Here is a 56,808-nt window from a genome sequence, read left to right as displayed (position 1 = left end):
GGCCGGCGCCAGATCGTCCACCAGCAGGCTGCCGATATCCGTGTCGATGGTGACCTGGGTGCGCGGCGTGAAGGGGACGCCGCGGCTGTCGCTCAGGCGGATGCGGATCGTGGCTGGGGTCGCGCCGTCCGCGATCGGCTTCTCGGGCACGGTCGCGTCGATCCGCTCGAGCTTGCCAGGCGCGGTAACCTTGATGGTGACCCGACCGCGCTCGTTGTCGAAACCGTCATATTGCGCCAGCGACACGACGTTTTCGCCCGGGTCGAAGGTCACGCCGACGAATTCCCACCCTTCGGCGCCGACCGTCGCGGCCGCGCTGCGCTTGCCGACCCGCCCCTCGTCGATCCGTCGGCCGTTCACCTCCAGCACGAAACGGGCGCCCAGCGCGCCTTTCACCATGACCGAGGCCTGGGCGATGGGCAGCACCTGGCCTTCGCGCAGATTGAGGAACGCCAGACCCGCATCGGTACGCGCCATCAATTCCTCGAGCGGGGCCGAGGCGACAACCGGCACGCCACCCGAGACCGAGGCCGCGGAATCGGCGGGCCGCTGCGCCTCGGCCGCGGGCTGGCCGCTCGCCCGGTCGATCCAGCCGGATTGTGGCCGGCCGCGATAGTCGCCATCGGTATCCGGGGTCGACTCGGCCTCGAAGTCGCGGCGCACCAGGGCCGCGCCCTCGTCGCCGCTGGCCTCGACCAGCTTGCGACGGCCGGCGATGTCCTGACGGATATCGTCGCCACAGGTCGTCACGGCGAAATTCGCCTTGTGCAGCTCGCCCTTCTTCAGGTCGACGAAACGGGTCATGGCCCGCTGGTGGCGCATCAGGGCTTCGCTGGCGCCGCGATCGGAATTGCGGTTGCCGACACCGCCCAGCAGGGCGCCGTCCGGCAGGGTGGTGCCGTCGAGTTTCAGGACATGGGTCATCGGCCGGACGCCATAGAGGCTGTATTTGCCCTCGACGTCGGTGACGACGAAACTGCCGTCCTCGAGATAGATGCGAACCCCCGGCACGCCGATTTCCGCCGCCTGGGCGCCCTCGTCCTGGACACCGTTCTCGTTACAGTCGAGGAAGACCTTGCCGATGATGAAGCCTTCGTCGGAAAAGGCCCCGCCAACCACCTTCACCTTGGCGGATGCCGGGTTCGAGGGAATGCCCCCCGCCGAGGCACTGGCCCGGTTGATGCCGTCGCCGCTCAGCGCCGTGGCATTGACCTGCATCCGGTAGGTCAGGCCGACGACCTCGTCCGCCGCCACCGTCAGGCTGGCGAGATCGAACCGCAGGTCGTTGCCACCGTGGCCATTCGGCACCAGCGTCGGCTCGACCGGCGTCGCCGGCGCGGTGCCGACGGTCAGCCGCGCGCTGCCGGGCTGATAGGTGAAGCCGGTCGCCGGCTTGTCGATGAACACCACCCCCGCCAGCGGCCCGCCCGAGCGATTGGCCAGTGCCAGGCGATAGTCGACGAGGTCGACGGTCTCGACCACGCTCTTCGATGCCGCCTTGGACAGCAGGACCAGGGCATCGGCGCTCGCCCCGCGCTCCAGCGGGATATGGTTGTTCACCACCGGGCGGCTGTCGGCGCTGGCGACGAAGGACATGTAGTAAGTGGTGCTGGCGCCCGCCGAAGGCGCCGTCGGCTGGGGCTGGATCGCCATCGGCATTTCACCGTCCGGCACGGCCAGCGATCCATCCTCGGGCGGGATCGTCGTCGACTCGGATTCATAGCCCGTCGGCACGGTGAGCTTCAGGGTATAGGTTCCCGCCGGCGCGGTCGAGGTCAGCAGGAACTGATAATAGCCGTCGTCGCCGGTGGTCTGGACCAGGTTGGCCAGGCCGCCCACGAGATGCGTGGCAGGGTCGAAACCCGCCGGCCCCTCGACCGTGATTTCCGCCCCCGCGACCGCGAGGCGGCTGGCGGAATCATAGACCAGCCCGGTCGGATTGACCGGCAGGCTCTGCTCGGGCACGTCCTGCCCCGGATCGACGGCGATGCTGCGCAGGGTCGCCCGGTCGGGGTCGAGCACCGCGCCTGAAATGGCGGTGCCGCTCTCGCCGTCGACCGGCGTGCCATAGAGATAGCCGTCCGGCGACAAGAAGCGCACGGCATAATCGGCGCGCGCGCGCGCGACGGTGAAGCCATAGGAGCCGTCCCCGGCGGTCACCGTCTCGTCCATCACGGTCATGCCGGCGGGCGCGGGCGCGGCGCGGGCACCGGCCGGCGCCTCCGCCCCGGTCGGCACCAGCAGTTGCACGCGCCAGCCCGGCAAGCCGCCCTCTTCCGTCTGGTGGCGGCGATCGTGGTTGCTGTCGAACCAGACGCGGCCGCTGATCGCCGCGGGGGCGGTCACGGTGGTCGCGTCGCGGGCTTCATTGTCTCCGCTCAGCTCGGGCGGCTCGCCGCCCCCCGACACCTGCGCGACATTGGTGAATTCGGCGGTGCCGGCGCCGCCCAGCGAACTCTCGGGAACCCGCACGGTCAGGCGGATCGGGGTTGCCGGGGCATCGGTGCCGATCACCTGTTCGGTGGTGCAGGTGACCACCTGTCCGCCGCTCGGATTGGCGACGCCGCAGCTCCAGTCTGTCCCCTCGACCCCGGCGAAACTCATGCCGCCGGGCAGGGTGTCGACGACCGTCACCGTGCCACTGGTTGGGCGGCCAAGCGAGGAGACCGAGATGGTATAAAGCTGCTCGATCCCGGCGACGAAATTGCCGGCATGGCTCTTGGCGATGCGCAGATCGGGGCCCCGGCCGGCCGTGACCGTCACCGGCACCAGATTGCTGTCGATGCCGCGCCGGCCGACATCCGATCCGGTGTCGAAATAGATGCGTCCGCTGTTGTCGACCCGCCCGGAGAACATGTCGTCGACCCGGACGCCGAAGCTCATGCCGAGCTGTGCCCCGGCCGCCACGGCAGGCACCGCCACCGCCACCTCGACGATGTGGGCGGCCTCGACCGTGCGATAGGTGAAGGCGGGATCGCCCGCGGCGCGCCACAACAATTGCGCCCCGGCCCCGATCCCGGACAGCGTGCCGGTGGCGAAGACCGTATTCGCCGGGATCGCGTCGCGCAGCAGGACGACCGTGGCCGCCGCGCCGTCGATGATGATGTCGCGCCGGGCGCCGCCCTCTTCCACTTCGGTCAGAGGTTCGCCGTCGACGCTCGAAATATTGCTGGCGACCAGCCGATAGGTGATGACGTCACCGCTCGAAACCGATGAGGCATCGGCCGCCTTGGCGACGCTGAAATTGGCGCCGGCATGGACCACGGCGGTATCGGTATTCCGCGCCATCAACCCCTGGAGGACGGTGGTCGCGGTCAGGACGAGGCTGCCTTCGGCACCGTCGTCGACACCGGCCTGCATCAGCGTCTCGACGATGACATGAGCGCTTTCGCCGGCTTCGAGACTCAGCACCGGCGAGTCCAGTTCGATCTCGGTATCGCCCGCGCCGACGACACCGTCGCCATCGCGGTCGAGGAACAGCCGGAAGCCGCTCAGGCTGGCCGTGCCGCCGCCCTTGGTGGCGATCGAGAAGACATAGGTGGAGGCGGTATTGCCGGTATTGACCAGCGTATGGGCGAAATGGGCCTGGGCGCCCGGCGCCACCAGGCGCCGCCCATCGGCATCGAGGGTCAGGGCCTCGATCGCCCCCACCCGCAATTCGACGCGGTTGGAATAGACCGTCAGATAATCGCTGCGGCCCGGCACCAGCATGTCGGCCGAGGCCTGATTGGCGATGATCGTGTCGACGGCAGGCATGGCGGCCCGCGCGCCGCCCGCCGAAATGGAAAACCATGCGGCCAGGACGACGAGCAAGGGCAGCAGCTGCCAAGGTCGAAGACCAACCGGCATCGGCGTCACTCTTTCCGTCGCGGTCTGTGAAGGTACCGGCGGCCTCCCGAAGGAAGCCGCCGGTCAACTAGGCGGATGCGATCACTCGTTGATCTTGACCCGGAACTGCAGGGTCACCGAGGCACCGGCGGCGAGCGTGTATTCGCCGCAGGCGATGGCCCCGCTGCCGCCGACCGACGGCGCGCTGTCGGCGGAGCCGGACGGGCTGCAGAGCGTCGCGACCGTCGGGCCGCTGTAGGTCGTGTAGGACGGCGTGCTGTCGTTGATCTTCAGCGCCGTGACCTGCTGCGTGCCCTGGTTGGTGGCCACGACGCGGTAGACCACGCACTGGCCGGGCTTGGCTTCGATCTGGGCGGCGCCGAAGGCACCGTCCGCCGTGCCGTCGCAACCGGCATCGAGCGCCTGGGTCTTTTCCAGACGGACCAGGGCGGTGTTGACGTTGGTCACGTCGGTCACCGTCTGGGCCGCGGGCACCGCCGCGGTGCAGCTGCTGTTGCTCACCGTCGCCGTCAGGGTCCTGGTGTCGGTCTGGCCGGCGATGGCGCTGGCCGGCGCGAAGACCTTGACGAACAGGCGGACCGCCTTGCCCACGGGCAGGGTCTGGGCCGTCACCGCGGTACCGTCGGTATAGAGACCGCCAGCCGCGATTTCCGAGACGCTGTTGACGACCGGGTCGCCGCTGTCCAGCGTGCCGTCGTTGTTCTTGTCATAGTAGATGACCGACGACCAGCCGGAGAGCGAATCCCCGCCCGAGAACACGACGGTCGAGCAGGTGCCGCCTTCGGCCGCGTTACCCGTGTTGGTCAGAACATGGGCGTAGGTCACGCTGCCACCCGGCACGGCCTGACCCGAGTTGTTCGGGGTCAGGGTGATCGAGCGGGCCGTGGCGATGGTCACCGCGTCCTGCTTGATGCTGACCGCCGTCGAGGTGCCGACGACCTTGAAGTAGACCGGCTGGGTGCCCGGGGCCGCCGAGGCCGACGTCGTGACGACGGCGCAGGAAACGAGCGTACCCGTGGTGGTCGAGGTCTGCGCGGCATTGATGGTGACGGTATTATCCACCGTCCCGGGGGCCGAGCAGGAGCCAGCCGTGGGCGTCCGGAACACCACCGACCAGCCGCTGGGCAGCGTGCCGGAGAAATTGTCCTGCGACGCGGTGAGCGTGTAGGTGTCGGCGATGTTCGAGGCGATATACAGCGGGAAGGTCACGCTGCTGCCGGCCGACGCCGTCAGCGTGGTCTGCGGCGCGGAGGCGCCCTTCAGGGCAAGGGCCGCGTCGTTGGCCAGGGTGACCTGGGCCGCCGTCAGGATGGTCAGCGTGTCGGCCACCGTGTCCGACTTGGTCGGATCGTTGTTCGACGTCGCGGTATAGACCGTCGTGAACGGGCCGCCGGCCGGCGCGCTGGTCGGCAGGGTCGCCTTCACCACCACAGGATAGCCGCAGCGATGCAGCACCGTGTCCTTGAGCAGCGGCGCGACGCAGGACGCATCCGTGTCGAGGGCCGGAATCGGCGGCGTGGTGGTGTTGGTCAGCGGGGTCGCCCCGTCGGCCTGATAGAGGAGGAAGGTGGTCCCGGCCGGGAAGTCGGTCGAGGTCTGGGTCAGCTTGAACGTGTCGGTGCTGTTGCCCGTGTTCCACACCACATTGGTATAGGAAACGGTCTGGCCGGCCGCCGCCGACGGAATATTCACCGGCTCGCCGGTGCCGTTGGCGCTGCTCGAGGTGCTGCCGTTGATCACCACGCCCGTCGCCAGGGTGACGTCATAGGGCACCTGGGTGGTGGTGCAGGTCTGGCTGGCGTTGGTCGCGGTCGGGCAGCTGTAGGTCGCCTGGTTGGTGGTCTGGCTGCGACCGACGACGGGCGCGTTGACGACGCCCGCCACCGCGACGGTGCTGACCTTGACCTGGAAGGTGACCTGCTGCGTGCTGTTCGGCGCGACGGCATGGAGCACCACGGTCAGCTTGCCGGCGGAGCCGGAGTCCGTGGCGCTGGTGCCGGTGGTCGCGAACGAATAGTCGATCGACTGCGCGCCGGCGGTCTGATCGTTGCCGTCGCTGGCATCGCTCATCGCCGTCGAGCCCGAGGACGACCAGCGGCCGGAACCCGGCAGATAGAGCAGGCCGGAGGTCGGGGCATTGGCGGTGCCGAACGTATCCGTGATGGTGACGTCGCCCGCCGCGTTACCGGTGTTGTTGATCGTCAGCGTGTAGCTGATGGTGCTGCCCGCCGGGCCGCTGGACGCACCGGAAATCGCCTTGACGATGCTGAAGGCGGCACCGTTGGTGACCTGCAGCGTGTCGGTGTTGACGATCGGCGTCAGGGTGCCATCGGCGACGCTGGCACCGGTGATGGTCAGGGACGCGGTATCGGTCGGGGTCGCGGAAGCGCCCACCGGCACCGCGATGACCAGCTTCAGGTCGGCGCCGGCCGCCAGCGTGCTGGTGGTGAAGGCCGAACCGCAGGAGCCGAGGGACGCGCCCGTGGGCTGGCCGGAGCCATTGTCGAGATAGACCTCGCAGCTCGTCGCCGCGGTGCCGGTGATCGCGCTCAGGGTCAGCGTGAAGCTGTCCGCGGCGTTACCCGTGTTGGTCAGGATATGCGGGAAGTAGACGGTCGTGCCCGGCGCACCCTGCTTGGTGTTGTCCTGGGTCAGCGTGAACGCCGCCTTGGGCAGGACCTTGGTCTCCACCGTGTTCGACTGCGCCGTCTGACTGGCGCCGAGGGCATCCAGATACGTCGCGGACGCGCTGTTGGTGATGATGGTGCCGGCCGCGGGCGCAGCCGCCAGGGCGGCCCCGCCCGTTCCGATCACGGCCGCCATCGCCAGCAGCCATAAGCCGAGCAATCGGCTCGACCCGCGCCCTCTCTTCATGTCTTTGCCCATCATAGCCCTCACAAAGTCGAGGCGGCCCAACAGCCCGACCGCACCCCTGATCCCCAATTCTGTGTCCCGAAGCGTGTCAGGGCGTTTCGCCCGACGCCCCGTCGACCTTGATCCGCGCCTTGACGTGGGCACGCTGCCCCGGCGCCTGAATGCCGACGACCCACCGCAACGCGCGATATTCGGTCACCGGCACCTGAATTTTTTCGGTCCCGCCGCCCGGCTTGGCGACTTCGCGCATCAGCGGAACGGGCGCGAAGGTCTTGCCGCCGTCGATGCTGGCCTGCACCGCGGCCGGGCTCGCCGAACCGCCGACATAGGTCGTCCCGGGCGGAATCGGCAGATTCAGCACCTGCCCCTTCAGGGGCTTGCCGGATTCGTTGACGCTTTCGACGCGATATTCGATGAGATCGCCCGGACGGGCAGTTTCGGCGGGCGCGTAGACATCTTCGCCTTTGGCATCCGTCGTCACCAGCCAAGCCGTCAAGGTGACTTTCACGGGCGATTCGGGCGGCACAACCGAGAATTCGGCCCCGCCTGTCGCGCTACCGCTCTGCGCGGCGGCCGTCGACACCATCTCCGACGACGCGCAAGTCATGGCCAGGACGAAAACTGCGCGCCCCAGCCATCTCACATATGCCATGTCACCTGCCCCAATCCGCTCGACACCCCTGGCTGAACAACAGGGCACACAATCCCGCAGATTGGAAAAGTCGCGCGCTATTGACGAGAAGGCGACTTAAGCGACATTGCCGCCGATGTAAATTCAGCCTGCACGACAACTGCTAATAGATCATGGGGCAACGGGCATCAACGGAATTCAGGGTTAACGAAAATTTTTGTCAGCACGACCACGCGCAAGGTCTGAATTCGAGACGCGCGTCGGCGACGGAAACCGGCGCGAAACGGCCCCCGCGCACAGGCCGTCCTGCGGCCCTCAGGCGCCGGCCGTCAGCGCCCGGTCGCCGACGAAGGGGTTGCTGCGGCGTTCGTCGCCGAAGGTCGAGACCGGCCCGTGGCCGGGGATGAAGGTGACGTCGGCGCCGAGCGGCCAGAGTTCACCGGTGATCGAGCGCACCAGCGTGGCGTGGTCGCCGCGCGGGAAATCGGTCCGCCCGATCGAGCCCTTGAACAGCACGTCGCCGACGATGGCGAGCTTGGTCGGCGCGTGGAAGAAGACGATGTGGCCGGGGGTATGGCCCGGACAGTGGCGCACCTCCAGCACTTCATCGCCCACCGTGACCGTGTCGCCGCCCACCAGCCAGCGTGTCGGCTCGAAGGCCTCGTACAGCGGGAAGCCATAGGCCTGGCCCTGCTGGCGCAGGGTATGGATGAGGAATTCATCCTCGCGGTGCGGGCCTTCGATGGGCACGCCGGCCGAGGTCGCGAGTTCGCCCGCGGCCGAGGCATGGTCGAGATGACCGTGGGTGAGCAGGACTTTTTCCAGCGTGATGCCGACCTGTTCGATGGCGCCCCTGATCCTGTCGAGGTCGCCGCCCGGATCGACGGCCGCGCCCTTCATGGTCTGGTCGCACCAGACGAGGCTGCAGTTCTGCTGGAAAGGGGTGACGGGGATGATACCGACCTTGAGCATGGCGATCTCGACCAGAGCGTAGCGGATTTCCCGCCGCATGAACCACGAAGACTGTAGGATACATAAGGGGAGTCCGTCGTGCTTGTGAAGGTGAAGTCGGGACATGGAACGTATTCGCCGCAATATCGTCGCCGGCCTGCTGGCCTGCCTGCCCCTGATGCTGACGGTCTGGGTCGTCGGCTTCGTCTTCGACTTCCTGGTGGCTGCCGGCCGCCCCTTCGTCCTCGGTCTGTCGGGCGCGCTGGCGCCGGAGCTGCCCGAGGTCGCGGCCCTGTTGCAGCAGGGCTGGTTCCAGAGCGCCCTCGCCGCCATCGTCACCCTGTTCGCGCTCTATCTGCTCGGCGCGCTGACGACGGCCATGGTGGGCGCCCGGCTGTGGCATCTGTTCGACCGGCTGATGGCGCGCATTCCCTTCGTTGAAGCGGTTTACGGCGCCGTGCGCAAGCTGATCTCGTCGCTGCAGACCACGCCCGCCGGCCAGCAGCGCGTGGTGCTGGTCGAATTCCCCAGCCCCGACATGAAGACCCTCGGCTTCGTCACCAAGATCTTCACGGCGAGCGATACCGGCCAGGAAATCGCCGCCGTCTATGTCCCGACCGCGCCCAACCCGACGTCCGGCTACATGGAACTGGTGCCGGTGGAGCGGCTGGTGTTCCTCGACTGGACGGGAAACGAGGCGATGCAGTTCATCCTGTCGGGCGGCACCGCCGCGCCCGACCACATCACCTACGGCAAGCCTTGACCTGAGAGAAGCACTCCCCGATCCTCGGGCCCAACCATAAGAACGCCGGGGAGAGATCATGGACAACGCCATCCGCATCGCAACCTATGACGATGTCCTGCAGGTGGAACGCCTGCCGGCGCACGAGAGGATGCGGGGGATCGACGATACCTACGCCGTGCTGCGCCATGCCGCCGGGGCTTACGGCGACAAGCACGCCCTGCGCTTCCTGCTGATCGGCGATCCATCGCTGCCCAGCGTCGATGTGACCTATCGCGAGCTTCTGGCCGAGGTGACGCGGGCCGCCAATGTCTTCCACGCCCTCGGCGTCGGCCCGAACGATGCCGTCGGCATCCTGCTGCCCAACCTGCTGCAGACCCATTACGCCCTCTGGGGCGGGGAGGCCGCGGGCATCGCCAGCCCGGTCAACCCGCTGCTCGAGCCCGGCAAGATCGCCGACATCCTGACCGCGGCCGGCGCCCGCGTGCTCGTCACCCTCGCCCCCTTCCCGCAGAGCGACCTGTGGGACAAGGCGGCCGCCGTGGTCGAGCAGGCGAGCGGGATCGAGCATGTTCTGCGCGTTGACCTGTCGCCCTATGTGCCGGAAGCGATGCGCGCCATGCTGCCCGCGCTGATGCCGGCGGATACGCCGATCGCGCGCGGCGGCGTGACCATCCACGATTTCGATGCGGCGCGGGCGGCGCAGCCGGGCGACCGCCTGCTGTCCGGCCGGGTGATCGGAAGCGGCGACATCGCCTCCTATTTCCACACCGGCGGCACCACGGGCACGCCGAAACTGGCGCGGCACACCCATTTCAACGAAGCCTTCGAGGCGATGCTGCTCGGCTCGATCATGGGCACGGACGAGGAAGATGTCATCCTTTGCGGCCTGCCGCTGTTCCACGTGAACGGCACCATGGTCACGGGTCTTGCCCCGTTCCATGCCGGCGGCACCGTGGTGATCCTCACGCCCCAGGGCTATCGCGGCCAGGGTGTCGTCGCCAATTTCTGGGCCCTTGTGGAGCGCTTCCGGGGCAATTCCTTCTCGGGCGTGCCCACGCTCTATGCCGCGCTGCTGGATGTGCCGATCGGCAACCATGACGTCTCCTCGCTGAAGACCGCGATCTGCGGCGCCGCGCCCATGCCCGCCGACCTGATCCGCCGTTTCGAGGCGGCGACGGGGGTCAAGATCCTCGAAGGCTACGGCATGACCGAGGGCACCTGCGCCAGCGCGACCAACCCGCGCTATGGCGAGCGGCGCGCCGGCTCGGTCGGCTTCCGTCTGCCTTACGTCGAGTTGCAGCCGATGAAGATCGACGGCAAGGGCCAGCCGGTCGGCCCCTGCGCCATCGGCGAGGTCGGCGCCCTGTTCATGAAGGGGCCGCAGCTTTTCGCCGGCTATGTCGGCAAGCCGGCGCCGGACGGCTGGTTCGATACCGGCGACCTCGCGCGTTACGACGCGGAACATTACCTGTGGTTGGTCGGCCGCTCCAAGGATCTGATCATCCGCGGCGGCCACAATATCGACCCCCAGATGGTCGAGGATGCGCTGGTCTCCCACCCCGCCGTCGCCCTCGCCGCGGTGATCGGCCAGCCCGATTCCTATGCTGGCGAATTGCCCGCCGCCTATGTCTCGCTGCGCCCGGGCGCCAGCGCGACGGCGGAGGAATTGCTGGCCCATGCCCGCGCCCATGTGCCGGAACGGGCGGCGGTGCCCGTGCATCTGGAAATCCTGCCGGAATTGCCGGTGACCGCGGTCGGCAAGATTCACAAGCCGCCGCTGCGTCTCGAGGCGATCCGCCGCGTACTGGAGTCGGCGCTGGCCGCCGCCGGCCTGCGCGCCACGGTCGAAACCTTCGACGATCCGGCCCGGGGCCTGACCGCGCGCCTGACCCCGGCGCCGGGGGTCGAGGCCGAAGCGGTGCGCCGCATCGCCTCGGGTTTCGCACTTGCGGTCGAAATGGGAGTTTCCGGCGCGCCTGGTTGAAAATCGACTCGCCTCGCGCCCCCGCCGCCCGCATGTTTTTTGCGTTGCAGCAGGTTGAGGAGGGCTCGGGCATGTCCGGCAAAGACACTGACGATCATTCGCCCGCCGTCGAGTATCAGGTTGTGGCCACGGGCTCGTCCGCCCAGATCATCGCCTTTCCGCGGCGGAAGAGGGCCATCCCGCCCGTTTCAGCCGAAGAGGCGCTGAACGCCGCCGCCGCCAGCGTCTACGCGGCCGAAGACGAGGACTGACCGGCCCGCCCGGTCAGCAGCCGGTGCGACAGCAGGCCGGCGACGCTGAGACCCGCGATGGTACAGCCCATCGGCGCCGCCGTGCCGTCGTCGAACAGGCCGACGCAGGCACCGCCAACGGCGCCGAGCGCGAATTGCAGCACGCCGATCAGGGCCGAGGCGATGCCGGCGTTGGCCCCCGCGCGTGACATGGCCGCCGCCGAGGCATTGGCCGAGACGAAGCCGAGACTGGCGATGCAGACGAAGAGCGGCGCGAGCAGGAAGGCGAGCTGCGCCGGCTGGACCAGCGCGACCCCGGCCAGGACCAGCGCGGCGACGGCCTGCACCGCCATCACCACCTTGAGGATGTCGCGCCCGGAATAGTGGCGCAGCAGGCGCAGGTTGATCTGGCTGGTGGCGATCAGGCCGACGGCGTTCAGCCCGAACAACAGGCCATAGTCCTGCGGACTGACGCCATAAAGGGTGATGAAGACGAAGGGCGAGCCGGTGATATAGGCGAACATCCCGGCCATCAGCAGCCCGCTCGACAGGGAGAAGCCCATGAACACCGGGTCGGCCAGCAGCCGGCCATAGGCGTGAAGGATGCGGGCGAGGCCGCCCCTTTGCCGCTGCTCGGCCGAAAGGGTCTCGGGCAGGGCGAAGGCGACGGCGGCCAGGCAGGCGGCGCCGAAGGCGGCGAGCACGGCGAAGATCCAGCGCCAGTCGGCGAAGGCCAGCAATTGCCCGCCCAGCACCGGCGCCAGGATGGGCGCAAGGCCCATGACCAGCATCAGGAGGGAAAACACCCGGGCCGAGTCCCGCTCGTCGAACAGGTCGCGGACCATGGCGCGGGCGATCACGATGCCGGCGCAGCCGCCCAGGGCCTGAATGAAGCGCAGCAGACTCAAGCTCTCGATATCGGGGGCGAAGATCGCCGCGATCGAGGCCGCGACATAGACGATGATACCGCCCAGCATGGGCAGGCGCCGGCCCAGCCGGTCCGACAGCGGGCCATGGACCGATTGGCCGAGGGCAAGGCCGACGAAGAAGGCGGCCAGGGTGCCCTGCACCGCCCCGGCGCTGGCGCCGAAATGCGCCTCCAGCGCCGGAAAGGCCGGCAGATACATGTCGATGGACAGGGGCGCGAAGGCGGTCAGCGATCCGAGAATCACGATGAGGCCGAGGCGGCCGGGCTTGCGCCGGGAAGGGTCTGCGATCATGGCGCGACCATAGCCGCGATGGCGCCGGCCAGCACGCGCAACCTCGGGCGGGGGGCCATGCAGCGGCCTAGCCCGACCAGCGGATGCGATTGCCGCCGAGCGCGGCGGCGTGGGCGAGGGCGTGCGAGGCCCGCGCCTCCGCTTCGGAGGCCGCGCTTTCGGCCGGGGCGGGGGCGATACCGATCGAGATCGTGACCGCGCTGTCGGCCCGGCTGCGGTCGTGGCGCAGGTGGCGTGCCTCGATGAGGTCGAGCAGACGGTTCGCGATGGCGCTGGCCGCCGCCCGGTCCTGCCCGGCCAGCCACAGACCCCAGCCAGCGAGCGCGCCCCGGCTGTGCAGGATATCGCCGAGGCGGGCCGGCGCGCCGACCAGCAGCGCCGCCACCGCCGCCTCGGTGCGGGCGGCGGCGTCGCGGCCGAAAGCGGCCGCCCAGGCGGCCTGTTCGTCGATCGCCACGACCATGACGAGGGCGGCGCCGGAGGCCAGCAGCCGCTGCGCGCGATAGCGGCCCGTGGCGGCGCCGAGGATCATGCCATCGGCCTGGAAAGGCGCGAGGCTGCGCAGGGCCCGGCGTTCGACGTCGAGGGCGTCGCGCTGCCCTTCGAGGCTGCGGCGCCGCCCGGCCTCGCCCGCCAGTCGCCCTGTGAAGCGCAGCGCGAGGCCGAGCGCGGCGTCGCCGAGCCCCGCCGGCAGCAGCAACGCGCCGATCAGCGCACAGGCCCGCGCCAGCGCCTCGTCATCGGAAAGCACGACAACCGGCGGCGCCCCAGGCCCCTCGAGCCGGGCGAACAGGGTACCGATGCCCGCCACCGCCGGCTCGACCACCAGGACGAGATCGGCCTCACCGCCGTCGATGCCCTCGCCGATCTCGGCGCCGATCGCCTGCAGGCGCAGGCACCAGTCCTCCCGGCGCGCGGGATCGCAGATCGGGACGACGCGCATTTCACCATCCGCCGGGGGCGAGCACGGCAAGTCCCGCGGCGCCCCAGACCAGTGCCAAAAGTACCGCCGGACGCCGCGTTTCGATCAGGCCGGCCGCGGTGAAGGCCGGTGCCAGAGCCATTGCTGCCGAAACCGGGCTGCCGCCCAGGCCCTGGAGCAGGACCGCCGGAATCGGCAGCACCAACAGGGCACAGGTGGCGAGGCGCCGGCCCCGCTCATCCGGCCCCAGCGGCAGCAACGGAAGAGCCGCGATCAGAAGGGCGGCGGCAATTCCCGGCGCCGACGGGGCGGACCTTCCCCCCTGCCCCTGCATTGGAAGCTCGAAGTCCGGCAGGACGTGACTCCAGGCCAGCAGCGTGAAGATCAGCGGCAGGCCAAGCGCGGGCAGGCCCAGCAACAGAAAGGCCCCCGCCGCAGCCCGCCCCACGATCAGGGGCGCCGGCAGACAGGCGGCGAGCAGAGGCAGCGCCACGAGTGTGAAGGCATGACCCGCGGGATGGACGAGAGGCAAGGCCCCCAGCGCAAGACCGGCGCCGATCAGCGGGGTCAACTCCTGTCCTTCGGCAAGACGCAGGATCGCGAGGCCGAGGACGAGCCAGCCCAGACACAGCAGGGCTTCGGCCGGCCCGGCGGCGGCGGCGATGCCAAGCCCGGGCAACGCCAGCGCCAGCGCCCATCCCCGCGGCGCCAGTACCGCGGCGATGCCCCACCCTGCCAGGACCGACAGAGCGATGGCGACCGCCGTCGGCGCCACCTGCAGCTCAAGGTCGAGCGGCGGGGTCGCCGATGCACCGGCGAACAGCCCCTTCGCGCCCGCCGACAGGCACAGCGCGGGCACCGCCAATGAAGCGAAGATGACGTAACCCTGGCTCACGGCGGCAGATCGCGACCGGCGAGGGCGGCTCGGACCCGCCGGCTCTGGCCATGGGTGGTCTTTTCCCACAGGAAAGGCTGGCGCAGCCATTGCCACAGCGCCCGCCAGCCGGCGACCGACATCAGGGCCCAATAGGGCGTGATGGTCAGCGCCCAGGGCGCGAGCGAGAACCAGCGACGCCGGAAGGGCGCGACCAGCGCCAGGTAGAGAAACAGCGAATTGCCGCCAAGCCAGCAGCACAGGCCGGCGATCTTGACCGGCCAGGGAAACAGCGGATCGAGCCAGGCGCCGCCGCTGACCAGCCAGAGCCCCCAGGCCGCCCAGACGAGGGGGTTCAGCAAGGCCGAGGCGAAGGTTCCGGCGATGAAGGCGAGGAAACCGAAAAAGGCCCGAGGCCCCAGACGCCGCCACAGCGTGGCCGGCCGTCGCATCTGCACGGCGAAGGTCTGCATGTAGCCCTTCAGCCAGCGTGTGCGCTGACGGACCCAGACGGGCAGCCGCGTCGTCGCCTCCTCGTAGGTCGTCGAGTCGATCAGGCTGACGGTGTAACCGTGGCGGTACAGGCGGAGCCCCAGGTCGGCGTCCTCGGTGACATTGTAGGGATCCCAGGCGAAGACCGCGCGCAAGGCCTCGATGCGGAAATGGTTCGACGTTCCGCCGAGCGGAATCGCCATGCCCAGCCGGTCGAGACCGGGCAGCAGATAGTCGAACCACAGAGCGTAATCGAGGGCGAACATGCGGGTCAGCCAGTTCTCGTCGGCATTGAAGAAATTCAGCCGCGCCTGCACGCAGGCCAGTGTCGGCGGCCCGGCGACCAGGGCCGCGGCGGCGCGGCGCAGCTGATCCGATTCCGGCCGGTCCTCCGCGTCATAGATCGCGAGCAGGCGGCCCCGAGCCAAAGGCAGCGCGAAATTGCACGCCTTCGGCTTGGTGCGCGGAAAGGACGGCGGCACGGCAATCAGGTCGAACCGGTCCTCCAGTCCGAGGGCCCGGGCGGCGGCGATGGTTTCGGCATCGTCCGCCTCGAGCAGCAGCTTCACGTCGAGGAGCGCGCGCGGATAATCCAGCCGGTCGAGGGCATCCGCGAGCAGGGGCAGGATGTCCGGCTCGCGGTAGAGCGGCACCAGCACCGTGTAATGCGGAAGATCACCATCGGCCAATACCGGAGCGTCCCCCGGCGTGCCTCGCAGCCCCGCCGCCACCAACAGGGCCCGCAGCACCAGGTTGGCGAGATAGAACAGCGTGATCAAGGTCACGGCGACAAGCGCCGCGGACAGGGGGGCCGCGAATGCGAGGAGCGCCCCGGCGAGGCCGCAGGCGAAAAGGGCGGGACGAAGCCTGCCCGCCCCCCGTGTTCCTGCCGACGCCTCGGGTAGGGCAAGGCTCAGACCCTGCGTCGCCACGCGGGTCAGATCGGCGCCGAACATGTCGACGAGGGCGGCAGTCAGTCTCGGCCGTGTCGTCACCGCCAGCACCGCCGGACCGCCCGTCAGCCGCTCTGCCTGCGCCAGCGAGAAGGCATCGGGCGCGGTACAGGCCCAGACCACGGCGTCGCCGTCGCGCCGCCAGGGCATCATGCCCAGCGCGCCATAAACGGCAAGGTCGGCGAACCGGGCGAGCCCGCCATCGGGCGGTTCGGCATCATCCCCGATCAGCTCGAGGCCAAGGCCCCGCGCCAGGGTGGCGGCCAGGTCCGTCCGGGTCGCCACGCCCGGCTGAACGCCGAGCAGACAGTCGATCGCATCGGCACGATGGCGGCGGGCCGCCACGATCGCCGCCTCGCGCAGCGAGGGCGAGACCAGACCGCAGCGAACCAGATGATCGCCGCCCGGCCCCGCCAGCACGGCGGCGAAATCACGCCCTTCGGCAAGATCGCTCGGGGCCCTGCCCCGGTCGTCCGGCGCCACGTCTCAGATCGCGGCTTCGCGCCGCCGATGCCGGTGCCGCCGAAAGGCCAGGATCGCCACCGTCAGGGTCGCCGCCATCACACCCCCAGAAATCATCATGTCCCACCCCTGCGCCATGCCGATCGCCAATCCCCTTACAGCTGCATAGAATAGTATGTTACGACCTGTATTTGAAAATCGAAATGGCGCGGTCGTGCCGCCATCGGGGGCATCATGGCAGATGGGGAGCGCCGGATTCTGGTGGTCGAGGACGATGGCCCCCTGCGCGAGGAATTGCTGCAGGGCTTGGCCGCGTCCGGGTTCGCGGCCTCGGGCCTGGGCGACGGCGCGGCGGCGGCCCTGTCGGCCACCGAGGCGCCGCCCGATGCGCTGCTGCTCGATATAGAAATTCCGGCGCTGGACGGCCTTCGTCTTGCCCAGGTGATGCAGGCGCTGCAACCGCGCACGCGCATCGTCGTCATGAGCGGTCATCACTACCTGCGACTTGCCGCCCGCGATCTGCTGGGGCCGGATGTTGCCGTCCTGCCCAAGCCCTTCGACCTCGATCAGTTGCTCGCCCGTCTTGCCTGATACCGCTTCAGAAGCGCAGCCACAGGCCGAGAATGGCACCCAGCTCCGCCGGCACGCCGGCCCCGGCATAGGTGTAGACAGCACCGGTCTGCAGCGACACCCCGTCCCCCAGATCCATCACGGTCGAGGGCTGGAGCTGATGCTTGCGCCGATGCGGCGCCCCCAGCGGCCAGGTATTGAACAGCTGCACCAGCATAAGGTCGCCATCGTCGACCCGGAAGCCGAGGGTGATATCGTTTTCGATATGCGCCCCCCGCCCGCCCTCGGGCACGCGGGGCCCCCATTCGACGACGGTAAAGCCCGCGACCTCGGTACGTTCGTCGAAAGGATTGTCGAAACCGAAGGCGAAGCCATGGCCCCAGAGGAGGCGGATTTCCCCCTCGATCTCGCCCTGGCCGAGCTGGCTGCCCCGCTCGCCGCTCGCCAGCGGCAGGCGGATCAGGGGCTGTACCGAGACGACATCCGGCCCCTCGGCCAGCAGGCGCTGGCGCAGGCCGAGGCTGAGGGTCGATGGCCCCTCGGTGCTGACGTCAGCGGTCTCGAACCGGGTCCAGACCGGCTGCAGGATCAGGGTCCGCGTCTCGTCGAGACCGTATTGGGCATAGATCGAGACCTCGCGCTTGCGGCTGCCGTCCGCAAGACGGGACGCGCCCGCCCCGTCGAAACGGCGGTCGGCGCTCTTCAGGGTGAAGCTGACGATGGCGAGGCCTTCGCCCGGGCGCTCGGTCCAGGCGGCGGCGGCAGGCGGGGGCGCGGCCAGCGCCGCGCCGAGGACGAGGCAAGCGGCCCCGACCCTCACGCGGCCGAGCGCAGCGCCAGCCAGTCGGCGGCGATGGTCCAGGTCGTCACCGGTGCCTTCGATCCGGCGAAGACGCCGGCGTGGCCGCCCGGGGCCTCGGCGAACTGCTTGTCGGCGGCGGGCACCACCTCCATCACCTTGCGCGCGGCATCCAGGGTGACGATCTGGTCGGTCTTGCCGGCGATGGCGAGATAGGGACAGGTGATGGCCGAGAAATCGCTGGTCACACCATCCGCCAGCTCGATCCTGCCCTTGGCCAGCGCGTTGTCGAGGCCGACGCGGACGACGAAATCCTTCACGATGCCGCCCGGATAGGCGTGCATGTCGTTGAACCATTTCGCGACGGTGCGGTTTTCCCGCAGATATTCCCGGTCCCACAGGTTCATCAGGAGGTCGGCGTAACCCTGAATGACACCGACCGGGTTGGACAGCTTGAAGATATTGCTGGCCATCCAGCCCGGCATCATCAGGCGCTTCGCGCTGATCTTGTCGATGCGGAAGGGGGTCAGGCGGCGGATCAGGCGGATCGGCACCTGCATCGCCTCGACGAGGCCGCCGGCCATGCCGACCGCGGTCGAGTCGATGGGCGCGGCGATGGTCACGATGTTGCGGATGTCCAGATCGGCCGCCCAGCCCTGATAGACGAGGGTGAACAGCCCGCCCATGCAGTAGCCGAGCAGGGAAAGCTGGCGCCCGCCATGATGGTCGCGCAGGGCGGCGATGGCGTCGGGCAGCATCCGCGCGGCATAGTCGGCGAGGCCGTAATCGGCATGGCGGGTCTTGGGCGAGCCGAAATCGACCAGATAGACCTTGAAGCCCTTGGCCAGCAGGAATTTCACCAGCGAGCGGTTAGGCAGAAGATCGAAATTCAGCGGGTCGGCCGCCAGCGGCGGCACCAGCAGGACGGGAATCGGATGCCGCGCCGTCGCCACCGGCATGGTCTCGCCGCCGACCTCGATCTCGCTGTCCTTCAGCGGCGGGTAATAGCGCAGGGTCATCAGGCCATTGCGCGCCACGACGTCATAGGGCGTCTGTTCCGAGACGTCGAAATTCTCGGCGAACAGGGTCGTCTCGACCGCGTTGCTGATCCATTGCACCGCGCGTTCGCCCGCGAAACTCGAAAACCGCACCATCCGGTCCAGCACCATGCCTTGCCACCTCGGCCAGAGACGCGGGCCCCGCCCCGCCGCGTATTCCCATGACACAACTGAACAATCCCGGCTTATCGCGCGCCCTCGCCCTTTGCAAGGCTCGTCCCACCCATATAGGGGATCACGCGCGCCCCGATGAATGCCGATGCTCCCCCGAAACAGGGAGGAGACACATGCGCGAGAATATCGAGTTCAGGACGGAAGACGGCGTCACCCTGCGAGGCTGGTTCTATCCGGCGCAAGGGGTCGCGGGTCCGGCGCCGACGATCGTCATGGCCCACGGCTTTTCGGCGGTGCGCGAGATGCATCTCGACGATTTCGCCGAGTATTTCTCGCGCCACGGTCTCGCCTGCCTGGTCTACGACCACCGCAACCTGGGCGCGAGCGACGGCAGCCCGCATGGCCATGTCGATCCGGTCGCCCAGATCAGGGGTTACCGCGACGCCATCAGCCATGCCGAGACCCTGCCGGGCGTCGATCCGGCGCGGATCGGCATCTGGGGCTCGTCCTATTCCGGCGGCCATGTCCTCGTCGTCGCCGCCATCGACCGGCGGGTGAAGGCCGTCGTCTCGCAGGTGCCGCTGGTCGGCGGTCTGGAAGCGGCCCGGCGCCTGATCCGGGGCGATTACTGGGCGGGCCTGCGCGCCAATTTCGACGCCGACCGCCGGGCGCGGCTGCAGGGCGCGGCGCCGGCCATGATCCCCGTCGTCGACGAAGGGAACGGCCCCAGCGCCCTGCCCACGCCCGACAGCTGGGCCTTCTTCGACAATCACCGCCGCACGCACCCGGACACCACCTGGGTCAATGCGGTCACCCTGCATTCGGTGGAGCTGTTCGCCGAATACGAACCCTGGCCCCATATCCCGCGCATCGGCCCGACGCCGCTGATGATGGTGGTCGCCCGCGACGATCATCTGACGCCGGCGGACATGACCCTCGCCGCCTATGAGACCGCGCTCGAGCCGAAGTCGCTGCTGGTCCTGCCCTGCGGCCATTTCGATGCCTATACGGGCGCGATGTTCGCGCGCTCCGCCCCCGCGCAGGCGGACTGGTTCAGCCGTCACCTCTGAGCTTCGCGCGCAAGGTTTCGATCCGGGCCAGCCGCGCCTTCAGGCGGGGCTGGGCCAGTTCGCTGACCCGGGCGATCAGCGCCTCGCCCAGGGTCAGCAGGGCGGCCGCCGAATCCCAGGTCCCCTCCATGCCGATCTCGGCCGCGAGGGTGATGCGGGCATGGGCGGCGGCCGGGGCCGACAGGCTGTCGGTCATCAGGATGACCTCGGCGCCCTGCTCGGCGGCGGCGGCGGCGAAGCGCACCAGATCCGGCTGGTAACGCCGGATGTCATAGACGACGACGATATCCTGCCGGCCGATGTCGGCGAGGCGGTCGGCCCAGGCCAGCGCCTGCGCATCCGGGCGCAGCACATTGCCCCGGATGATGTCGAGATGCAGCGCCATCAGATGGGCGAGGGTCTGGGTGAAGCGGCCGCCGACGAGTTGCAGCCGGCGCTTCGGCTCGGCCAGCAGGCGCGCCGCCCTCTCGAAATCCGCGCGCGAGAGCTGGGCGAAGGTCGAGGCGACATTCTCGGCCGCGCGGGCGGCGAAACGGTCGAGGAAATCATGGACGCGCGAGCCCTTGGAGGTCGCGGTCAGCCGGTCGAGGGGCGAGGGCAGGCCCATCGCCACCTCGTGCTTCAGCGCCGCCTGGAAGGCGCCATAGCCCGGAAAACCCAGCTTGGCCAGCAGGCGCAGCACCGATTGCGGGCTGACCCCGGCGCCCCGGGCGAAGGCGCCCATGGAGCCGAGGCCGGCGATCGGATAGGTCGCCGCCAGATGGCCGGCCGCCCGCGCTTCCCGCGGGGTCAGCGATGGCATGGAGCGATGAATGCGGTCGAGCACCGTCTCATGGGCGGGGCGACGGCGGGCGGGGGCTGCTTTCGTCATGTTTCCGTCCTCCATCCTGCCGGAGCGGGACTTCCGCCGTCAAAAAAAAGTCGCTGTCGATTTTGGACAGATCGTTCCGTCATTGACAGACTTCAACAGCTTTGGAACGCTCATTCAAAATACGACAGGTGAAAACGCCTGCCAGGGAAGTGGCTTCGTCGATTGTGATTTCGCAACATGTGCGGGGAAGTGCAATCATGTCAGGTCCGTCTGAAGGCTATAGCGCGTCCGAACATCACAAGGATGTTCAGGTCTTGCACAGCATGGGCTACGCCCAGGAGCTGGAAAGGCGCATGAGCGCCTTTTCCAATTTCGCCATCTCCTTCTCGATCATCTGTATCCTGGCGGGTGGCATCACCGCCTTCCAGCTCGGCTTCTCCGCGGGGGGCGGGGCGGCCATCGGCATCGGCTGGCCGCTGTCCTGCGCCTTTTCGCTGATCGTCGCGGCGTCCATGGGCCAGATCGCCTCCGCCTATCCGACGGCGGGCGGCCTCTACCACTGGGCCTCGATCCTCGGCGGCCGGGGCTGGGGCTGGGCCTGCGCCTGGATCAACCTGCTCGGCCTCGTCTTCGTCGTCGCCTCGGTCGACGTCGGCGTCTGGCTGCTGTTCAAGGATCTCGTGCTCGGCGGCGTCTTCGGCGTCGATGTCTCGGGCTTCGGCCTCACGCACCAGATCATCGCGGTGGCGCTGATCCTCGCCAGCCAGGCCCTGTTCAATCACATCGGCATCCGCGCGACGACGATCCTGACCGATTTCTCGGGCTATCTCATCCTCGTCGTCGCCATCGTGCTGACCGCGGCCCTGCTGTTCTCGGCGCCGTCGATCGACATCGGCCGGCTGTTCACCTTCACCAACAACACGGGCGATGCCGGCGGCGGCGTCTGGCCGATGACGGGCTCGGCCATCATGGCCTTCGGCATCGGCATGTTGCTGCCCGCCTATACGGTCACCGGCTTCGACGCCTCGGCCCATACCTCGGAAGAGACACGCTCGGCCCAGACCAGCGTGCCGCGCGGTATGCTCGCCTCGGTGTTCTGGTCGTTCCTGTTCGGCTATTTCATGATCTGCTCCTTCGTGCTGGCCATGCCGGACACGACGGAAGGCGCCAAGCAGGGCCTGAACGTCATCTTCTGGACCATCGACGGCTCGGGCATTCCGGGGCCGCTGAAGGACATCCTCTATATCGGCATCGTCGCGGCGAATTATCTCTGCGCCCTCGCCGGCATGACCTCCTTCTCGCGCATGATCTTCGCCTTCGCGCGCGACGGCGGCCTGCCCAAGGTGCTGGCCAAGGTCAGCCCCACCTACCGGACCCCGGTGCAGGCGGTGTGGACGGCGGCGGTGCTCGCCTTCGTCTCGACGCTCTATTCGCCCGCCTTCGCCGCGCTGGCCGCGGGCTGCGCCGTGTTCCTCTATCTCTCCTATGCGATGCCGATCGGTGCCGGCCTCCTCGCCGAGGGCAAGAGCTGGACGACCTTCGGGCCGTTCCGTCTCGGCATCTTCTCGAAGCCTTTCGCGGCGATCACCGTGCTCTTCGCGCTTGGCCTCACCTTCCTCGGCCTGCAGCCGCCGAACGACATCCTGATCAATTACGGGCTTGGCATCCTGGTGCTGCTCGTGTTCGGCTGGTTCGTGATCGAGCGCAAGCGCTTCAAGGGTCCGCCCGTCGGCGACGTGATCAAGAAGCGCCTCGCCGACATCAAGGCGGCGGAAGCCGCGGTGGGTGAAAAGGGCTAGGCCCCTTCGCCTTCAAAGACGACGCGCACCCCCGGGCCGCTCGACCGGCCCGGGGTCACAATGAAAATAAAAAGGGAGGATGGTTGCCATGCAGCCAGGTGACGTCGCGTCCATCAGGGATGCGCGGGCGATCGTCGACGAACGCGGCCTTAGCCACATCAAGGTCGGCGTGTTCGATACCGATGGCATCATGCGCGGCAAATACATGTCGCGGGACAAGTTCTTCTCGGCCCTCGACAACGGCTTCGGCTTCTGCGACGTCGTGCTGGGCTGGGATTCCAACGACCAGCTCTATGACAACACCAGTTACACCGGCTGGCACACCGCCTATCCGGACGCGCCGGTGCGCATCCTGCCCGAGACCTGCCGGCCGGTGCCGGGGGAAGGCGACATGCTGCTGTTCCTCGGCGAATTCGCCGAAGGGGCGGAGGCGGTCTGCCCGCGCGGCGCCCTGCGCCGTGTGCTGGCGCGCGCCGCCGGCATGGGGATGAAGGTGACGGCGGCGGCCGAATTCGAGTTCTTCGTCTTCGACGAGACACCGCATTCGGTGCGCGAGAAACACTATCGCGGCCTTCGCACCCTCACCCCCGGTTTCTTCGGCTACTCCATGCTGCGTGCCGCCGCCCAGTCGGATTTCTACGAAGGCCTGCTGGCGCAATGCGAGGCGATGCGCATCCCCATCGAAGGCCTGCACACCGAAACCGGGGCCGGCGTCCTCGAGGCCGCGATCACCTATTCGGACGCGCTCGAAGCCGCCGACCGGGCGGCCCTGTTCAAGACCTTCACCAAGATCTTCGCCCAGCGCCGCGACCTGATGGCGACCTTCATGGCCAAATGGTCCCACGACTGGCCGGGGCAATCGGGCCATCTCCACGTCTCGCTGCAGGGGCGGGACGGCAAACCGCTGTTCCACGACGAGCGCCAGCCGCACAACATGTCCGACACCATGCGCTGGTTCGTCGGCGGCCAGCAGGCGCTGATGCCCGAATTCCTGTCCATGGTCGCCTGCACCGTGAACAGTTACACAAGGCTGATCCCCGGCTTCTGGGCGCCGACCGACGCGACCTGGGGGGTGGAGAACCGCACCTGCGCGCTGCGCGTCATCCCCGGCAGCCCGAAGAGCCAGCGGGTCGAATACCGGGTGGCGGCAGCGGACATCAATCCCTATATCGCCCTCGCCGCCGCCATCGGCTCCGGCCTGTGGGGGATCGAGCACCGGATCGAGCCGGACGCCCCCATCGTTGGCAATTCCTATGCGGTGAAACATGCCGCGAGGCGCCGGCTGCCCCGCTCGCTCGGCGAGGCGGCGGCACGGCTCGCCCGCTCGAAGCCGGCGCGCGAGTTGTTCGGCGATGCCTTCGTCGAGCATTACGTCGCGACCCGCGACTGGGAGGAGCGGGAGGCCCGCCGCGCCATCACCGACTGGCAGCTGGCCCGCTATTTCGAGATCATCTGAAGGATCGGCCATGCTGAAGACCGTCAGTCCTGTCGACGGGCGCGTGCTCGTCGAACGCCCCCTCGCCACCGGCGCCCGGATCGAAACCGTGCTGGACGCCGCCCATGGCGCCGCCCCGCGCTGGGCCGCCACCCCGCTCGCCACCCGGCTGCGCCTCGTCTCCGCCCTCGTCGATCACCTCGTCGCGGCGGGGCCGCAGATCGCGCCCGAGATCACCTGGCAGATGGGACGCCCGATTTCCCAGACCCCGGGCGAGGTCCGCGGGCTGGAGGAGCGGGCGCGCTTCATGCTGGGCATCGCGGAAGAGGCGCTGGCCCCCGTCGATCCCGGGCCGAAGCCGGGCTTTGCCCGCGCGGTGAAACGGGTGCCGCTCGGCGTCGTCGCGGTCGTGACGCCATGGAATTACCCTTACCTGACCGCGATCAACGCCATCGTGCCCGCCCTCGCCGCCGGCAATGTGGTGATCCTCAAGCACAGCCACCAGACCCCGCTGGTCGCCGACCGCTTCCAGGCCGCGGCCGATGCCACCGGCCTGCCGCCGGGCGTGTTCCAGCATCTCGACCTGTCCCATGGCGATACCGCGAAGCTGATATCCGACCGGCGTATCGCCCATGTCTGCTTCACCGGTTCCGTCTCCGGCGGCCATGCCGTCGTCCGCGCGCTGGACGGCGGTTTCGCCACCGCGGGGCTGGAGCTGGGCGGCAAGGATCCGGCCTATGTCCGGGCCGACGCCAACCTCGCCCACGCCATCGAGAATATCGCCGACGGCATCTTCTTCAATTCGGGGCAGAGCTGCTGCGGCATCGAACGGGTCTATGTCCACGACCGCCTCTTCGACGCCTTCGTCGAGGGGGTCGTCGCCTTCGCCAGGGGATATCGCCTCGGCGATCCGACCGACCCGGCGACCAATCTCGGCCCCATGGTCCGGGCGGGTGCCGCCGATTTCGTCCGCGCCCAGGTCGCCGAGGCGGTGGCGCAGGGGGCCCGCGCCCTGGTCGACCCGAAGGGTTTCGCTGCCGACAAGGCGGGCACGCCCTATCTCGCGCCGCAGGTTCTCGTCGATGTCGACCACACCATGCGCGTGATGACCGAGGAGACTTTCGGCCCGGTCGCCGGGATCATGAAGGTCTCGTCCGACGAGGAAGCCATCGCCCTGATGAACGACAGCCCCTATGGCCTGACCGCCGCGATCTGGACCATGGACGCGGGCGCGGCCGAGGCCATCGGCGACCGTCTGGAGACGGGCACCGTCTTCATGAACCGCTGCGATTACCTCGACCCCGCCCTGGCCTGGACCGGGGTGAAGGACACCGGGCGCGGCGCCACCCTGTCGCGCGTCGGCTACGAACATCTGACCCGGCCGAAGAGCTTCCACCTGCGCACCGCCCTGTGAAGGACGACCGATCATGACCGCCCCCCTGAAAGGCGCCTGGAACTATCCGACCCGCATCCTCGCCGGCCCCGGGCGCATCGCCGAACTGGCCGAGGCCTGCCGCGGCGCCGGCATCGCGAGGCCCCTGTTCGTCACCGACAAGGGCCTGGAGAACAGCGCCATCGCCGCCCGGGCGATGGAGGTCTTGCACGCCGGCGGCCTTTCCCCCGGTTTCTACGCCGACATCCGCTCCAACCCGATCGAAGCCAATCTCGACCATGGCCTCGCGCTCTACCGGGCGGGCGGCCATGACGGTGTCGTCGCCTTCGGCGGCGGCTCCGCCCTCGACGTCGCCAAGCTGATCGCCTTCATGTCGGGGCAAAGCCGACCGGTGTGGGATTTCGAGGATGTGGGCGACTGGTGGACTCGGGCCGATCCGGCCGGCATCGCCCCCGTCATCGCGGTGCCGACAACCGCCGGCACCGGCTCCGAGGTCGGGCGCGCCGCCGTGCTGACCGACGGCAAGGCCGGGGTGAAGAAGATCATCTTCCACCCGAAGATGCTGCCCGTCCTCGTCATCGAGGACCCGGAGCTGACCATCGGCCTGCCGCCCCATATCACCGCCTGGACCGGGCTCGACGCCTTCACCCATTGTTTCGAGGCCTATTGCGCGCCGGGCTTCCACCCGATGGCCGACGGCATCGCCCTCGAGGGGATGCGCATCGTGAAGGATTACCTGCCGCGCGCCTTCGCCACCGGCGGCGATATCGAGGCGCGGGGCCAGATGCTGGCCGCCGCGACCATGGGCGCGACCGCCTTCCAGAAGGGTCTGGGCGCCACCCATTCCATCGCCCATCCCCTCGGCGTCGTCTACGACACGCCCCATGGCCTCGCCAATGCGGTGCTGCTGCCCTATGTCATGATGTTCAACCGCCCGGCGATCGAGGCGCGGATGCCCCTGCTCGGCCGGGTGCTCGGCCTGTCGCGGCCGGATTTCGCCGGCGTGCTCGACTGGCTGCTGAGCTTCCGCCGCCAGCTCGGCATTCCTGCCATGCTCGGGGAACTTCAGGTCGGCCTCGACCGGGCGGGCGAGATCGGCATCATGGCGGAACACGACCCCTCGACCGGCACCAATCCGCGCCCGGCCAAGGCGGCGGACATGGAGCGGATTTTCCGGGCGGCGGTGACGGGTGACCTCGCCGCCGCCTCGGGCTGACGAAAGGACAAGCCATGGCGGTCTCGGCGCTGCGCCTCCTGGTGGTCGAGGGCAACACGGCGGCAGGGCGCGCCCGGGCCATCGCTTCCGGCGGCAGCGCCTCGGGCGAATCCTACGCCGGGGTGCTGCGCGCCCTCGCCCCCGATGCCGAGGTCGATATCTGCTATCCCGCCGATGCGGGCGCCAATCTGCCGGGCGAAGCCGAACTCGCCACCTATGACGGCATCGCCATCACCGGCTCCGCCCTCAATGTCTATGACGGCGGGCCGGCGATCGAGCCGCAGGTCGAGCTCGTGCGCGCCGGCTTTCGCGCGGGCACGCCCATGTTCGGCTCGTGCTGGGGGCTGCAGGTGGCGACGGTCGCCGCCGGGGGCAGCGTCCGCGCCAATCCGAAGGGGCGGGAGATCGGCATCGCCCGCAAGATCCTGGTGAACGAGACAGGCAGCCGTCATCCGCTGCTGGCCGGGCGCCCCGCCTGTTACGACGCGCTCTGCGTCCATCTCGACGAGGTGGAGACGCCGCCGCCGGGCATGACCGTCCTCGCCGGCAATGCGATCAGCGAGGTGCAGGCGGCCGAAATCCGTCATGACAAGGGCATCTTCTGGGGCGTGCAGTATCACCCGGAATATTCCTTCGGCGAGATGGCGGCGGTGCTGCGCCGCTATGGCCCGCCGATGATCGCGGGCGGCTTCGTGCGCGATCAGGCCGAGCTCGACGGGGTGATCGCCCTTTACGACGGGCTGGAAGCCGACCCTGCCGACAGCACCCTCGCCTGGCGCCTCGGCGTCGATGGCGACGTGCTGGACAAGGCGCGGCGCTGGCGCGACATCGCCAACTGGATCGAGCATCTGGTCCGGCCGATGCAGACCGTCCGTCCGGGCAGGGTCGATCCGCGGGCAAAAGCGCCCTAACGGCGCTTTTCTGTGGGATAGGTATATTCGATGGTCGGCCCTGGACGAGGCCGGGGCGGGGCCGCCGTGGGCGCCGTGGCGGCAGATGCCGGAGCGGGCGCGCTTTCCGCCGGGCTGTCGCCGCCGAGGAAATCGACCAGCCGGTCGAGGAGATCGCGGTCCTCGCTGGACGGGGCGTCCGGCAGCGGCGTCGCCGCCGTGCCCGCCAGCGCCTCGGTCATGAAATCTTTCCAGATATGGGCCGGCAGGCCGCCGCCGGTGACCTTGATCATCGGCGTGCCGTCGTCATTGCCGACCCAGACCCCGGCGACCAGGCTGCCGGTGATGCCGACGAACCAGGCGTTGCGGTAATCCTGGCTGGTGCCGGTCTTGCCCCCGGCCGGCCGGCCGAGCTGGGCCGAACGGCCGCTGCCGCCATTGATCACGGCGGCGAGCAGACGGTTCATCTGACCGACCACCTGAGCCGACAGCAGGGGTGCCGCCGCCGGCCGCTCGCGCGAGAAGATGATGCCGCCGTCATCGCCCCGCACCTCGCGGATGCCATAGGCCTCGGCCGAACGTCCGCCGTTGGCGAGCACGGCATAGGCCGCCGTCAATTCGAGCGGTGTCACCTCGGCGCTGCCGAGGGCGATGGACGCATTGGCCGGAATGGGGCTGGAAATGCCGAGGCGCTGGGCCATCTGCACCACTTTCCGCGCGCCCACCCGGGCCAGCAGCCGCACCGAGACAGTGTTGAGCGAGCGGGCGAAGGCCGTGGTCAGGCTGACGTCGCCGGCATAGCCACCCTCGAAATTGGTCGGCCGGTAGCCGGCGATATCGACCGGCCCGTCGTTGACGATGGTATCGGGCGCGAAGCCCGCCTCGAGCGCGGCGAGATAGACGAAGAGCTTGAAGGCCGAACCGGGCTGGCGCAGCGCCCGCACCGCGCGGTTATAGGGCGAGGCGGAATAGTTCCGCCCGCCGACCATGGCCCGCACCGCGCCATCGGGGGCGAGCGCCACCAGCGCGCCCTGCCCGGCGTCGAGCTTCAGCCCCTCGCCGTCGAGCCCGGCGTCGAGCGCCCGCTCCGCCGCCTGCTGCAGGCGGCGGTCGAGGGTCGTATAGACCGTCAGGTCGCCCGCCTCGGGCCCGGCGAAATCCGCCACCTGTTCGACCACCCAGTCGACGAAATAGCGCGCGTCGTTGCTGAAGGGCCGGGCGGCCAGCCGCGCCGGCATGGCCTTGGCCGCCGCCGCCTGATCGGCGGTGATGAATTCCGCCTCGACCATGGCGTCGAGCACGAGGGCGGCCCGCGCCGTCGCCGCGCCATAATCGGCGAGCGGGGAATAGCGCGACGGCGCCTTCATCAGGCCAGCCAGCATCGCCGCCTCGGCCAGCGACATCTGGCGCGCCGAATGGCCGAAATAGCGCCGCGCCGCGCCGTCCATGCCGTAAGCGCCGGAGCCGAGATAGACCCGGTTGAGATAGAGCGCGAGGATATCGTCCTTGCTGAGCCGGCCTTCCAGCCGCAGGGTCAGGATCGCCTCCTGCACCTTGCGGCGGATCGAGCGTTCGGGCGACAGGAAGACAGTCTTCACCGTCTGCTGGCTGATGGTCGAGCCGCCCTGTTCCAGCCCGCCGGCCAGAATATTGTGCACCATCGCCCGCAGGATGCCGATGGGATCGAAACCGCCATGGTCGTAGAAGCGCCGGTCCTCGATCGCCAGCACGGCCTTGACCAGGACGTCCGGATATTGCGCCAGCGGCAGGGCATCGCCATAGAGATCGCCCACGGTCGCGACCGTCGCGCCGTCGGCCGAGACGACCTTGATCGCCGGGCGCCGGTCGATATCGTTCAATCGGCTCATCGACGGGATGTCCCAGGCGAACCAGGCCAGCAGCACGGCGAAGACGACGACGCTCCACACCCCGGCGACCGCCAGCCAGTAGAGCGGCCCCCGCTTCGGTCCCCCGCCCTTGCCCTTCCTTCCCGATCCGCCCGAGGAGGGGGCGGCGGACGTGTCGCGCCGGTCCAGCCGGTCGACGCGCGGCGCCGGCCGGGGAGAGTTCCCCGCCTTTTTTGTTCCGCTTTGGTTCACGCCGGCCATGGCACACCATAGGGGTGATTCGGCTCCCGGTGAATCCGCAATCTGCACCGGCAGGCGATCACAGCGACCACATCAGGCCGAAGGGCAAGGGCGTCCACCAGCCGAGCCTGACCCCCGCATCGCGCAGGCGGCGCCCCGCCCATTCGTTGCAGGTCAGCACCAGCGAATAGCGCCCCACCCCCTCGTAGAACGCATCGGACGGACCATAGCGGCGGCCGGGAATCGGCCGGGGCCGGCCCTTCTCGTCGGTCGCGAAGCCGGCCTTCAGCCCCGCGACCAGCCGGGCATGGGCGGCGGCATCGAGGCGCAGGCTGCGCACCGCATCCCCCGGCATCGGCGTGCCATACCACAGCGTGGCGTGGACGAGGCTGCCGCGCGAGGCGAAGAGGGCGCGCAGGGCCGCCGCCGGCGTCAGGTCCGACCAGCGCGGCGTGTTCAGATAGAAATCGCGGTCGCCCCAACCGAAGCCGACATAGGCCGCCAGGAAGGGGTTGCCTTCCGGAAAATCCTCGGGCCGCAGCCAGTCGCTCCAGTCCATCGCGGGCGTGCGCAGGGGCACCAGGATGTCGACATGGGCACCGTTCGAGACGACGAAGACCGTCGCCGTCGCCGGCCCTTCCGCCACCCGCCCGCCCGACAGGGGCAGGGCGCCGGCCAGCGCCGCCAGCAGATAGAGCAGCGGCGGCGCCAATGGGGTGAGCAGCAGCGCGAGCCATGGCCGCAGCCGGCGCCGGCCCACGCTCAGCCCCCCTGCCCGACGAGTCCGGCGGCGATATTGACCATGAGCGCGAGAATCAGCGTGTTGAAGAAGAAGGCGATGATGCCATGGACCAGCACGGTCCGCCGCAGGCGCCGGCTGTTGACCACCACGTCCGAGACCTGCGCCGTCAGGCCGACGACGACGGAGAAATAGAGGAAGTCGAAATAATCCGGCTTCTCGCCCCCGGGGAAGGCCAGCGGCGGGTCGCTGCTGACCGCCGCGTAATAGGCGTGGGCGTAATGCACGGCGAACAGCATGTGCAGCATGATGAAGGTCGACAGGATGGTCCAGAACACCAGAGCGAAGTCGATCAAGCTGCCCGCGCCCTGACCGATGCGCGCGACCCGCAGGAAATCGACCAGGGCGGCGACGATGGCGCCGGTGCCGATCAGCGCCAGCAGCACGATCACCCATTGGCGGACGTCGTGGATGCGCGCGCGGCGCCGGATATCCGCCTCGGTCGCGCGGACCATCATCGCCCCCGTCGCCACCAGATAGACGAAAAGCCCGGAATTCCAGGCGACGACCGGGCGCAGCCCCTCGGGCAGGTCCTGCGGCAGCAGAAGGAAGCCGACGCCGACCACGAATCCCGCGAGCAGGAACCTCGGCCGCCCCAACGTCAGCCGGCTCAGTCTCGAGCGCATGAATTCCCTCTCCTTCCTCACCCGCACTGCTAACACTCGCTTAACAAGGTTCACGGCACTATGGCCAAGTTACGGCCGGGAAAGAGACAATGGCCAGCAAGGGACCACCGCATTGGCTGCGGTTGGTGAAGGCGCCCGTCATGATCGTCAACGCCACCGGCGACATCCTCGTCGCGGCGAATGCCGGGGCACGCCGTATCCTGATGCTGCCCGCCGATCTGGCCCTGCCCTGCCCGCTCGACATGGCGATCGGCGACGAAGCGAGCGAGAGCTTGCACGCGGCGGCGGCCCGGCGCCTCGAATTCCGTCTGGTGCTGACCTGCCGGACCCGGGGCGGCTTCCGCAGCCTCTGCTTCGACGCCGAGCCCTGCGCCGAAGGCTTCACCGTGACCCTCGGCCACCCCGTCCCCGACGAACGCACCTGGCTCGAAAGTCTCGAGGAGGTCGCCGCCGGCCTGCCCATCGGCCTCGAAATCTACGACCGCGACTTCCGCCCGCTGCTGTGCAACGAAGTCTCGGACCATTTCTTCAATTATCCCGGCATCCGCATGGACCATCACGACGACTGGTGGTCCATCGGCTTTCCCGACGAGGACGACCGCCGCCACGCCTTCATCGAATGGCAGGAGCGGATCGCCGAGGCGCGCGAGGACCAGAGCCGGTCGCGCTCCGCCGAGTGGAAGGTGCGCTGCGCCGACGGGCTCGACCGCCATTTCGAGTTCCGCTTCCGCTTCGTCGGCGATCTCTACACCGTCGTGTTCTGGGACGTGACCGAACGCCGCCGGCTCGAGGAGGAATGGCGCGAGTTCGCCTGCACCGATGTCCTGACCGGCCTGTGCAATCGCCGCCATTTCTTCGAGCAGGGCGAAATCATGCGCCGGAATACGGACCTCGGGCACGAGGACCTGTCGCTGCTGATGATCGACATCGACCATTTCAAGGCGATCAACGACCAGCACGGTCACGCCGTGGGCGATCATGTGCTGCGCGTCGTCGCCGACCGCTGCAGCAAGGCCTTGCGTCTCGGCGATCTGATCGCCCGTATCGGCGGCGAGGAATTCGCCGTCCTGCTGCCCTCGACCGGGTCGGCCGAATCGGCGAACATCGCCCTGCGGCTGAACCGGGTCGTCGCCGATTACCCCATCGAATGCGGGTCCGTCGTCGTCGACGCCCGCATCAGTGTCGGCGGCGCGACCCGCACGCATCAGGGCGAGCCGCTGGAAAGCCTGCTCGACCGTGCCGACCGCGCGCTCTACGCGGCCAAGAGCAACGGCCGCAACCGGGTCGAATTCTCAGGCTGACGCCGGCAGCGGCAGCCCATAGATGCGGCAGGCATTGCCGAAGGCGATGGCGCGCGCGATCTGCTCCGCCCGCTGGGGCAGAAGATCGCCGCGGGCGATCCAGCCCGCCAGCACCTCGGCCAGGGCATCGCGGAACAGGCGCGCGCCCATGTAATGCAGCTCGGCGAGGCCGAAGGCGTCCGAGCTGTAGACCTGCTTGTGGAAGGGCGCCAGCTCCATCATCTCGGCGACCACCCGGGGCGCCGAGGCGCCGGTGAAATTCTGGCTGACCCCCGTATCGACATAGACGTTGGAGAAAACTTCGGCGAGCCAGGCCGCCTCGCGCAGGAACGGCCAGCAGTGCAGCAGGGTGATGGTAACGCCCATGGTCTCCATCGCCTCGATGAAGGGCAGGAACACCGTGGGGTCGCATTTCGGCATCATCACGTCGCGGTCGCCGAAGCCGACGTGCAGCTGCATTGGAAAGCCCCTGTCCCGGCACAGGCGGGCACCGACATAAAGCCCGTGGCGGATCAGCACCGCGTTTTCCAGCCGCCGCGCCTCGCCGCTGTCGAGCTGGCGCAGCCACAGGTCGCCCGCGGCATCGACCTCCGCCTCGGCCGGCTCGGACTGGTCGATGTCGAAGGTGGTGCGATAGGCGACGATGGACTTGAGGCCGACCGCCCCGGCCGACCGCTCGGCCAGCCTCTCCTCGAAGGCCTTGCGCAGTTCGGCGCCGCTGGCGGGTTTCCGCCGCGCCACTTCCTCCATCACCGCCTCGATGCGCACCACCTCGCGCGATGGAACGCCGCTGATCGCGGTCATGCGCGCGGGATCGAAAATCGCGTCGGAACGGTGGCCGGTGTCGATCAGCAGGGTGTCGACGCCATTGGCGCCGATCAGCCGGCGCGAGACCTCCTCGAAACCGAGGGTGCGGCGGATTTCCAGGTAATCGCCCGGCTCGGCATGGGGCGCGAGGCCGAGCACCGGCGGGCAATGGCGCAGCAGGGCAAGGCCCAGCGGTTTGTCGAACTGGCTGCAGCCCGGCACCGGGCGATGGCCCTCGCTCATCAACGCCTCGAAACCGGGCCGGTCGAGATCGCGGGCGACGACGCCGTGGCAATGATGGTCGATAAGCGGCAGCGCGCCGACGAAATCCTTCATGACCTGACCCTCAATAGGCGTTGCGATAACGGGCGAACAGCGAGGCCTCGTCGCTCTCGCGGGCCATCGCCGCCTCCCAGCGTTTCAGCCGGCCGTAGACCTCGAAGAGCGTGGGCGAGAACCAGCCTTTCGCGATGTCGTCGGCTTCGAGCGCGTCGAGCGCGGCATCGAGCGATTGCGGCAGCGGCACGATACCGAGGGCGTCCCGCTCGTCGCCGGTCATGTCGGCCGGGTCGCGGTCGATCGCGGGCGGCAGCGGCAGGTTGCGCCGGATGCCGTCGAGCCCGGCGAGAACGAGCACGCCGAGCGCGAGATAGGGCGAGGCGCAGCCGTCCGACGGGCGATATTCGATGTTCCACCCCTTGCGCCGCCGCGCCGGATCGGGCGAGGGCGAGGGCGCGACCCGCAGCGCCGCCTCCCGGTTCTGCAGGCCGATGGCCTTGAAGCCGCAGCTCCAGGCATGGGGGGTCAATCGGTAATAGGACACCGGCGTCGGCGCCGTGATCGCGACGAGCGCCTCGAGATGGGCAAGAATGCCGGCGCAGAACGCCGAAGCCGCCGCCGACAGGCCGAGAGCATCGGAAGGGTCGTGGGTGACATTCCCGCCGCTGGTCGCGTCGACCAGGCTGAAATGGATGTGGGCGCCATTGCCGACCGCGCCGGGCGCCGGCTTCGGCGTGAAGCTGACCCGCGCGCCATGATCGGCGGCGACGGCGCGAATGATTTCCCGCGCCTTCAGCACCGCGTCGGCGGCGGCGACGCCAATGTCCGGCGCGCAGGCGATCTCGTATTGCGAGGCGCCATATTCCGGCTCCAGGCTTTCGGGTGTAACCCCGGCGGCGCGCAAAGCCGCGCAGCAGGCCTGCAGGAAACCATTGCCGCGCCTCGCGGCGGCGAAGGAAAAGCCGGCTTCGACCGGGCTCGGCGCGTCGAGGGTGAATTCATGCTCGAAACTGGCGCAGAAGCCGAGACCGGTTTCCGCCCGCAGGGCTTCGAGGGCGCGGCGGTAGAAACTGCGGGGGCAGCAATCCCAGTCCTCGGTCACCGAAGCCCGGGAATCGCAGATCACCGCCGACCAGCCCTCGCCCGTGGGGCCGCGATAGTCGAAGGCACTGGCCATGTCCGGGATCTGGCGCGCCTCGTCCATCGGCCCCCAGGGATTGTCGACGATACTGTCGAAAGCGGTCAGGGCCTGCCCGGCGCAGGCCCAGCCGAGGCCGGCCTCCCGTTTGCCGGGGAGATCGGCGGTGGGCACGCCCCGCGTCCGGGTGACACCGACGAGATCGTTCCACAGAAGATAGGTGATCGCTTCTCGCGTCATGCCGCGCCTCCTGGTAACGCGCCGGGTTGCCGCCGCCATCGCGCCGGATATTCCCGAAATTAAGGCGGGCTTGCCCGGCGCATGTCAATATTCTTTCTTCATTGAAAATTTTTCAGTCATTGTTAATTTCATTACATCAATGGGCGGGAAGGCGATGACCATCAGGGAACGACTGGCCGAACTGACCGCGCCGACCCCGGCGGAGGCGAAGCTGCTCCAGGTCCTGCTGGCGGATTATCCGCTGGGCGGGATCGGCACGGCCTCGGGCCTCGCCCGCAAGGCGGGGGTGAGCGATCCGACCGTGACCCGTTTCGTCGCCAAGCTGGGCTTTGCCGGCTTCGCCGATTTCCAGGCCGGCCTTCTCGCCGAAGTCGAGGCCAGCCTGCATTCGCCCCTGCTGATGATGGCGGCGAAGGCGGCGGACAAGACGCCGACCGATCCCTTGCGCGCCTTCCTGTCGTCCGCCGCGCGGCAACTGGCCGATTACGCCGACAAGGCCTCACCCGCGGTGTTCGATCCGCTGGTCGAGTTGCTGTCGCAGGCGCCGGGGCGGATTTATCTGCTCGGCGGGCGCTTCAGCCGGCATCTGGCCTCGATCCTCGCCACCTATCTGGTGCATTTCCGCGAAGGGGCGGTGGACCTCGGCCCCTGTTCGTCCGAGACGGTGGACCGGCTCGCCGACATGGGCCGGGCCGATGTCCTCGTCGTCTTCGATTACCGCCGTTATCAGAGCGATGTCGTCGATATCGCCCTGCAGGCGGCGGAACAGGGCGCCCGGGTGGTGCTGTTCACCGATCCCTGGCTGTCGCCCATCGCGAAGGCCGCCGCCCATGTCGTGGTCGCGCCCGTCGAACTCGACTCGCCCTTCGACAGTCAGGTCACCGCCCTCGCCCAGGTCGAGGCCCTCGGCCATCTGATGATCAGTCGCGCCGGCCCGCGCCTTCAGGCCCGGATGGAACGGGTCGAGCGCCTGCGCCACGCCAATCGCGTCACCCTCGATGGCCCCGCCCGGGGTCCGGCATCGTGACCGCCGCCGGCTGGCCGCCCGCCGTCACCCTCCGTAACGAGGGCGGTCGCTCGCCCTTCGTCCTCCTGTGCGAACACGCCAGCCGGCATATCCCCGTGGAATACAACAACCTCGGCCTGCCCGAGGCGGAGGTTCGGCGCCATATCGGCTGGGATATCGGCGCCGCCGAGGTCGCCGCCCGCCTGTCCGACCTGCTGGACGCGCCCCTGTTCCTCGCAGGCTATTCCCGCCTGCTGATCGACCTGAACCGGCCCCTGCATTCGGCGGGCCTGATCCCCGCCCGCTCGGAGGCGACCGACATTCCCGGCAACCTGAACCTCGATCCCGCCGAACGAAAGCGCCGGATCGAGCACATCTTCGCCCCCTTCCACGACAGGGTCGCCGCCATGCTCGAACATCGCCTCGCCCGGGGCGTGCCGACGATTCTGGTGACCGTCCACAGTTTCACGCCGGTCTATCTGGGCGAGGCGCGGCCTTGGCACGCCGGCATCCTGTTCGACCGCTCGGCCGCCTTCGCCACGCGCCTGATCGACCGCCTGTCGCGGGAGCCGGGCCTCGTCGTCGCCGGGAATCAGCCCTATCGGATCACCATGGACGAAGACTACGCCATCCCGCGCCACGGCCAGGACCGCGGCCTCGACGCGGTGCTGATCGAGATCCGGAACGACCGCATCGCCACCCCCGAGGGCGCGCAGCAATGGGCAGAACGGCTGGCGCGGGCGCTGGCCCCCGAAGTCGGGGGAGGCAGCGCCCCACCATAACGCCTTCGATCACACGTCGAGATTGGCGACCGAGAGGGCGTTTTCCTGGATGAAATCGCGGCGCGGCTCGACCACGTCGCCCATCAGCTTGGCGAAAATCTCGTCCGCCGTGTCGGCGTGGGAGACCTTGACCTGCAGCAGGGTGCGCGCCTCGGTGTCGAGGGTGGTTTCCCACAGCTGCTCCGGGTTCATCTCGCCGAGGCCCTTGTAACGCTGGATGGTCAGGCCCTTGCGGCCGATGGCGAGCACGGTGTCGAGCAGCGCGGTCGGGCTGAACACCTTGGTGTCCAGGTCCTTGCGGGTGAAGCGGGCCGGCTCGGCGTAGATATGCTGCAGCTCGGGCGCCATTTCGTCGAGGCGCATCGCCTCGGCCGAGCGGTAGAGGCCGATGTCGAGGACATGGGCCTCGCGCACGCCGCGCACTTCCCGCGCGACGACGAGGCCGCCGTCGACGCCCGCTTCGCCGCTCCAGCCATCCTCGCCCTCGGCCGCGAGCTGGTCGAGGCGGGTGGCGACCCTTGCCGCCGCCGCCGTCGTCGTCGCCGCGTCGGCCAGCACCGCCGGCGACAGGGCACCGGAGATTGCCGCGTGCTCGACCACCGGCAGGGCATAGCGCCGGGCCGGCGCCACGAGGAGGCCGCGCACCTGGCGCGCCTGCTGGATCACCGCCCGCAGGTCGTTCCCCGCGAGCTGGGTGCCGTCGCCGAGGGTCAGCACCGCGCCTTCGAGGCCGACGTCGATCAGATTGTCCTCGAGCGCCCGCTCGTCCTTCAGATAGACCTCGGACGACCCGCGCTTGATCTTGTAGAGCGGCGGCTGGGCGATATAGAGGTAACCCTTCTCGATCATCTCCGGCATCTGGCGATAGAAGAAGGTCAGCAGCAGGGTGCGGATATGGGCGCCGTCCACGTCCGCGTCGGTCATGATGATGATCTTGTGGTAGCGGATCTTGTCGATATTGAAATCGTCACGACCGATGCCGGTGCCGAGCGCGGTGATCAGCGTGCCGATTTCCTGGCTGGACAGCATCTTGTCGAACCGCGCGCGTTCCACGTTCAGGATCTTGCCGCGCAGGGGCAGCACGGCCTGATTGGCGCGGTTGCGGCCCTGCTTGGCCGAGCCGCCCGCCGAATCGCCCTCGACGATGAAGAGTTCGGATTTGGCCGGGTCTCGCTCCTGGCAGTCGGCGAGCTTGCCGGGCAGGTTCGAGACGTCATAGGCGCCTTTCCGCCGCGTCATCTCGCGCGCCTTGCGCGCCGCCTCGCGCGCCGCCGCCGCCTCGCAGACCTTGGAGACGAGGACGCGGGCCGGTCCCGGATGTTCCTCGAACCATTGCTGCAGCTTCTCGTTGATCAACCCCTCGACCGCCGGGCGTACTTCGGAGGAGACCAGCTTGTCCTTGGTCTGGCTGGAGAATTTCGGGTCCGGCACCTTGACCGACAAAACGCAGGTCAGACCCTCGCGCGCGTCGTCGCCGGTCAGGGTGACCTTCTCCTTCTTGGCGATGCCCGACTCGGTCGCGTAACCATTGACGGTGCGCGTCAGCGCGCCGCGGAAGCCGGCGAGATGGGTGCCGCCGTCGCGCTGCGGGATGTTGTTGGTGAAGCAGAGGACGTTTTCGTGATAGCCGTCGTTCCACTGCATGGCGACGTCGACGATGATGCCGTCCTTCTCGCCCCGGATCACGATCGGGGTGTCGACCAGCGGCTTCTTGTTACGATCGAGGTAACGCACGAAAGCCTCGACCCCGCCTTCGTAATAGAGATCGGCCACCTTGGGCTCGACCCCGCGCCGGTCCTCGAGCACGACGCGGACGCCCGAATTCAGGAAGGCGAGTTCGCGCAGGCGGTGCTCCAGCGTGTCGTAATCGAAGACGACCTGGGTGAAGGTCTCGGTCGAGGGCAGGAAGGTGACCTGGGTGCCCGACTTGTCCGTCACCTCGCCGACGACGGCGAGCGGGGCTTCCGGCACGCCGTGGCGGAAGCGCATGTAATGCTCCTTGCCGCCGCGCCAGACCCGGAGGTCGAGCCAGCTCGACAGGGCGTTGACGACCGAGACGCCGACGCCATGCAGGCCGCCCGAAACCTTGTAGGTATCCTGATTGAATTTCCCGCCGGCATGGAGCTGGGTCATGATCACTTCGGCGGCGGAGACGCCCTCGCCTTCGTGGATCTGGGTCGGGATGCCACGGCCATTGTCCTCGACCGTGCAGGAGCCGTCGGGGTTGAGGGTGACCAGCACCCGGTCGCAATAGCCGGCCAGCGCCTCGTCGATCGCATTGTCGACGACTTCATAGACCATGTGGTGCAGGCCCGAGCCGTCGTCGGTATCGCCGATATACATGCCCGGGCGCTTGCGCACCGCGTCCAGTCCTTTCAGCACCTGGATCGCATCGGCGCCGTAATGGGCGGCGCCTTCGGCGGTATCGCGGCGGTGGGACTCGTTGGTGGTCATGTCGTTACCCTCGGGATCACGAAGCCGCGGCGACCTGGCCGTCGCGGACATCGAAGAATTGGCCACGGTCCTCGAGACCGTGGAACAGCGACCTTTCGGTTCCGGTCAGGAAGGCCTGCAGGCCCCGCCCGGACAGGAGGTCGTAAAGCATCTGGCGCCGGCCCGGGTCGATATGGGCCGCCACCTCGTCGAGCAGCAGAATGGGTGCCCGGCCCTCGGCCCGCGCGACCAGCGCGGCCTGCGCCAGCACGATGGCGATGAGCAGCGCCTTCTGCTCGCCGGTCGAGCAATGGGACGCCGGCAGGTCCTTGGCGACATGGCGCGCCGTCAAGTCGCCCCGGTGCGGGCCGGTGACCTGCACACCGGCCTCGGCATCGCGGGCGCGCGTCGCCGCCAGCGCCGCCTTCAGCCGCGCGGCGAGCCCCGCCTCCTCCGTCTCCGCCCAGCCCTCGACCTCGCCGGTCAGGGTCAGCTCGGCCGCGGGGAACGGCGTTTCCGCCGCCGCCATTTCCGCGTTCAGTTCGGCGACCGCGCCCCGCCGCGCCACGGCGATGGCGGCGCCGGCCTTGGCCGCCCGCTCCTCGATCGCGGCGAGCCAGGTCGCGTCGCGCGGGCCGTTCAGCAGCAGGCGCATCCGCTCGTCCCGCGCCTTGTCATAGGCGATATGGGCCTCGGCGTGGGACGGGCGCCGGGCCAGCACCAGCCGGTCGAGGAAGCGCCGCCGCCCGGCCGCGCCCTCGGTCCAGATGCGGTCCATGGTCGGCGTCAGCCACAGGATCGACAGGTCGCGGGCCAGGCTGGCCTGGGTCGCCATCGCCCCGGCGCGCTTCACGATGCGCCGATCGCCCTCCCCCGCCGTCGCCGTGCCGAGATCGAGCGGGGCGACCAGATCCGCGCCCTCGATCGTCGCCGCCACCGCGAAACCGCCACCGCCGCCCATGCGGGCCATGTCCGCCGCCCGGGCGTGGCGCAGACCCCTCCCGGGCGAGAGCAGCGAGACCGCCTCGAGAATATTGGTCTTGCCGGCGCCATTCGGCCCCGACAGCACAACCGGCCCCGGCCGCAAGGCCAGCACCACCCGCTCGTAGCAGCGGAAATCGGTCAGCATCAGGCGCGAGACATGGCGATGCGCCACCTCGACAGCCATGGGCGCCGACCGGACCGCGAGCACAGGCCGCCTCAGACCCGCATCGGCATCAGGACATAGAGGGTGGCGTCATCGCCCTGATCGCGCACCAGGGTCGGGGCCAGCGAATCCGCCAGCACCATGCGCAACACGTCCGAACCGATCTGCTGGGTGATATCGAGCAGATATTTGGCGTTGAAGCCGATTTCCATCGGGCTGGCGCGGTAGGAGGCCGCGACCTCTTCGACCGCCGAGCCATTGTCCGGGCTGGTCACCTGCAGGGTGACCCGGTCCTGGTCGAGGATCAGCTTCACCGCCCGCGTCTTGTCGGTCGAGATGGTCGAGACGCGGTCGACGGCGGCGGCGAAGAGCCGGGGGTCGATTTCCAGCACCTTGTCGTTCGCGGTCGGGATGACGCGGGAATATTCCGGGAAGCTGCCGTCGATCAGCTTGGAGGTCAGCACGATATCGTCGAAGGCGAAGCGGATCTTGGTGTCGGACAGCGACACTTCGACATCGCCCTCGGTCTCGTCGACCAGCTTGCGCACTTCGTTCACCGTCTTGCGCGGCACGATGGCGCCCGGCAGACCGGCCGCGCCCGGGGGCAGCGGCACCTCGAAACGGGCGAGGCGGTGACCGTCGGTGGCGACGCCGCGCAGCACCGGAAGCCCGGCCGATTCCGTCGCGTGGACATAGATGCCGTTCAGGTAGTAGCGGGTTTCCTCGGTCGAGATGGCGAAGCGCGTCTTGTCGATCAGGTCGCGCAGGGCCTTGGCCGGCAGGGCGAAGCGGTGCGGCAGGCCGGCGTCGGCGATGACCGGGAAATCCTCCCGCGGCAGGCACTGCAGCTGGAAGCGCGAGCGCCCGGCGGCGAGGGTCATGCGGCCGCCGTCCTCCGCCTTGTAGGTCAGCTCGACATCGGTGCCTTCCGCCAGCTTGCGCACGATGTCGAACAGCGTATGCGCGGGGGCCGTGGTCGCGCCCGCCTGCACGATGTTGGCCGGCACGCTTTCGACGATGGCGAGGTCGAGATCGGTCGCGGTCAGGTGCAGCTGGCCGTCGCGCGCCTCGATCAGCACGTTGGAGAGAATGGGAATGGTGTTCCGACGCTCGACGACGCTGTGGATATGGCCGAGGGTGCGCAGGAGGGCGCCGCGTTCAATGATCAGCTGCATACGTCAGGTCTCGAAACGTCGGTCGTGATCCGTGGGGGACGGGATCAGGCGGGCTGAAACGGCGCCGGACGGCGCCCCCGCGCCCCGCCGACAGGGCGGAGGCACGGTGCTAGAGGATAGCAAAAGGCGGGGCGCCCGCCATAGCTTTTTAACCCCGGGCAACATATTGATTTTACGGGCTTATCGGGCGCCCGCCCAGGGCCTTCCGACGGCCCGGCCAAAACCTGTGCGCGGGGGTGATTCGCGCGTCCCGGAATGCCCATCTCCGCGGCATGAATCACCATTGTGTTCGCGCATGGCGCGCGCCAGTCTGAGGCGCGCGCGTCTGTCGGCGCTTTATCTTCGGAGTAGCTGTCTTGGCCAATTTCACCGGAACCAATGGCGCGGACGTTTATGGCGGCACCACGGGCAACGACACCATCAGGGGCCTCGGCGGCGACGACGAACTCTACGGCGACGCCGGCAACGACACGATCGACGGCGGCGACGGCGACGACCTGATCGGCGGCGGCGCGGGCACCGACCGACTGATCGGCGGCAACGGCGACGATACCTATGTCCTCGACGAAGACACCGTCGACACGATCGTCGAGAGCGCGACCGGCGGCTTCGATACCGTCGTCAGCTTCTTCGACTACACGCTGCCGCTCAACATCGAGGGCCTCTACCTCTATGCCGGCACGAGGGGCGACGGCAACGATCAGCAGAACGTCCTGATGGCCAACGACCGCGGTAACCGGCTCTATGGCCATGGCGGCGACGACGGCCTCCTCGGCGGGGCCGGCAACGACTACCTCGATGGCGGCGCCGGCAACGATGAAATGGAAGGCGGGGCCGGCGACGATACCTATGTGATCGACAGCACGGGCGATCTGGCCAGGGACAGCGCCGGGCTGGACACGGCGCTGATCTCGGCGACCTGGGCCGCCGGTGAGGGGATCGAAAACCTGGTCCTGCAGGGCACGAGCGGCATTCGCGCCGTCGGCAACGCGCTCGGCAACAAGATCACGGGCAATGCCGGCGCCAATACCCTCGACGGGCGGGACGGTGACGATACCCTGCTGGGCGGCGATGGCGACGACAAGCTGCTGGGCGGCAACGGCACCGATATCCTGGATGGCGGGGCGGGCAAGGACGGCCTCGACGGCGGGGCCGGCGACGACACGCTGAAAGGCGACCTCGGCGACGATACCCTGACCGGTGGCATCGGCAAGGACGCGCTGGACGGCGGCGACGGCGACGACATCCTGAACGGCGGCGATGGCGACGATACGCTGAACGGCGGCATCGGCCTCGACACCCTGATCGGAGGCATCGGCAAGGACACGCTGGACGGCGGCGACGGCGACGACATCCTGAACGGCGGCGATGGCGACGACACGCTGAAGGGCGGCCTCGGTGACGACACGCTGAAAGGGGGCAAGGGCAACGACACCTATTATGTCGGCGCCGACGGCACCAGCCCCGACGTGGTCAGCGAGGCGGGCGGCGACGGCATCGACACGGTGATCGCCGATCGCGACTACACGCTTGGCGCGGGTATCGAGAAGCTCGTGCTGCGGGCGGGGACCGTCGGCGCCGGCAATGCCGACAACAACACGATCAGCGGCAACAGCGGCAGCAACCGGCTGCTCGGCAACGCTGGCGACGATACGATCAGCGGCGGCGACGGCAAGGACCTGCTCTATGGCGGCGCCGGTGCCGACAGGCTGAATGGCGGCGTCGGCGTCGACAAGATTTTCGGGGAAGACGGCAACGACACCCTCATCGTCTCAAGCCCGGCGCATCTGCTCGCCGGCGAGGTCTACGATGGCGGCGCCGGAACGGACACGCTGGACGTGGTCGCTTTCGGCGATGGGCAACAGGTGGATTTCTCGGGCGTCTCGATCCGGAACATGGAAATCCTGACCAGCAGCGGCATCCTGACCATGTCGCTGAAGACCCTGAAATCCTTCGACACCATCAGGGCCGCGGCGATCCAGTTGACCGAAGGCGGCCGGATCAATCTGTCCGGCCTGTCCCTGCAACTGTCCAGCGTCGTGGCCTATCAGACCAATCTCCTGCTCTCGAACACGGCGACCGTCGTCAACCTCGGGCTCCTCGATGCGCCGGCCTATCCCTACGAGATGCTTTCGGTGGCGGGGGGTGACGGCAATGACGAAATCACCGCCGGCCGGTCCTGGAGCAAGATGACCATTTCCGGCGGCGGCGGTAACGATATCCTGAAAGGCGGCGTCGACATCGCCTCGACCGTCCTCGACGGGGGTGACGGCGACGATCGCCTGTATGGGACGACGGGCTCCACCACGCTCGTTGGCGGCACCGGCAAGGACATGATCCGTGGCGGCTCGGGCGATGACACCATCATGATTCTGAAGGGCGATCTGGTCGCCGGCGAAGTCTACGACGGCGGCGACGGGATCGACTGGGTCATCCCGTATTTCCAGCAGTCCCAACAGGTCGCCACCTTCGATTTCAGCGGCGTCACCTTCAGGAATGTCGAAGGCCTGAAGGCGCAGAACACCACGCTGAACATATCCGTCGCCGACATCGGCCAGTTCGACCGGGTCTATATCCCCAATATCCTGAAACTGACCTCCGGCGGTGTGCTGGACATCGGCAGCGACACCCTGTTCTACGCGATGCGCGTGCAGTTCAGCAATCACTCGACCACGCTCGACATGCGTCAGGACGCCGGCGCGACCAACAAGGTAACGGTCTTCTATGTCTCCGGCGGCACCGGCAACGACACGATCTACGGCAATGCCATCGCTCAGGACATCTCGGGCGGCAGTGGCATGGATACGATCGACGGTGGCGGCGGCGCGGATCGGCTCACCGGTGGCGCAGGTCTCGACACTTTCGTCTTTGGCAGGGGCAGTGACATCGACAGCCTGCTCGACTTCGAGAATGGCAAGGACCGGATCGACGTGAGCGCTTTCGGCTTCCATTCGCTCGACGACCTCCGCGCGGCGGGAGGTCAGGTCAAACAGCAGGGGGCCGACACGCTGATCACCTTCGACGCCGACAGCAACGACGGCATCCTCTTGCTCAACACCGCGGTCGCCGCCATCGACACCGGCGATTTTCTCTTCGCCTGACGTCGCCCGCCCCGCGGCGCCAGCCGCGGGGTTTCACCCCAACGTCGAATAATTTCGGGGCCTTACGCCTCGAGGACGCGGCGCAGGGCGTCGATGTCGTCCTGGAAGGCGGTGTCGGTCGAGCACAGCTCTTCGATCTTGCGCACGGCGTGGATCACCGTCGTGTGGTCGCGGCCGCCGAACTTGCGGCCGATCTCGGGCAGGGAGCGCGAGGTCAGCTGCTTCGACAGATACATGGCGACCTGACGGGGCCGGGCGACGGCGCGGGCGCGGCGGGCCGACAACAGGTCGGCGAGGCGGACGCCGTAATAATCCGAGACCTTGCGCTGGATTTCCTCGATCGTCACCCGGCGATCGTTGGCGCGCAGCAGGTCCTGCAGCACCTCCTGCGCCATCTCGACCGTGATCGGCCGGCCGACCAGTTCGGCGAAGGCGACGACGCGGTTCAGCGCGCCTTCGAGTTCGCGCACATTGGACGTGATGCGATGGGCGAGGAATTCCAGCACCCGGCGCGGCACGTCATGCGTGCCCATGCCCTCGACCTTCTGTTCGAGAATGCCGAGGCGCAGTTCGTAGTCGGTCGGGTGGATATCGGCGACGAGGCCCCAGCCGAGGCGGGAACGGATACGCTCCTCGATGCCCTCGAGATCGGTCGGGCTGCGGTCGGCCGAGATGATCACCTGGCGGTTATGGTCGACGAGGGCGTTGAACGTGTGGAAGAACTCTTCCTGCGTGCTGTCCTTGCCCGAGATGAACTGGACGTCGTCGATCATCAGGACGTCGACCGAACGGAACTGCTCCTTGAAGGCCATCGTGTCCTTGAAGCGGAGCGCCCGGATGAACTGATACATGAACTTCTCGGCCGAGAGGTACAGGACCTTCTTCTCCGGCGCCTTCTCGCGCAGGGCCCAGGCGATGGCGTGCATCAGGTGGGTCTTGCCAAGGCCGACCCCGCCATAGAGGAACAGCGGGTTGAACTTCACCGCCTCGCCCTCGGCGACCCGGCGGGCCGCGGCATGGGCGAGTTCGTTCGACTTGCCGACGACGAAATTGTCGAAGGTGAAACGGGTGTCGAGCGGGGCGCCGACACCGACATCCTGGATGCTGGAGGCCTGGGCCGCGGGCGCGCTTGCCGTCGCCACCGCGGCGACGGGCGCCGCGACCGCGGCGGCGGCACCATAGGCGGCTGCGGGTCGGATCGCCGCCGCCTGCGCCGGCTGGGGCGCGGGCGCGGCAACGGCCGCTGCCGGCGTGGCCATGCGCGGCGCCACCAGGAAATCGACCAGGGTCACGCCCGGTTCCTCGGTGCGCCACAGGGCGGTCAGACGGTCGGCGAAATGGCTGCGCACGTAATCGCGCATGAAGGTGGTGGGCACGGCCAGCACGACCGTGTCGGGCGCGCGCAGCTCGACCAGATTGAGCGGACGAATCCAGCTCTGAAAGGTGTTGTCGCCGAGTTCGAGCCGGAGGCGTTTCTTCACCGCCGTCCAGGCTGCCTCGAATTGCTGGTTCTGGAACATGCCTGCCGAATCCGCCCGACCTGGTCGCCCGCCATCAATCGCATCCCCGGGGGCCTGCGCCGGCCGGGGCGTCACCGCCGTCACGTCTGCCGCCAGGGCAGGCCCTCGGCCTTCCAGCCGCCGCTCGCGCCGCGATGGCCCGCGCCATCGAGATCGCCCTCGAAGCCGCCGACGATGTTATAGGCGGGCGCGATGCCGGCGGCCGTCGCGGCGATCGCCGCCGACCGCGAGCGCGCGCCCGACCGGCACAGAAACAGCACGGGCGATGCCTCGCCATGCCCGACCTGCGCCAGGGCCTGCCGCAGCTCGGCCAGGAAATCCTTGTTCGCCGCCATGCCGGGAAAATGCGCCCAGGCGACCAGGGCCGGCTTCTTGCCCACGGGCGTCAGATCGGGCAGGCCGACGAAACTCCATTCGGCCTGCGAACGGACGTCGACCAGCACCGCGCCAGAGTCCTGGCTGAGGATACGCCACGCGTCACCCGGGGTGATGTCACCCGCGTAATCTGCCACGACTCCACTCCTCTTCTTCTCATCCGGCGCGGCTATCCTGCCCGGCGGCGCGGCCCCTGGCCCTGCGCCTGCCCCGGCAGTCAACCGGCGGAACTTTCCCGTTCAACAGCCCCGAACGGAAACATCCCGACGACAACGACGGTTGCTCGCCCATCTGCCGATCGGACAAAAGAATCCCGTTCCTGCGCCGCGATATCCGCGACTGCAGGGGTCTGAATTCCCTTCGCTCGATTAGCTTCCCCGCCAGCCCTGCGAGGAGCCACACCATATCAACCGACCAAGTCGGAAGCAACGGGACCGAAGCGGGAACGGTGAAGAATCGCCACAGGTCACATCGCAGGCGGGCACCCGCATACCGCAGGCAGACGCGAAATCTTCAGCGCGCCTGCAACAACATCGTGTGTACGGAAATGCACACGGCCCGCACCGGGCGGGCCGCTGTCATGCCGCGGCCTGCGCCGCGACGCCGTCTGGCAGGATCGGCCGCGGCCGATCCCCGCCGATCAGTTGGCGGAAGCGCCGAGCGCCTTCACCCGGGCCGACAAGCGCGAGATCTTGCGGGAAGCGGTGTTCTTGGGCAGCACGCCCTTGATCACGCCGCGCGCGATCTCCGGCTCGGCCGCCGCGAAGGCCGCCTTGGCCGCCGCCGCGTCGCCGGCCTCGAGCGCCGTCTCGACCTTCTTGATGAAGGTGCGGATGCGCGAGACGCGGGCACGGTTCACCGCGGTGCGACGTTCCGTGACGCGCACGCGCTTCTTTGCCGATTCCGTATTCGCCATAGTGTTCAGACCCGATGTGGATAACCTGGAAAACGAGCGCGGACATCTATCACCAGAGGCCGGGGGAGTAAAGCCGATTCTGACCTTCCGCCCCGGCCACCCGCCTAGCCATCGAAGCCGAGGCCGCGCGGACTGAATTCGATGTCCATGTATTTCCAGCTGTCATAGGTGGAGACCGGCAGATTGCGCAAGGGGTTGCACTTCTGCAGGGCGATGAAGGCCTTGTTGATGAAGGCCGGCGTCGTGGTCGAGGTCTGGTCGATCTTCTGCGGCTGGCCGATCAGCGCCCCGCTCTGGTCGTAGCGCACGCGGAAGGTGACCGACATCGTGTCGATCCCCGCCATGCCCATGTCGACATACCAGCATTCCTTCATCTGGGCGATGATCGCGCCCTTGTCGGAATTGCTCAGCGGCTTGGTCGGATCGTTGGCGTCGAAAATCTCGCGGTTCGGCGTCGTGCTTTCCCGCGTCCGGGGCGGCGGCGCGCCCGGCTTCTTCGGCGCCGTGTCGTTCAGCAGCGCGTCCAGCTCGTCGAGATCGACGGGCTTGGCGTCCGGCTTCTCGGGCTTCGGCTTGGTCGGCTTCTGCGGCTTTTCGGGCGCGGGCTTGGTCTCGGCCGGCTTCTGGGGCTTTTCGGGCTTCTCCGGCTTCTCCGGTTTCGGCTTCTCGGGCTCCTTGGGCTTTTCCGGCTCTTTCGGCTTTTCCGGCTCCTTCGCCGGCACGGGCTCGGGCACCTCGCTCTTCACGGGGTCGGGCGGGCGCACCTCGGCCACTTCGCGCGGCGGCGTCGGCTTTGGCTGGGGCGCGGGCACCGGGGGTGCCGTCTCGGCCGGGGGCGCGGGCGTCGCGGCCTGCGGCGGCGGCGGGGCGGCGGCCGGGGGCGGGGTCTCGTGCAGCTCTTCCGCCGGCGGCAGGGGCTTTGTCGTCGGCGCGGGCGGGATCGGCGTCTTCACCCGCTGCGGCGGGGCGGGATTGGCCCTTTCGCTGATCACGTCGACGATCTCGACCGAGTAGATCTCGGGCTCGGGCAGGGGCCGGGCGAACTGCGGCAGGCCGAACACCAGAAGGGCGATCAGCAGGAGATGCAGGATACCGGAGGCAATGGCTGCGCCCTTGCGCATGATCGGAACCGAACCTTTGTCGTCTTAAGCGTTACGTCACTTGGCGGGCGGCAGGGCGATCAGGGCGACCTTGGTGAAGCCCGCCGCCTTGATCAGGCCCATGGTCTCCATGACCTTGCCGTAGTTGATGGCCTGATCGCCGCGGACATAGATGCGGGTCTCCGGCCCCTGCTTGGCGCTGCCCTGAAGCTGCGCGACCAGGGTATCCTTGGTCACCTCGTTGTCGCCGATGAACAGGCGTCCCTCGCCATCGACGGAGACGATCACCGGCTTGTCGTCCTGGGGCAGGGTGTCGGCCTGGGTGGTGGGCAGATCGACCGGCACGCCCACGGTCATCAGCGGCGCCGCGACCATGAAGATGATCAGCAGCACCAGCATGACGTCGACCATGGGGGTGACGTTGATGTCGCCCATGGGCGCGCGGCCGCGCCGTCCGCCCCGCCTGCCGCCACCGCCGAGGGAAGCGCCCATGACTCAGCTCCTCCGCTCGTCGACCTGGCGCGACAGGATGGCCGAGAATTCGTCGGCGAAACCCTCGAGCCTGCCCTGGAAGCGGCCGACGTCGGACGACAGCTTGTTATAGGCGATCACCGCCGGGATGGCGGCGACAAGGCCGAGCGCGGTCGCGAACAGCGCCTCGGCGATACCGGGCGCCACCACCGAGAGCGAGGTGTTCTTGGAGATCGCGATCGACGAGAAGGAATTCATGATGCCCCAGACCGTGCCGAACAGGCCGACGAAGGGCGCGGTGGAGCCGACGGTGGCGAGGAAGCCGAGATAACGCTCCAGCCCGTCCAGCTCGCGGTTGAGGGCAACGCGCATCACCTTGGAAATCCGCTCCTGCAGGCCGGTGGCGAGGGCCGCGCCCGGCGCCGCCAGACGCTCGGTCGCGCGGCGCCATTCGCGCATGGCGGCAACGAAGACCAGGGCCATCGGGTGATCCGGCCGCGCCTGAATGCGGTCGTAGAGGTCGTCGATGGAATTGCCGGACCAGAAGGCTTCCTCGAACTGGTCGGCCTGGACCTGCACCCGGCGCAGGCGGCGCAGCTTGTCGATGATGATCGCCCAGGACCAGAAGGAGGCCAGCAGCAACAGGATGACGACGAGCTTCACCACCCAGTCGGCCTGCAGGAACAGGCCCATGATCGACATGTCGGGCGCGGCCGCGCCGCCGAGACCCGTGGCGGCGATATCGCCCACGGGCGCGGTCAGCGCACCCGTCGTTGCATCAGGATTCATTTCGGTTTCCCGTTTGATGATGGTTGTTCTTGAATCTCGAAGGGGGCAAAAGCGTGGCGAACCGGGTCCGGAAAGCGCCGCGGCCGGCCCTGCCGGTCGAGGCAGGCGATTCGGACCGTCGCCTGTGTCATGATTTCAACACCCCGGCGCACGATCTGAAGCGATTCCATGCTCGCGCCCTTCAGCACCTTCAGTCGGGTCTCGACAACGAGGGCATCGTCCAGCCGGGCCGGGCGGGCATAGTCGATGTCGATCCGCTTCACGACGAAGGCCAGCGGATCGTCGCCCTCCATCATCGCGTTCTGGTCGATGCCGATCTGGCGGGCGAAGTCGCTGCGCGCCCGTTCCATGAATTTCAGGTAATTGGCGTGATAGACGATGCCGCCCGCGTCCGTGTCCTCGAAATAGACCCGCAGGGGCAGCCAATGGGCGCCTTCGGCCAGCACCCCCACCTGGGGGCCCAGCGCCGTGACATCAGGCATCGTCCACCTCACCGAGCAGCGGCAGCTGCGCAATGTCGGGGCGATCCGGCAGGGCAAGACCCAGGTGCCGGAACGCCGCCTGCGTCAACATGCGCCCTCTTGGTGTGCGCTGCAACAAACCTTGCTGGATCAGATAGGGTTCGATGATTTCCTCGATGGCGTCGCGCGGCTCGGACAGGGCCGCGGCCATGGTCTCGACCCCCACAGGCCCGCCGCCGTAATCGCGCGCGATGGCCGAGAGATAACGATGGTCCATGGCGTCGAGGCCACGGCCGTCGACCTCGAGCCGGGTCAGGGCGGCATCGGCGACCTTCGCGTCGATCGCCTCGGCCCTGGCCACCAGGGCGAAGTCGCGCACCCGGCGCAGCAGGCGGCCGGCGATGCGCGGCGTGCCCCGCGCCCTGCGGGCGATCTCGCGCGCGCCATCCGGCGTCATCGCGACATTGAGGATATGGGCGCCGCGCCGGACGATCAGCTCCAGCTCGTCGACCTCGTAGAAATTGAGACGAACCGGAATGCCGAAACGGTCGCGGAGCGGCGTCGTGAGGAGGCCCGAGCGGGTGGTGGCGCCCACCAGCGTGAAGGGCGGCAGGTCGATCTTCACCGAACGCGCCGCCGGCCCCTCGCCGATCATCAGGTCGAGCTGGTAATCCTCCATCGCGGGGTAGAGCACTTCCTCGACCGCGGGGTTCAGCCGGTGGATTTCGTCGATGAAGAGGACATCGCGCGGCTCGAGATTGGTCAGCAGGGCGGCGAGATCGCCCGCCCGCGCGATCACCGGACCGGAGGTCGACTTGAAGCCGACGCCGAGTTCCCGCGCCATGATCTGGGCGAGCGTGGTCTTGCCAAGGCCGGGCGGGCCGAAGAACAGCACATGGTCGAGGGCATCGCCCCGCGACCGCGCCGCCTCGATGAAGACCTTCAGATTTTCCCGCGCCTTGGCCTGGCCGACGAAATCGTCGAGCCGTGTCGGCCGCAGGCTGGTCTCCAGCAGATCTTCCTCGCGCCGGGCGGAGGAGACGACACGGCCTTCCCCGCTCATCGCGCCAGCTCCTTCAGGCTCTGCCGGATCAGGGCGCCCACTTCTGCATCCTTGCCCAGCTTGGAGACGGCGGCGGCGACCGCGACCGAGGCTTCGGCCGGCTTGTAGCCGAGATTGACCAGGGCCGAAGCGGTCTCGGCCATGGCGCTGCCGCCCGCGGGCGGCGCGCCGGCCGGGGCGGGACCAGGCACGAAGGCGCCGCCACCGACCGCGGGCACCCGGTCCTTCAGTTCCGTGATCAGGCGCAGCGCCAGCTTCGGCCCGACGCCGGAGGCGCGGCCGAGGGCGGCCTTGTCGCCGGCCATGACGGCGCGGGAAATCTCGTCCGGCGCCAATGCGTCGAGGATCGCCAGGGCGACCTTGGCGCCGACGCCCTGCACCGTCTGCAGGACGCGGAACCAGTCCCGCTCCGCCTTGTCGAGAAAGCCGAACAGGCGGATCGAATCCTCGCGCATCACGGTCTCGACCACGAGGCAGACCGCCTCGCCCGGCGCCGGCAGGCGGCGCAGGGTGCGGGCCGAACAGGAGGCGACATAGCCGACGCCGCCGCAGTCGACCATGGCCCAGTCCTCGCCCGTTTCGTCCAGCCGGCCCGACAGCTTGCCGATCATCGCCGCGCCCCCGCCAGCATCAGCCCTCGGGCGAGCGCCCGGTCGCTGGCGGCATGATGGGCATGACAGATGGCGACGGCGAGGGCATCGGCCGCGTCGGCGCCATTCACCTGCACCGTCGGCAACAGGACCTTCACCATGTGGTGGATCTGGCCCTTGTCGGCATGACCGGCGCCGACGACCGATTTCTTGATGTGGTTCGGGGTATATTCCGCGACCGACAGGCCGGCCAGCGCCGGCGCCAGCAGGACGACGCCGCGCACCTGACCCAGCTTCAGGGTCGAGGTCGGGTTCTTGTTGACGAAAGTTTCCTCGACCGCGGCGGCATCGGGGGCATGGGTGGCGAGCACCGCCTGCACCCCCTCGAAGATATGGCGCAGGCGGACCGACAGCTCGTCCGCCGCATTCGAGGTGACGACGCCATTGGCGATGGGCACGAGGCGCGAACCCACGGCCTCGATCACGCCCCAGCCGGTGCGCTGAAGTCCTGGATCGAGGCCGATGATGCGCATCCGTCGCCCGCCCTGTGCCGCCGCCGCTCCCCGCCCGCTCAGGCCGAGAGCTTGGCCATGATCTCGTCCGAGACCTCGAAGTTGGTGTAGACGTTCTGGACGTCGTCATTGTCGTCGAGATAGTCGATCATCTTGAGGAGGCTGCGCGCCGTCTCCTCGTCGACCGGGGACGAGACGCTGGGCTTGAACACCAGCTTGGCGCCATCGGCGCCGCCGAACTTCTCCTCGAGGGCGTCGCGCACGGTGCCGAGATCGTCGACCGAGGTCACCACCTCGTGGCCGTCCTCGGTCGAGACGCAGTCTTCCGCGCCCGCCTCGATCGCCGCTTCCAGCATGGCGTCCGCCGTCGCCACCTCGGCCTTGTAGTTGATCTGGCCGATGCGGTTGAACATATGCGAGACCGAGCCGGTCGAGCCGAGGTTGCCGCCGAACTTGGTGAAGATCGAGCGGACTTCCGAGGCGGTGCGGTTGCGGTTGTCGGTCAGGCCCTCGACGATGACGGCGATGCCGGCCGGGCCATAGCCCTCGTAGCGCACTTCCTCGTAGTTCTCGCTGTCGCCGCCAGCCGCCTTCTTGATCGCGCGGTCGATATTGTCCTTGGGCATGTTCTCGGCCCGGGCCGCCAGGATGGCGGCGCGCAGGCGCGGGTTCATGTTCGGGTCGGGCAGCCCCATCTTGGCCGAAACGGTGATTTCGCGGGCGAGCTTCGAGAAGATCTTGGACCGCTTGGCGTCCTGCGCGCCCTTGCGGTGCATGATGTTCTTAAACTGGGAATGGCCTGCCATGATGTCTCTCCAGGGGCCGGATGGACCGTAGCCCTGATCTAGTCTTACGAGCGATTGGGGTGGAAATTACCATATCTGGTAGGAAAGCGTAGCTTTCAGTCCGAAGGCCCGCTCAGTCCGGAGGCCACTGGGGTTTCAGCCGGCCGCCGACGCGCAAGGGCTCGATCTTCAGGGCGAGGCCCGTCCGGTCGTCGGTCTCGACCAGAAGGCCGCAGACCGTCGCCTCGCCCGAGGCGGCCTCGAAGCGGCCGCCGGGGATCTTGCGGATGAAGCGGTTCACCGGTTCGGCCTTGTCCATGCCGATCACGCTGTCGTAATCGCCGCACATGCCGGCATCGGTCTGATAGGCGGTGCCGCCCGAGAAGATCTGGGCATCCGCCGTCGGGATATGGGAATGGGTGCCGACGACGAGGGAGACCCTGCCATCGCAGACATGGCCCATGGCCATTTTCTCGGAGGTCGCCTCGGCATGGACGTCGACGATAATCGCCGAGACCGTGGTGCCGAGGCGCACCTTGGCCAGTTCCGCCTCGACCGCGGCGAAGGGATCGTCCAGCGGGTCCATGAAGATGCGGCCCATGACGTTGATCACCAGCACCTTGCGGCCGCCCTGCGCGGTCTCGAAGATGCCGGCACCGCGCCCCGGGGCCGACGGCGGGTAGTTGCGCGGGCGCAGCAGCCGGGGGTCGCCGCCGATATAGGACAGCGTCTCCTTCTGGTCGAAGGCATGGTTGCCGGTCGAGATCACGTCGACGCCGAGGGCGTAGAACTCCTTGGCGATCTGCGCCGTGATGCCGAAGCCGCCGGCCGCATTCTCGCCATTGACGACGATGAAGTCGGGTTTCAGCCGGGCCCTGATATCGGGCAGATGTTTGGCCAGCGCATCGCGGCCGGAGCGGCCGACGACATCGCCGAAGAAGAGCAGCCTCATGGGCGGATTCCGATCGTCTCGCGCTCGGTTACGATCCAGTCGAGGGCGGCGTCATTCGCCGCGCGGGGCACGGATGCCACTTCCTGCACCGAAAAAGCAAGCCCGATGGCGACCAGATGGGGTTTTGCCGCACGAAGTCGGGGCAGAGTGCGGTCGTAATAGCCCCCGCCCTGACCGAGCCGGCCCCCTGAGCGGTCGAAACCGACGAGGGGGACGAGCACGACATCGGGCAGGATTTCATCGCCCGCGACTGGCACGGGAATATCGAATTCCCCGGCCTCGAGCGCCAGCCCCTCGGCCCAGCCGCGGAATTCGAGCGGGCGGCCCGGCGCGACGACGACCGGCAGGCACAGCTCGTAACCCCGGGCCGACAGGCCGCGCAGGGCCGGCAAAGGGTCGATCTCGCTGCCATGGGCGACATAGCCGGCGACCGTGCCGCTGTCCGGCAGGGGCACGGTCGCCAATTGCGCCGACAGGGTTTCCGGCGCCGCGGGCAGATCGGCGCGGGCGGATTTCCGCCGCTCGCGCAGCAGTTTCCGCAACGTCGCCTTTTCGTCGTCGATATCCATCGGCCCGGCGCCCGCATTCTCTCGACAGGGTGGGTATCCGGCGCGAAGGACCGGAGAGGGTGTGGCGGGACCACCGACGCCGCTGGCGTTCCGATCCTCTGTGGCCTGCGTCAGCAGGTGGGCGCCATGTTCCCGGACCAGAGCCCGGCAAGGGACAGCTCCCAAAGAGTCGGTATTGGCCCCAGGGATTGCAGTGCCTGGCGCGCGCAGCAGTACCCGCCACACCTTCTATTTAGGGACTCATGCCCCACTTGTCCAAGCCCTCGTTTCACATTTCGGCATCGAGGCGGTGGCCGCCCCGGCCGGCCGTGCTATTCTTCGCGAGGGGGTAAGAAAAGCAGGAGGCATCGCCATGCACAGGCATCTTGCAGGGCTCTTGGCCGCGGCGGGCATCGGCATCGCCACCCCCGCCATGGCCGGCGATCTCTACCGCATCCAGCCCGGCACCACGACCATCGGTTTCTCGGTCGATCATCTCGGCCTGTTCTCGACCGAAGGCAGCTTCGGTCGCTTCGAGGGCAACCTCCTCCTCGATCTCACCGATCCGAGCGACAGCCGGGTCGAAGTCCGCGTCGACACGACCTCGGTCTCGGTCCCCTCGGACCTCGCGGAAGACAAGCTGCGCTCGGCCGATTATTTCGATCCGGCGCGCTTTCCCCAGATGCGCTTCAAGGCGGTGTCGGTGAAAGACCTCGGCAACGACCGGGTGGAAATCACCGGCGATCTGACGATCCGCGACGTCACCCGGCGCGAAGTCCTGCAGGCCGCGCTGACCGGGCGCCGCACCGACCCCGAAACCAAGGCGGAGGTCGCCGATTTCGTCGCCTCCGGCACGGTGGAGCGGGCGGATTTCGGCATGACCGCCGATCAGGATTTCGTCTCGAACGACGTCCAGCTGAACATCAGCGCCCACATCCAGCTCAGCCCCGGGGGCTGACGCCCTTGACTAGCCGCGCTTCGCGTGGCGGTCGGCGAAGCGCAGGATGCGGTTGCAGGCTTCTTCCATGGCCGGCAGATCATAGGTCATGGACAGGCGCAGATGGCCGCCCGCCTCGGGGCCGAAGGCATCGCCGACCAGCGTGGTCACCCGTTCTTCCTCGAACAGGCCGTTGGCGAATGCGTCGGCCGACAGGCCGGTGCGGCGCACGTCGACCATGACGAACATGCCGCCTTCCGGCCGGTGACACGACAGATGGGGACTCTGCCCCAGCCGCTCGAAGACGAGGCGGCCGCGCGCCCGGTAGGCTTCCTTCATGCGCTTCTGCGCCGACTGGTCGCCCTCGATCGCCTCGATCGCCGCCGCCTGGATGAAGGGCGGGCAGGAATAGATCATGCACAGCACGAGGCGGCAGTACTGCTCGACGAAATCCTTCGGGCCGACCGCCCAGCCGATGCGGAAACCGGTCATGGCGTGGGATTTCGACAGGCTGCACACGGTGATCGCCCGCTCCGCCATGCCGGGCAGGCTGGCCGGGCTGATGTGCGGCCGCTCGTGGGCGAGGCTGGCATAGACCTCGTCGGTCAAAACCCAGAGGTCGCGGCGCTTCGCGACATCGGCCACCGCCTCCACCTCCTCGCGGGTCATGACCGCGCCGGTCGGATTGTTCGGCGTCGTCAGCATCAGGCCGCGCACATGGGGCTGGGCCGCGGCCTTCTCGAGGTCGGCCGGATCGAGGTGGAAGCCCCGCTCGGGGTAGAGCGGCACGTCGACGATGGAGGCGCCGGCGGCGCCGATCAGCGCCTCATAGGTGACATAACGGGGCGAAGGCACGATCACCGCGTCGCCGGGGCCAAGCAGGACCTGCGCCGCCGCGAACATGGCCGACTGTGCCCCGGCCATGACGACGACATTGCCGGCCTCGACCTCCTGCCCGGTCAGGCGGGTGTGATACTTCGCGATGGCGGCCCGCAGGGCCGGGTGGCCGGGAATATCGCCGTAATGGGTATCCCCGGCATCGAGCGAGGCTTTCAGGGCGGCGTTGATGTTGGGGGCCGAATCGAAATCGGGATCGCCGACCGACAACAGAATGACGTCCTCGCCCCGGCGCTGGGCCTCGACGCCGCGGAAATGAATGCCCCAGGCCGTGGAGCCCTTGCCCCCCAGCCGCTCGACCCTCGAAGAAAAATGCATGACACGCCCTGTGGAAATCGAAGCCCCACCATAACCAAGGCCCGTTCCCCTCGCCACCGCGCGGCCCTGCGCGGGGTGCAGACCACCTAGAGTATTTTGCCGATTCATGGAATCGGCAAAATACTCCGATGTCTTGAAGTCGCGCGGTTTCTGGCGGCAAACCGGCGTCCACTTTGCCGGAAACCGCGCTAGGTTCTGGACTCATAAGACCTGAGCCATAGGCGGGTTGCGGCGAGCGACACAGCTGCGAGGAAGTTGGCAGCGAGCTTGTCGAAGCGCGTGGCGACTCGCCTGAAGTGCTTGATCTTGCT

Annotated in this window: 48 protein-coding genes, 1 other RNA gene and 1 pseudogene (1 of these 50 only partly in view); 15 read left to right on the top strand and 35 right to left on the bottom strand. The window is 68.5% G+C overall.

Translation table 11 applies throughout. The features are described from left to right. The 4 genes from DKG74_RS20085 to DKG74_RS20070 form a co-directional block, all read right to left on the bottom strand. On the bottom strand, window positions 1-3,849 hold the 5' portion of the coding sequence (locus DKG74_RS20085; protein ID WP_133251644.1) for a DUF11 domain-containing protein. The gene continues 2,760 nt to the left of window position 1, outside the view; 3,849 of the gene's 6,609 nt are visible here — the first part of the coding sequence; its start codon is at window positions 3,847-3,849; its stop codon lies off the left edge, out of view. Window positions 3,850-3,930: 81 nt separating this feature from the next. After that, on the bottom strand, window positions 3,931-6,723 hold the full coding sequence (locus DKG74_RS20080) for a beta strand repeat-containing protein (RefSeq protein WP_207779439.1): 2,793 nt from the start codon (window positions 6,721-6,723) through the stop codon (window positions 3,931-3,933). Between the two features lie 88 nt (window positions 6,724-6,811). Beyond that, window positions 6,812-7,309 (bottom strand): DUF11 domain-containing protein, encoded by a 498-nt coding sequence (locus DKG74_RS20075; RefSeq protein ID WP_165837778.1) that lies wholly within the window; start codon window positions 7,307-7,309, stop codon window positions 6,812-6,814. 360 nt (window positions 7,310-7,669) lie between these two features. Continuing rightward, window positions 7,670-8,365, bottom strand: coding sequence for an MBL fold metallo-hydrolase (locus tag DKG74_RS20070; RefSeq protein ID WP_243404188.1), 696 nt, complete (start codon window positions 8,363-8,365; stop codon window positions 7,670-7,672). Between the two features lie 64 nt (window positions 8,366-8,429). Here DKG74_RS20070 and DKG74_RS20065 point away from each other — a divergent pair, with 64 nt between their 5' ends. Genes DKG74_RS20065 through DKG74_RS20055 form a run of 3 tightly spaced genes read left to right on the top strand, consistent with a single transcriptional unit; the run spans window position 8,430 to window position 11,285 of the window. Then, a complete protein-coding gene (locus DKG74_RS20065) occupies window positions 8,430-9,068 on the top strand; it encodes a DUF502 domain-containing protein (protein WP_109907962.1) in 639 nt (212 codons plus the stop codon). Between the two features lie 58 nt (window positions 9,069-9,126). Next, on the top strand, window positions 9,127-11,034 hold the full coding sequence (locus DKG74_RS20060) for an acyl-CoA synthetase (protein ID WP_109907961.1): 1,908 nt from the start codon (window positions 9,127-9,129) through the stop codon (window positions 11,032-11,034). Beyond that, window positions 11,031-11,285, top strand: a complete 255-nt coding sequence (locus tag DKG74_RS20055; RefSeq protein ID WP_165837777.1) for a hypothetical protein — start codon at window positions 11,031-11,033, stop codon at window positions 11,283-11,285. The genes DKG74_RS20060 and DKG74_RS20055 overlap by 4 nt, the downstream gene beginning before the upstream one ends. Here the strand turns inward: DKG74_RS20055 and DKG74_RS20050 are convergent. The 4 genes from DKG74_RS20050 to DKG74_RS20035 all read right to left on the bottom strand — a co-directional run bounded on the left by DKG74_RS20050 (window position 11,261) and on the right by DKG74_RS20035 (window position 16,208). Continuing rightward, a complete protein-coding gene (locus tag DKG74_RS20050) occupies window positions 11,261-12,484 on the bottom strand; it encodes a Bcr/CflA family multidrug efflux MFS transporter (protein ID WP_109907959.1) in 1,224 nt (407 codons plus the stop codon). The genes DKG74_RS20055 and DKG74_RS20050 overlap by 25 nt on opposite strands. A 67-nt stretch (window positions 12,485-12,551) precedes the next feature. Next, the gene (locus DKG74_RS20045) at window positions 12,552-13,427 is read right to left on the bottom strand and encodes a hypothetical protein (RefSeq protein ID WP_109907958.1); all 876 of its coding nucleotides are present in this window, start codon (window positions 13,425-13,427) and stop codon (window positions 12,552-12,554) included. A 1-nt stretch (window position 13,428) separates the two neighbouring features. Further along, window positions 13,429-14,301, bottom strand: coding sequence for a hypothetical protein (locus tag DKG74_RS20040; RefSeq protein WP_109907957.1), 873 nt, complete (start codon window positions 14,299-14,301; stop codon window positions 13,429-13,431). Beyond that, window positions 14,298-16,208, bottom strand: coding sequence for a glycosyltransferase family 2 protein (locus DKG74_RS20035; protein ID WP_109907956.1), 1,911 nt, complete (start codon window positions 16,206-16,208; stop codon window positions 14,298-14,300). Before DKG74_RS20035 ends, DKG74_RS20040 begins: the two co-directional genes overlap by 4 nt. A 213-nt stretch (window positions 16,209-16,421) precedes the next feature. Between DKG74_RS20035 and DKG74_RS20030 the strand changes: the two genes are divergently transcribed. Continuing rightward, window positions 16,422-16,778, top strand: a complete 357-nt coding sequence (locus DKG74_RS20030) for a response regulator (RefSeq protein ID WP_109907955.1) — start codon at window positions 16,422-16,424, stop codon at window positions 16,776-16,778. Window positions 16,779-16,785: 7 nt separating this feature from the next. Here DKG74_RS20030 and DKG74_RS20025 read toward each other — a convergent pair whose 3' ends face one another. Further along, window positions 16,786-17,577, bottom strand: coding sequence for a hypothetical protein (locus DKG74_RS20025; protein ID WP_109907954.1), 792 nt, complete (start codon window positions 17,575-17,577; stop codon window positions 16,786-16,788). Continuing rightward, window positions 17,574-18,725 carry an alpha/beta fold hydrolase gene (locus tag DKG74_RS20020; protein ID WP_109907953.1) on the bottom strand — a complete coding sequence of 384 codons (1,152 nt, stop codon included), beginning with the start codon at window positions 18,723-18,725 and terminating at the stop codon, window positions 17,574-17,576. The genes DKG74_RS20025 and DKG74_RS20020 overlap by 4 nt, the downstream gene beginning before the upstream one ends. A 176-nt stretch (window positions 18,726-18,901) precedes the next feature. On the opposite strand from DKG74_RS20020, the gene DKG74_RS20015 reads away from it, so the two are divergent. After that, window positions 18,902-19,798 (top strand): alpha/beta hydrolase, encoded by an 897-nt coding sequence (locus DKG74_RS20015; RefSeq protein ID WP_109907952.1) that lies wholly within the window; start codon window positions 18,902-18,904, stop codon window positions 19,796-19,798. Here the strand turns inward: DKG74_RS20015 and DKG74_RS20010 are convergent. Next, window positions 19,782-20,669, bottom strand: a complete 888-nt coding sequence (locus tag DKG74_RS20010) for a MurR/RpiR family transcriptional regulator (protein WP_165837776.1) — start codon at window positions 20,667-20,669, stop codon at window positions 19,782-19,784. The genes DKG74_RS20015 and DKG74_RS20010 overlap by 17 nt on opposite strands. A gap of 197 nt (window positions 20,670-20,866) precedes the next feature. Here DKG74_RS20010 and DKG74_RS20005 point away from each other — a divergent pair, with 197 nt between their 5' ends. The 5 genes from DKG74_RS20005 (at window position 20,867) to DKG74_RS19985 (ending at window position 27,363) form a co-directional block, all read left to right on the top strand. After that, on the top strand, window positions 20,867-22,408 hold the full coding sequence (locus tag DKG74_RS20005; protein WP_109907950.1) for an amino acid permease: 1,542 nt from the start codon (window positions 20,867-20,869) through the stop codon (window positions 22,406-22,408). Window positions 22,409-22,496: 88 nt separating this feature from the next. Then, window positions 22,497-23,864, top strand: a complete 1,368-nt coding sequence (locus DKG74_RS20000; RefSeq protein ID WP_109907972.1) for a glutamine synthetase family protein — start codon at window positions 22,497-22,499, stop codon at window positions 23,862-23,864. A 10-nt stretch (window positions 23,865-23,874) separates the two neighbouring features. After that, entirely contained in the window at window positions 23,875-25,257 is a 1,383-nt protein-coding gene (locus tag DKG74_RS19995; RefSeq protein ID WP_109907949.1) for an aldehyde dehydrogenase family protein, read from the top strand. A gap of 13 nt (window positions 25,258-25,270) precedes the next feature. Beyond that, window positions 25,271-26,452 (top strand): iron-containing alcohol dehydrogenase, encoded by a 1,182-nt coding sequence (locus DKG74_RS19990; RefSeq protein WP_109907948.1) that lies wholly within the window; start codon window positions 25,271-25,273, stop codon window positions 26,450-26,452. A gap of 14 nt (window positions 26,453-26,466) precedes the next feature. Next, complete coding sequence (locus DKG74_RS19985; protein ID WP_109907947.1) at window positions 26,467-27,363, top strand: type 1 glutamine amidotransferase; 897 nt, start codon at window positions 26,467-26,469, stop codon at window positions 27,361-27,363. On the opposite strand, the gene DKG74_RS19980 is transcribed toward DKG74_RS19985, so the two are convergent. The 3 genes from DKG74_RS19980 to DKG74_RS19970 are packed head-to-tail and all read right to left on the bottom strand — an operon-like array spanning window position 27,360 to window position 30,854. Beyond that, window positions 27,360-29,450, bottom strand: a complete 2,091-nt coding sequence (locus tag DKG74_RS19980) for a transglycosylase domain-containing protein (RefSeq protein ID WP_109907946.1) — start codon at window positions 29,448-29,450, stop codon at window positions 27,360-27,362. The genes DKG74_RS19985 and DKG74_RS19980 overlap by 4 nt on opposite strands. Before the next feature lie 58 nt (window positions 29,451-29,508). After that, entirely contained in the window at window positions 29,509-30,189 is a 681-nt protein-coding gene (locus DKG74_RS21880) for a TIGR02117 family protein (protein WP_165837775.1), read from the bottom strand. A gap of 2 nt (window positions 30,190-30,191) precedes the next feature. Continuing rightward, window positions 30,192-30,854: a DUF1345 domain-containing protein gene (locus DKG74_RS19970; RefSeq protein ID WP_109907945.1), complete on the bottom strand. Its 663-nt coding sequence runs from the start codon at window positions 30,852-30,854 to the stop codon at window positions 30,192-30,194. Between the two features lie 89 nt (window positions 30,855-30,943). Between DKG74_RS19970 and DKG74_RS19965 the strand changes: the two genes are divergently transcribed. Then, on the top strand, window positions 30,944-32,155 hold the full coding sequence (locus DKG74_RS19965; RefSeq protein ID WP_109907944.1) for a GGDEF domain-containing protein: 1,212 nt from the start codon (window positions 30,944-30,946) through the stop codon (window positions 32,153-32,155). Here DKG74_RS19965 and DKG74_RS19960 read toward each other — a convergent pair. Together DKG74_RS19960 and DKG74_RS19955 are read right to left on the bottom strand one after the other, a co-directional pair. Then, window positions 32,147-33,298: an amidohydrolase family protein gene (locus DKG74_RS19960; RefSeq protein WP_109907943.1), complete on the bottom strand. Its 1,152-nt coding sequence runs from the start codon at window positions 33,296-33,298 to the stop codon at window positions 32,147-32,149. The two genes, DKG74_RS19965 and DKG74_RS19960, sit on opposite strands and share 9 nt — an antisense overlap. 10 nt (window positions 33,299-33,308) lie before the next feature. After that, window positions 33,309-34,619, bottom strand: a complete 1,311-nt coding sequence (locus tag DKG74_RS19955) for a type I glutamate--ammonia ligase (protein WP_165837774.1) — start codon at window positions 34,617-34,619, stop codon at window positions 33,309-33,311. Window positions 34,620-34,773: 154 nt separating this feature from the next. Here DKG74_RS19955 and DKG74_RS19950 point away from each other — a divergent pair, with 154 nt between their 5' ends. Together DKG74_RS19950 and DKG74_RS19945 are read left to right on the top strand one after the other, a co-directional pair. Then, entirely contained in the window at window positions 34,774-35,646 is an 873-nt protein-coding gene (locus tag DKG74_RS19950; RefSeq protein WP_109907970.1) for a MurR/RpiR family transcriptional regulator, read from the top strand. Beyond that, window positions 35,643-36,407 carry an N-formylglutamate amidohydrolase gene (locus DKG74_RS19945; protein ID WP_207779438.1) on the top strand — a complete coding sequence of 255 codons (765 nt, stop codon included), beginning with the start codon at window positions 35,643-35,645 and terminating at the stop codon, window positions 36,405-36,407. The genes DKG74_RS19950 and DKG74_RS19945 overlap by 4 nt, the downstream gene beginning before the upstream one ends. A 9-nt stretch (window positions 36,408-36,416) precedes the next feature. Here DKG74_RS19945 and gyrB read toward each other — a convergent pair whose 3' ends face one another. The 3 genes from gyrB to dnaN are packed head-to-tail and all read right to left on the bottom strand — an operon-like array spanning window position 36,417 to window position 41,162. Continuing rightward, window positions 36,417-38,861, bottom strand: coding sequence for a DNA topoisomerase (ATP-hydrolyzing) subunit B (gene gyrB / locus DKG74_RS19940; protein WP_109907940.1), 2,445 nt, complete (start codon window positions 38,859-38,861; stop codon window positions 36,417-36,419). Window positions 38,862-38,877: 16 nt separating this feature from the next. Continuing rightward, complete coding sequence (gene recF / locus DKG74_RS19935) at window positions 38,878-40,008, bottom strand: DNA replication/repair protein RecF (RefSeq protein WP_109907969.1); 1,131 nt, start codon at window positions 40,006-40,008, stop codon at window positions 38,878-38,880. Between the two features lie 32 nt (window positions 40,009-40,040). Next, complete coding sequence (gene dnaN, locus DKG74_RS19930) at window positions 40,041-41,162, bottom strand: DNA polymerase III subunit beta (RefSeq protein ID WP_109907939.1); 1,122 nt, start codon at window positions 41,160-41,162, stop codon at window positions 40,041-40,043. A gap of 356 nt (window positions 41,163-41,518) precedes the next feature. On the opposite strand from dnaN, the gene DKG74_RS19925 reads away from it, so the two are divergent. Beyond that, window positions 41,519-44,263, top strand: coding sequence for a calcium-binding protein (locus tag DKG74_RS19925; RefSeq protein ID WP_109907938.1), 2,745 nt, complete (start codon window positions 41,519-41,521; stop codon window positions 44,261-44,263). 62 nt (window positions 44,264-44,325) lie between these two features. Here the strand turns inward: DKG74_RS19925 and dnaA are convergent, their stop codons facing one another. From dnaA to ssrS, 14 genes are all read right to left on the bottom strand, one after another. After that, window positions 44,326-45,783, bottom strand: a complete 1,458-nt coding sequence (gene dnaA, locus DKG74_RS19920; RefSeq protein ID WP_109907937.1) for a chromosomal replication initiator protein DnaA — start codon at window positions 45,781-45,783, stop codon at window positions 44,326-44,328. 80 nt (window positions 45,784-45,863) lie between these two features. Then, on the bottom strand, window positions 45,864-46,295 hold the full coding sequence (locus DKG74_RS19915) for a rhodanese-like domain-containing protein (protein ID WP_109907936.1): 432 nt from the start codon (window positions 46,293-46,295) through the stop codon (window positions 45,864-45,866). 503 nt (window positions 46,296-46,798) lie between these two features. Further along, entirely contained in the window at window positions 46,799-47,074 is a 276-nt protein-coding gene (rpsT, locus tag DKG74_RS19910) for a 30S ribosomal protein S20 (protein ID WP_109907935.1), read from the bottom strand. Window positions 47,075-47,178: 104 nt separating this feature from the next. Continuing rightward, entirely contained in the window at window positions 47,179-48,195 is a 1,017-nt protein-coding gene (locus DKG74_RS21875) for a hypothetical protein (protein WP_165837773.1), read from the bottom strand. A 36-nt stretch (window positions 48,196-48,231) separates the two neighbouring features. Further along, window positions 48,232-48,666, bottom strand: coding sequence for a protein TolR (gene tolR / locus DKG74_RS19900; protein ID WP_109907934.1), 435 nt, complete (start codon window positions 48,664-48,666; stop codon window positions 48,232-48,234). A 3-nt stretch (window positions 48,667-48,669) separates the two neighbouring features. Continuing rightward, the gene (tolQ, locus tag DKG74_RS19895; RefSeq protein ID WP_109907933.1) at window positions 48,670-49,434 is read right to left on the bottom strand and encodes a protein TolQ; all 765 of its coding nucleotides are present in this window, start codon (window positions 49,432-49,434) and stop codon (window positions 48,670-48,672) included. After that, the gene (gene ybgC, locus DKG74_RS19890) at window positions 49,431-49,916 is read right to left on the bottom strand and encodes a tol-pal system-associated acyl-CoA thioesterase (protein WP_109907932.1); all 486 of its coding nucleotides are present in this window, start codon (window positions 49,914-49,916) and stop codon (window positions 49,431-49,433) included. Before ybgC ends, tolQ begins: the two co-directional genes overlap by 4 nt. Continuing rightward, window positions 49,909-50,958, bottom strand: coding sequence for a Holliday junction branch migration DNA helicase RuvB (ruvB, locus tag DKG74_RS19885; protein WP_109907931.1), 1,050 nt, complete (start codon window positions 50,956-50,958; stop codon window positions 49,909-49,911). Before ruvB ends, ybgC begins: the two co-directional genes overlap by 8 nt. Continuing rightward, a complete protein-coding gene (gene ruvA, locus DKG74_RS19880) occupies window positions 50,955-51,569 on the bottom strand; it encodes a Holliday junction branch migration protein RuvA (protein WP_109907930.1) in 615 nt (204 codons plus the stop codon). The genes ruvB and ruvA overlap by 4 nt, the downstream gene beginning before the upstream one ends. Next, entirely contained in the window at window positions 51,566-52,081 is a 516-nt protein-coding gene (gene ruvC, locus DKG74_RS19875) for a crossover junction endodeoxyribonuclease RuvC (protein ID WP_109907929.1), read from the bottom strand. Before ruvC ends, ruvA begins: the two co-directional genes overlap by 4 nt. 38 nt (window positions 52,082-52,119) lie before the next feature. Then, window positions 52,120-52,866 (bottom strand): YebC/PmpR family DNA-binding transcriptional regulator, encoded by a 747-nt coding sequence (locus tag DKG74_RS19870; RefSeq protein WP_109907928.1) that lies wholly within the window; start codon window positions 52,864-52,866, stop codon window positions 52,120-52,122. A 112-nt stretch (window positions 52,867-52,978) separates the two neighbouring features. After that, window positions 52,979-53,797, bottom strand: a complete 819-nt coding sequence (locus DKG74_RS19865) for a TIGR00282 family metallophosphoesterase (protein ID WP_109907927.1) — start codon at window positions 53,795-53,797, stop codon at window positions 52,979-52,981. After that, window positions 53,794-54,366, bottom strand: a complete 573-nt coding sequence (locus tag DKG74_RS19860; protein ID WP_109907926.1) for a 5-formyltetrahydrofolate cyclo-ligase — start codon at window positions 54,364-54,366, stop codon at window positions 53,794-53,796. The genes DKG74_RS19865 and DKG74_RS19860 overlap by 4 nt, the downstream gene beginning before the upstream one ends. A 63-nt stretch (window positions 54,367-54,429) precedes the next feature. Next, a non-coding RNA gene (gene ssrS, locus DKG74_RS19855) (6S RNA) lies at window positions 54,430-54,585 on the bottom strand. 133 nt (window positions 54,586-54,718) lie between these two features. Between ssrS and DKG74_RS19850 the strand changes: the two genes are divergently transcribed. Beyond that, window positions 54,719-55,303, top strand: a complete 585-nt coding sequence (locus tag DKG74_RS19850) for a YceI family protein (RefSeq protein ID WP_109907925.1) — start codon at window positions 54,719-54,721, stop codon at window positions 55,301-55,303. A 9-nt stretch (window positions 55,304-55,312) separates the two neighbouring features. Here DKG74_RS19850 and DKG74_RS19845 read toward each other — a convergent pair whose 3' ends face one another. After that, entirely contained in the window at window positions 55,313-56,497 is a 1,185-nt protein-coding gene (locus DKG74_RS19845; protein ID WP_109907924.1) for a pyridoxal phosphate-dependent aminotransferase, read from the bottom strand. 188 nt (window positions 56,498-56,685) lie between these two features. Next, window positions 56,686-56,808: pseudogene (locus DKG74_RS19840) on the bottom strand (IS5/IS1182 family transposase); the annotation flags it as partial.

Source organism: Zavarzinia aquatilis, assembly GCF_003173035.1.
Lineage (GTDB): Bacteria > Pseudomonadota > Alphaproteobacteria > Zavarziniales > Zavarziniaceae > Zavarzinia > Zavarzinia aquatilis.
This window is presented reverse-complemented; position numbering and strand designations above follow the sequence as displayed.

Excerpts from the sequence above, each read along its gene's own strand:
- DKG74_RS20080 (WP_207779439.1), bottom strand. The coding sequence starts at position 6,723 with ATGAAGAGAGGGCGCGGGTCGAGCCGATTGCTCGGCTTATGGCTGCTG.
- DKG74_RS20075 (WP_165837778.1), bottom strand. The coding sequence starts at position 7,309 with ATGGTGTCGACGGCCGCCGCGCAGAGCGGTAGCGCGACAGGCGGGGCC.
- DKG74_RS20070 (WP_243404188.1), bottom strand. The coding sequence starts at position 8,365 with ATGCGGCGGGAAATCCGCTACGCTCTGGTCGAGATCGCCATGCTCAAG.
- DKG74_RS20065 (WP_109907962.1), top strand. The coding sequence starts at position 8,430 with ATGGAACGTATTCGCCGCAATATCGTCGCCGGCCTGCTGGCCTGCCTG.
- DKG74_RS20060 (WP_109907961.1), top strand. The coding sequence starts at position 9,127 with ATGGACAACGCCATCCGCATCGCAACCTATGACGATGTCCTGCAGGTG.
- DKG74_RS20050 (WP_109907959.1), bottom strand. The coding sequence starts at position 12,484 with ATGATCGCAGACCCTTCCCGGCGCAAGCCCGGCCGCCTCGGCCTCATC.
- DKG74_RS20045 (WP_109907958.1), bottom strand. The coding sequence starts at position 13,427 with ATGCGCGTCGTCCCGATCTGCGATCCCGCGCGCCGGGAGGACTGGTGC.
- DKG74_RS20030 (WP_109907955.1), top strand. The coding sequence starts at position 16,422 with ATGGCAGATGGGGAGCGCCGGATTCTGGTGGTCGAGGACGATGGCCCC.
- DKG74_RS20020 (WP_109907953.1), bottom strand. The coding sequence starts at position 18,725 with ATGGTGCTGGACCGGATGGTGCGGTTTTCGAGTTTCGCGGGCGAACGC.
- DKG74_RS20015 (WP_109907952.1), top strand. The coding sequence starts at position 18,902 with ATGCGCGAGAATATCGAGTTCAGGACGGAAGACGGCGTCACCCTGCGA.
- DKG74_RS20010 (WP_165837776.1), bottom strand. The coding sequence starts at position 20,669 with ATGACGAAAGCAGCCCCCGCCCGCCGTCGCCCCGCCCATGAGACGGTG.
- DKG74_RS20005 (WP_109907950.1), top strand. The coding sequence starts at position 20,867 with ATGTCAGGTCCGTCTGAAGGCTATAGCGCGTCCGAACATCACAAGGAT.
- DKG74_RS20000 (WP_109907972.1), top strand. The coding sequence starts at position 22,497 with ATGCAGCCAGGTGACGTCGCGTCCATCAGGGATGCGCGGGCGATCGTC.
- DKG74_RS19995 (WP_109907949.1), top strand. The coding sequence starts at position 23,875 with ATGCTGAAGACCGTCAGTCCTGTCGACGGGCGCGTGCTCGTCGAACGC.
- DKG74_RS19990 (WP_109907948.1), top strand. The coding sequence starts at position 25,271 with ATGACCGCCCCCCTGAAAGGCGCCTGGAACTATCCGACCCGCATCCTC.
- DKG74_RS19985 (WP_109907947.1), top strand. The coding sequence starts at position 26,467 with ATGGCGGTCTCGGCGCTGCGCCTCCTGGTGGTCGAGGGCAACACGGCG.
- DKG74_RS19980 (WP_109907946.1), bottom strand. The coding sequence starts at position 29,450 with ATGGCCGGCGTGAACCAAAGCGGAACAAAAAAGGCGGGGAACTCTCCC.
- DKG74_RS19970 (WP_109907945.1), bottom strand. The coding sequence starts at position 30,854 with ATGCGCTCGAGACTGAGCCGGCTGACGTTGGGGCGGCCGAGGTTCCTG.
- DKG74_RS19965 (WP_109907944.1), top strand. The coding sequence starts at position 30,944 with ATGGCCAGCAAGGGACCACCGCATTGGCTGCGGTTGGTGAAGGCGCCC.
- DKG74_RS19960 (WP_109907943.1), bottom strand. The coding sequence starts at position 33,298 with ATGAAGGATTTCGTCGGCGCGCTGCCGCTTATCGACCATCATTGCCAC.
- DKG74_RS19955 (WP_165837774.1), bottom strand. The coding sequence starts at position 34,619 with ATGACGCGAGAAGCGATCACCTATCTTCTGTGGAACGATCTCGTCGGT.
- DKG74_RS19950 (WP_109907970.1), top strand. The coding sequence starts at position 34,774 with ATGACCATCAGGGAACGACTGGCCGAACTGACCGCGCCGACCCCGGCG.
- gyrB (WP_109907940.1), bottom strand. The coding sequence starts at position 38,861 with ATGACCACCAACGAGTCCCACCGCCGCGATACCGCCGAAGGCGCCGCC.
- recF (WP_109907969.1), bottom strand. The coding sequence starts at position 40,008 with ATGGCTGTCGAGGTGGCGCATCGCCATGTCTCGCGCCTGATGCTGACC.
- dnaN (WP_109907939.1), bottom strand. The coding sequence starts at position 41,162 with ATGCAGCTGATCATTGAACGCGGCGCCCTCCTGCGCACCCTCGGCCAT.
- dnaA (WP_109907937.1), bottom strand. The coding sequence starts at position 45,783 with ATGTTCCAGAACCAGCAATTCGAGGCAGCCTGGACGGCGGTGAAGAAA.
- rpsT (WP_109907935.1), bottom strand. The coding sequence starts at position 47,074 with ATGGCGAATACGGAATCGGCAAAGAAGCGCGTGCGCGTCACGGAACGT.
- DKG74_RS21875 (WP_165837773.1), bottom strand. The coding sequence starts at position 48,195 with ATGCGCAAGGGCGCAGCCATTGCCTCCGGTATCCTGCATCTCCTGCTG.
- tolR (WP_109907934.1), bottom strand. The coding sequence starts at position 48,666 with ATGGGCGCTTCCCTCGGCGGTGGCGGCAGGCGGGGCGGACGGCGCGGC.
- tolQ (WP_109907933.1), bottom strand. The coding sequence starts at position 49,434 with ATGAATCCTGATGCAACGACGGGTGCGCTGACCGCGCCCGTGGGCGAT.
- ybgC (WP_109907932.1), bottom strand. The coding sequence starts at position 49,916 with ATGCCTGATGTCACGGCGCTGGGCCCCCAGGTGGGGGTGCTGGCCGAA.
- ruvB (WP_109907931.1), bottom strand. The coding sequence starts at position 50,958 with ATGAGCGGGGAAGGCCGTGTCGTCTCCTCCGCCCGGCGCGAGGAAGAT.
- ruvA (WP_109907930.1), bottom strand. The coding sequence starts at position 51,569 with ATGATCGGCAAGCTGTCGGGCCGGCTGGACGAAACGGGCGAGGACTGG.
- ruvC (WP_109907929.1), bottom strand. The coding sequence starts at position 52,081 with ATGCGCATCATCGGCCTCGATCCAGGACTTCAGCGCACCGGCTGGGGC.
- DKG74_RS19870 (WP_109907928.1), bottom strand. The coding sequence starts at position 52,866 with ATGGCAGGCCATTCCCAGTTTAAGAACATCATGCACCGCAAGGGCGCG.
- DKG74_RS19865 (WP_109907927.1), bottom strand. The coding sequence starts at position 53,797 with ATGAGGCTGCTCTTCTTCGGCGATGTCGTCGGCCGCTCCGGCCGCGAT.
- DKG74_RS19860 (WP_109907926.1), bottom strand. The coding sequence starts at position 54,366 with ATGGATATCGACGACGAAAAGGCGACGTTGCGGAAACTGCTGCGCGAG.
- DKG74_RS19850 (WP_109907925.1), top strand. The coding sequence starts at position 54,719 with ATGCACAGGCATCTTGCAGGGCTCTTGGCCGCGGCGGGCATCGGCATC.
- DKG74_RS19845 (WP_109907924.1), bottom strand. The coding sequence starts at position 56,497 with ATGCATTTTTCTTCGAGGGTCGAGCGGCTGGGGGGCAAGGGCTCCACG.